We start from the raw sequence: 57,671 nt of genomic DNA on the forward strand, positions 1-57,671 counted from the left end.
TTTATCTAATTTAGCTAAAAAGATTTATAATGAATCAAAAGCTAAAAATTTTTGTAGTTGATAATGACCAGATTTATTTAACAATTACTCAAAAATTGTTATCAAAGATTTCAGATGCTTTCTCAGTTTCAATTTTCTATGATGGTATTCAGGCTTTTGAGGTACTAAAAAACCTAATAGATTCAAAATCAAATGACTTACCCGATATAATTCTTCTGGATCTTGACATGCCAATTATGGACGGATGGGAATTTCTTGAGAATTATAAAAAAATGGGAATAAACAATTATAAATCCATTCCAATTTACATCGTAACTTCTTCCATTGCTTTAGAAGATGTTTCAAAAAGTGACAGCTATCAAGAAGTACTGGGCTATTTAGTCAAACCGCTCAATATCGAAACTTTAAAAAACATTCTGACAAATTAATATTGTTTTTTCTTAAAGTTTTAAATTCTCTGCAATTATTTATGTTAAACATAAAAAAAGGATTGTTACATCGATTATTTTATCCATTCAACAGATTTATTTTTTTTAAAATTAATACACACCTACTTTCGTCTCACCATAGCATTAGTAGGTTAAGTTTATGGTAGATTTGGGGCAAAAAAGGTACGCAAAGCGTGCCTTTTTTATTTTAATGAAGTGTGAATCTCCTCCTATATTCTGCTTATAAAAATTGATTGTTATTTTTATTAATCAAATCACCAAAAATGTACTTTTAAACGATTTTTTATTCATTTCAACAGAAATATTTTTTTTGATTATAACATCCAACCTACTTTCGTCTCACCATAGCATTAGTAGGTTAAGTTTATGGTAGATTTGGGGCAAAAAAGGTACGCAATGCGTGCCTTTTTTATTTACTTTAAATTCAAAACAAACGAAACATTTTCATTTCTTTAACTACTGTTTCATCCAAAATCCTATTATCTTTGCAATCTATATTTGATTTAAATAAAAAGAGTGTTTTTTTATCTCTTTTTCTATTTGTCATAGCAGCTAAACTTTACATTTTTAAAATGAAACTTGAACGAAAAGAAATACTCAAAGCTCTCGAAACAATAACAATTGCAGGCGAAGGGAAAAACATGGTAGAAAGCGGTGCAATTACAAATGTGCTCACTTTTGGTGATGAGGTTGTTGTTGATTTACTTTTAAATACTCCTGCATTACATATCAAAAAAAGAGCAGAAGTTGATATCATAAAAACCATTCATGATTTGGTTTATGAAAAAGCCAAAGTAAAAGTGAATATCAAAGTTGAAGCTCCCGAAAAACCTGAAATAAAAGGCAAACAAATTCCCGGAATAACTAACATTGTGGCTATTGCTTCCGGAAAAGGGGGAGTAGGAAAGTCAACTATCACAGCCAATATTGCCGTGACATTAGCAAAAATGGGTTTTAGTGTTGGAATTTTAGATGCCGATATTTACGGACCTTCAATGCCAATCATGTTTGATGTTGAAATGGCAAAACCATTATCAGTCGAAGTTGATGGTAAATCAAAAATGAAACCTGTAGAAAGTTATGAAGTTAAAATTCTATCTATCGGATTTTTTACAAAACCCGATCAAGCAGTAATTTGGAGAGGACCAATGGCCGGTAAAGCTCTTAACCAAATGATTTTTGATGCAGATTGGGGTCAATTGGATTTTTTATTAATCGATTTACCTCCCGGAACAGGAGATATTCATTTGTCCATTATGCAATCACTTCCAATTACCGGTGCTGTGGTTGTTAGTACGCCACAAGCCGTAGCATTAGCCGATGCCAAAAAAGGAGTTTCTATGTTTTTGTCAGAAGCAATCAATGTTCCTGTTTTAGGAATAATTGAAAACATGGCTTATTTTACACCCGAAGAGTTACCTAATAATAAATATTATATCTTTGGAAAAGAAGGTGCAAAAAATTTAGCTGCCGATTTAAATGTGCCGCTTTTAGGAGAAATTCCGCTAGTGCAAAGCATTCGTGAAGCCGGCGATTATGGTCGTCCTGCTGCCATGCAAACCGGTACAGTATTAGAAGCCGCCTTCGAAGAAGTAACCAGAAATGTTGTGCAACAAGTTGTGAATCGCAATGAAAGTATACCGCCAACCGAGGCAATTAAAATTACCACAATGGCTGGATGTTCAGCTGTAAATAAGAAATAATGACAAAAGAAGAAATTAGACTAGGAATCGAAAAAGCTTTAGATGAAATTCGTCCGTTTTTAGAATCTGATGGCGGAAACATTTCGCTCATTGAAGTGCTAGAGGATAAACACGTAAAAGTACGTTTAGAAGGTGCTTGTGTAGGTTGTAGTGTAAATCAAATGACACTCAAAGCAGGAGTAGAAACTACTATTAAGAAGTATGTACCACAAATCGAAACGGTAGAAAACGTAGCCTAATTTTTAGGGCGTATCCCTCCGCAAGCTACGGGTCGGGCTATCCGCTATATCCCCGATGAAAAATCGGGGGATGCCGCTACTATCCCTTACGCAATCTGTGCCAACTGACAAATGTCATATACAAAAGAAAAAAGAAAAATTACTTTCGCAAAGTAAACCTAAAAAGAACTCAGCTTCTCAGCAACTCAGAATCTCAGATCCTCAGTAACTAAGAACCTAAGCAACTTAAAAAAGAATGATACAAACCGACATACTAATCATTGGAGCTGGCCCAACAGGGCTTTTTACTGTTTTTGAAGCAGGATTGTTAAAATTAAAATGTCATTTAATCGACGCACTTCCACAACCAGGAGGTCAGTTAGCCGAATTATATCCTAAAAAACCAATTTATGATATTCCGGGATATCCCGAAGTATTAGCGGGTGATTTGGTGACGAACTTAATGGAACAAATCAAACAATTTCAACCCGGATTTACTTTGGGAGAAACTGCTGAAACAATTGATAAATTAGAAGATGGAAGTTTTATTGTTACAACAAACAAAGGCACACAACATCATGCAAAAGCTATTGCAATAGCGGGTGGTTTAGGGACTTTTGAGCCTAGAAAACCATTGTTGAAAGATGTGGAGTTTTATGAGAAAGAAGATCGTGGAATTGAATATTTTGTAAAAGACCCGGAACTTTTCAGAAATAAAAAAATTGTAATATCCGGTGGTGGTGATTCCGCATTAGATTGGAGTATATTTCTTTCTGATGTAGCTTCAGAAGTAACTTTGGTTCATCGTAGAAATGAATTTAGAGGAGCTTTAGATTCTGTTGAAAAAGTACAAGAATTAAAAAATGAAGGTAAGATAAAATTAATTACTCCGGCAGAAGTGGTTGGTTTCAAAGGATCAGAGCGAATTGAGTCGGTTGACATCGAAATAAACGGAGCCAGAATGAATATTGAAACCGATTATTTTATTCCGCTTTTTGGATTAACTCCAAAATTAGGAGCTATAGCCAATTGGGGATTAGAAATTGAAAAAAATGCTATCAAAGTAAATAATGCACTAGATTATCAAACCAATATTGAAGGAATTTATGCTATTGGGGATGTTAATACCTATCCCGGAAAATTAAAATTGATTTTATGTGGATTCCACGAAGCTACTTTAATGTGTCAAAGCGTTTATAACCGTTTAAATCCAGGTAAAAAATATGTTTTAAAATATACCACCGTTTCAGGAGTTGATGGTTTTGACGGAACAAGAAAAGAAGCAGAAAAAGCGGTCGTAAAATCTATAGAATAAATGGCTCAAGATATCATTATTAAAATAACAGACCGAAACGGAGTTCAACACGAAGTGCAAGCTCCTACTGACATGAACATGAACCTCATGGAAGTGATTCGTGCTTTTGAATTAGCCGAAGAAGGAACAATCGGTGTTTGTGGCGGAATGGCAATGTGTGCTTCTTGTCAATGTTATGTGTTAAATGAAAGCGAAGTTCCATTACCTGAAAAATCTCCAGACGAAGAGGCAATGCTATGGGAGGCATATCACGTTAAAGAAAACAGTAGGTTGGGCTGTCAAATCCACATTAATCAAGAAATCGAAGGATTAGAAGTGCAAATAGCACCAGAACAATAAAAAAAGGCGAGAAATTAAATTTCTCGCCTTTTTAATTAGTTTGTAAAATGTTATTTTTTAATAAACTGTAATGTTTTAGAATTACTGTCAGTCATGATTTTGACAAAATAAACACCTGGACTCATACTTGAAGTATCAAATGTTAAATCAGATTCGTTATTGATTTTTTGACTTGCCATTATTTGACCTAAAGCATTGTAAACCACAAATTGATTTGGCAAAATACTAATGTCCGGCATTGCTATTGTTAAATCACCTGAAGTTGGGTTCGGATATAATTTAATTGATGACAGCATATTATTGTCTGATACACTCAATGCAATATTATTAAAAGAAACAGAATCTGTTGAAGTAAATGATCCTCCAGATGCAATTGTTACGCCTTCTAAAGTTATAATGTTATAATAACCAGGGCCAAAATCACAACAAATACCATCTCCAAATGAATCATTAATTGTAAATGTATAACAGTTGTTCAATTGTACCGGAACATCAACCGTAATTAATTCCGGCAAGAATGTGTTTGTGTCAGTATAATCACCACCACTTGCAAGAGTGATTCCCGTTGTAGCATTAACAAAACTCCAAGTAGTTTCTGAGCCATAAACATCACGCTGAATTTGAATTGTTATTTGAGAAGTAGATTGATTTCCTGCAATTCTAAAAGGCTCATTAATTGTATCATTAAAGCTAAATTGATCCGGATTAGAACCGTTTATTGTTGATAAATTAGCGTTAAAAATATGATTACCTGGCGTTGAGGTGATTAAAGGTAAAAATACAGTTGTTGAAACATTTGTTGGTAATGAACCTGTCCATGTGTAATTTTGACTAGGACCATTATCTATGGAATAGGTTATTACAGCGGAAGTCATTGTGACAGTTCCGGTGTTAGTTAATTGAAAAGAAGCCAAAAAGGAAGTATTACAATCTGATACTGCAATTGGATTCATGCGTAGTCTTCCATTGAATTGATAAGTTTGACCTACGTTACAGAACAAGGAATTAAAAGTTGATCTGCGGGGTGAATTTAATAAAACAGCTTGAATTCTACTTTTTTGATTTAGGGTAAATATATTCATGCAAGAATCACTTGAATAGTCCATGTAATTTGCTGTCATATCTAATCCAGATGCAGAAGGACAAGAATCGAGTCCTATCGTACAGCTATAATTTGGTTGACTAGCGGCTGGGGTGTCTGGACAATAATCCTGAAGACTATCAATTAAATTAACAGTACATGAGTTATTGTCTCCCCAGATGTGTCGCAATCCAAAACTGTGACCTATTTCATGTGTAGTGGTTCTACCTTTATCAGTTCCTGTAAAATACTCACCAAGAGATAAAGTTGATGTTCCAAAAGCTCTCCATTCAATTATTACTCCATCAGTTGAAGCTAAGCCTCCATTTGATGGCATGCCGCCAAGTCCAGATGCACTCGGAAATTGAGCATAGCCCAATACACCATTTAAATCACCACCAAATTGACAAACCCAAATGTTAAAATATTGATTAGGATTCCATTGCGTTTGAGGTTTTAAAATGTTTTCAACATTTGAACTGTTCCAAATTGTGTTTCCTAAATTTACTCTATTGATACCAGTTACAGCTTGACCATCCGGTCCTGTTTGAGCTAAACAAAATTCAATCTCAACATCTGCACCAACAGGATTAGTATTGTATCCGGGTGTTCCAAACATTCTTCTGAAATCTTGATTTAAAACAGTAATTTGCGATTGAACTCTGGCGTCAGAAATATTTCTACCAATTCCAAGTGTTTGCCCGCTATGAATAACGTGAACAACAAGCGGGATAGTGATTACTGCATTAACATTTCTGCCATTTTGACGATCAGACTTGATTTTGGCAATCTGTGGAGCAATCCAAGTCTCAAAAGCTTCTGTGCTCATTCTGTTTGGATTGTTTTGAGATAAATAACTTTCATATTCAGAGGAAACACATTTAATCAATCCACTTTCCGGATTAATAGATTCAACTGTTTTTCCAAATACTTTTGGTGAATTTGTGTTGTTAGTTTGTCCAAATGAAATTATTGGAATAACTAACAATAGGAACAATAACGATTTTGCAAAATTACATTTCATATTAAAAAATTATAAGTAAAAGAGTGTGTTTAGTGAATTACTTTAAAAAAAACATTTAATTGTATAAGTTTTTTTGAGTTTTTCGTTTGCAAAGAAAAGATAAATGTTTAGAAATACAAGTGTTACAAAAGCTTATTTGTGTTAAAAAATGAAGCTTTTTTGGATAAAAGTTTTTTTTAAATCATTTTATAATTTAAAACAATAAAATTGAATTGTTTTCTTCAATTTACAGAAAGTTTTTGCTTAGCAATAGGTAGTAGTCTCTCAACAAACTTGGAGTAAGCTAATTCAGATGGGTGTAAATTATCAGACGCGACTAATAAAGGGTTATTCAGTCCATCTCGAGTAATATCTGTAATGTTTACAAAATTTATTCCTTGTGATTCAGCATAATTTTTAGCAAACAAATTATAATTGTCTAATTGAGCTGAAATTGATTCAGGATTGGAACTTGATTGTCCAAATGGAGTAAAAGCATAATCCGGAATGGAAATTACAATCACACGATTTTTATCTCCTTTAGCTAAAAAAATTGCTGTTTGAAGTAACTCAGGAAATTCAGTTTCATACAACAAAAAAGGGCTGTTTTGATATTGATTGTTAACACCAATTAACAACGTTACCAAATCATATTGTGCAATTAAATTCTCATTGATTATTCCTGTTTTTAAATTGGTTGTAGTCCAACCGGTTTGTGCAACTACTTTTACTGAGATAGTGTCTGAAGCATTTAAATAATTTTTCAAACTGTCTTTTAATTGTTCTGGAAATCGACACGCATCACATACACTTTGACCAATGGTGTAGCTATCGCCCAGAGCCAAATACTTTATATGCCTTTCAATTGAATTTTGAGTGTCAGGAAATGTTTCGTCATTATTTGAACATCCGAAAAATAATAGGTTGAGAATTAAAAATATATAGCTATTCCTTTTCATTTTTCTTTCTTTTGATAAGCAATTAATTCAGTAGGACCTTCTAAGCATTCACGAACAATTTGTAAGGTTCCATCTGTTTTTGTATCAATAAACCATTTGATTAATGAGATGGTTCCTTCCGAAATTTCGATTCCTGTAATACTTCTTGGATGCACACAACTTCCGGCGTTAAAATAATTGATTGAATTGTCATTCGTGTTAGGGAATCTTGGTCGATGAGTATGCCCTGTAATTGTGATCAAATTATTATTTCCTACTATCCATTTTTTGATTCTTCTTTCAATTTTGATTAACTCTGTATAATTTTTTGCTGGACTTGTTGGGTCTTTTATTCCCCAAATCTGAAGTGGTTTCCAAAGAATTTGAACCAAAAAGCGATTAATTTTCCATCCAATATAGTTCATAAAATCAGCTTGATGACCGTGTGTTAAAAAGAGTTGTTGTCCTGATTCACAATTTTCTAACACAATGGCTTCATGATATTTAATTCCTGTAAAAAGAGGTTCCTCTTTACCTGTTTTTGGATCAAAATAGGTGCTTAGTTTTTTCTTTACTACATTTTTATCTCGATAAACCATATCATGATTGCCATAAATCATATGCAAACTATCTGAATCATGAAATTTTTTTAAAAGCAAATAAACATTTTTGTGGGCTTCGAAAATTTCTTTAAAAAAAAGAGTTTCCCATAATTCATCACCATCCCCCAATTCGCAATAACTAAAACCTTCTGCATAATAATAATTCATCGCATGGAAATAGATATTTCGATTACTAGCAAAATCATCTGCAAAACTAGCATCGCCACGATGACAATCGCTAAAAAGAATAAATTTTGATCTGTTGTCAAATGATATTTTTTTGGCCTCTTTAAAAGCTCTTGTTAGTCGGGATTGCGATGACATTTCGTAATAGAATTAATACTAAAGATAATGCAAATCAGTTAACAATAAACTTCTTTTTGAAGAATTTTCTCTTCTATTGCATCCCAAAGTCCGATTCTTTTTTCTAAAGCTAAAATAGAAACCTCTTCCACTTCTTTCCATTTTGTTTGGTTTTCACTACATAATTCAGCAATCATTTTCATTGCCATCGGACCATGTTCATCACCATCTAGTTCTATGTGTCTTTCAAAATAATAAATAAGTTTTGATAAATCAGTTTCAGGAAAGTTTTCTTGAAAATTTTTCAGTATCGAAGTAAACATATCCGGAATTAAATCTTCCCTGCCAAATGTAAAAGCAGCAGCAATTTTGTGTGGTTTTCCTTCTTCTATTATTCTGAAAGTGAAATCTAAAAACGATTTGATATTGATATGTAAGTTACTTTGTTTGATTGAAACAAAAATGTTTTGGGTTTCTTGGATGTTTTCTAAAAATAAAGCAACCTCTTTGGTGTTAGAATTACAAGCAGACATAGCATCCAAATACATTTCAAAGTGACTTTGTCTTTTTCCGTCAATCGAAATATCTGTTTCTTCCGCCAATACGATCTCGTTAATTAAATACCTGATTTCAGGATTTCCATTGGGAATCCATGGAGTAGTTGTACAAGTTAATTTTGATTGGAGGGCTTTTAATAGCGACATAAAATCCCAAACGGCATAAACATGAACCTCTAAAAAACTGTGTAAATCCTCTGTGGTTTTTATGTTTTTGTACAAAGAATGATTTAAAAGTTCCAAACGAATAGGTTCAATTGCTTTCTTAATGTCAATAAAATTCATAGCATTTTATTTCAAAAATAAAAAAGCTTTGTGAGTTTGCGAAACTTATTTGATTGAAATTAGTTATAAAGTGGTTTAATTTATTTATCAAATTTTTTTTTCTTATTTTTAAATTAGGTAACATAAAAGTGACCTTTTAAAAGCTGTTGAATTTATTTTTTTTAAGAATTTTAATATAATTATTAAATTTAAGAAATAATAAATATGTAATGGATTGCATAAATAATTAAAAAAAATGAATAACAATTAATAAAAATATATAAAACTTATTAAATCAATAAAAAACAAACATATTAATTGATAAAATGATGATTATTTCAATTAAAACGCTATTTTTGATTGCCTTAAATTTAATATAATGTTGTTTTTAAAAATGCCTATTTTTTTTAAACAATAAAAGTAATTTTTTAGGTTATTTTAAAATTTATTAAAAATGAGAGTAGCAGTATGTTTTGTTTTGTTTTTTCTTCTTCCTTTTTATGTAAACGGGCAGTTGTATGTAAAAAATAATTCTTTTTTATATGTTGACAATCAGTATGTAACCGTAAGTGGTTATTTAAATTTAGATACATCAGGAGCTGTATATCTAAGAAATGACGGCCAACTATTACAAAAAGGAGTTGCTTCAACAAATGACGGACCAGGACATTTATCGGTTTATCAAGAAGGAACGGTAAACAATTATCAATACAATTATTGGTGTTCTCCAGTTGGTAACACTTCTTCGGTAGGTAATAATCCTTTTGGAATTACTTTTTTTCAAAGACCAACAACTAAAACACAAAGTTCTCCGGTAGCTACAACAACCTCAAATAATGGAACAACTACTAATTCAAATTTAACCATATCTTCAAAATGGATTTATCGTTTTTTATCCTCTGAATTTTATTCGCAGTGGTTACATACGGGTGCCGCAACTACAATAGAAACCGGCCAAGGTTTTACAATGAAAGGTAGTTCCGGTTCTGATGCAACACAACCTTATGCTGAAATAGTTCCAAACAATGCTTCTGGTGCAAGTCAACGATATGATTTTAGAGGAAGACCAAATTCGGGTACAATAACAATTGATGTTGCGGCAAATAAATTCACATTGACCGGTAATCCATATCCATCTGCAATTGACTTAAATCTTTTTTTAACAGACACTATTAATACACCTTTCATTGACGGAACTGCTTTATTTTGGGAACATGACAAAACTATTAATTCACATGTAATATCAAATTATCGTGGCGGTTACGGCGTTTACAATGGTTCAACTAGTGTTTACACACCTGCTACTTTTTACAGTTATGACCTTGGTGGTAATCAAGGTAATGCTACGAGTACACCACTGAATAACTATGAAAGACGTTTTTCGCCAATAGGACAAGGATTTATGATAAGAGGCTTGCAGGATGGTACAGTAGAAATGAAGAATGATCATAGAGTTTATAGAAAAGAAAATGTTGCCGATCAATCTGAATTTGAACGTAATGCTAACGCTACTTCAACTAGTAACACTATTGAAGATAGTGAGAGTGATTTCTTTGGAGAAATTCCAAATTTAGCTGGGATTGATTATTCACAGGTTAGTAAAAAACCGGCTCCTCATATTAAAATTAATACATTATTAAATAATCAAGCAATCAGACAATATGCAATTTGTTTTTTGCCAAATGCTATAGAAGGTTTGGATAATGCAGATTCAAAATCACCAGATGGAACCAATTTACCTTTCGATTCTTATCTGTATTTAAATCAAGAAGAATACGTCCATTCTACAAAGCCTTTTGCGGTTACAAATGTTTATCCAATTGGATTTAAATGCAATACTGAGGCAACTTTCAAAATTGGTGTTAGTGAAATGAATGGTGTTTCCGGGTTTTTAGATGTTTATTTACATGATAAAGTTACGGATGTGTATTATGATATAAAAAACAGTGAACAAACAATAGTATTACCGGCTGGTACAAATAATACGCGTTATGAAATTGCTTTTTTGAACGCTACTTTAGATGTTCCTGAACTTTTAGATAGCCAATTAATTGGGTACTCCAATTTAAAAGACAATTTATTGGTTATTGATAACCCTAAAAATTTAGAATTAAACACTATTGATTTATATGATCTCTCCGGGAAAAAAGTACTTCATTTTAAAAATGTGGGGTCTAACAATAGATATGAATTTGATACAAGTTTGTTAGGAGATAGTATTTACATTCTTCAAATAACAACAAAAGAATTTAAAAACGCTTACACTCAAAAAATACCAATTTTTTAAATAATAGGTTTTAAAGAAAAAGTCCTTCTAGTTTTAGAAGGACTTTTTTATGTTATTTAAATGCTTGCATTCCGGTTATGTCGGCACCGGTAATCAATAAATGAATGTCATGTGTGCCTTCATAAGTAATCACTGATTCCAAATTCATCATGTGTCTCATGATGGAATATTCACCGGTAATTCCCATTCCTCCTAAAATTTGTCTGGCTTCTCTAGCAATTTCAATTGCCATATTTACATTGTTTCTTTTTGCCATAGAAATTTGAGCAGTTGTTGCTTTTCCTTCATTACGCAAAACGCCTAAACGCCAAGTCAATAATTGAGCTTTTGTGATTTCAGTAATCATTTCGGCTAATTTTTTTTGTTGCAATTGTGTTGCTCCAATTGGTTTGTCAAACTGAATTCTTTCTTTGGCATAGCGTAATGCAGTGTCATAACAATCCATTGCAGCTCCAATTGCACCCCAAGCAATTCCGTATCTTGCAGAGTCTAAACAGCCAAGTGGAGCACCTAATCCTGATTTATTGGGTAATAAATTTTCTTTAGGAACTTTTACATTATCAAAAATTAATTCACCGGTTGCCGAAGCACGAAGTGACCATTTGTTATGAGTTTCCGGTGTTGTAAAACCTTCCATTCCTCGTTCTACAATCAAGCCGTGAATTCTTCCTTCTTCATTTTTTGCCCAAACAATAGCAATGTCTGCAAACGGAGCATTTGATATCCACATTTTGGCTCCATTTAATAAGTAATGATCGCCTTTATCTTTAAAATTAGTTGTCATTCCACCCGGATTTGATCCATGATCGGGTTCTGTTAAACCAAAACAACCCATCATTTCTCCTGTAGCTAATTTTGGTAAATATTTCATCCGTTGTTCTTCATTTCCATATTTCCAAATAGGATACATAACCAGTGAAGATTGAACGGATGACGTAGAGCGAACTCCTGAATCACCTCTTTCAATTTCTTGCATGATTAATCCATAAGATATTTGATCCAAACCGGCTCCGCCATATTCTTCAGGAATGTAAGGTCCAAAACCGCCAATTTCTCCTAAACCTTTAATGATTTGAGTTGGAAATTCAGCACGTTGAGCATAATCTTCAATAATAGGTGATACTTCACGCTTCACCCAAGCACGAGCAGAATCACGCACTAATTTGTGTTCCTCGGTTAATAAATCATCTAATAAATAGTAGTCTGGTGCTTGAAATAAATCTGGTTTCATAAGTTGTACTTTTGTGAGGTAAAATGCAATCTCATCTTGGTTAATAGTAATAACGAAAACGTTTGCAAAAGTAAGTAAAGAAATGTAACAATTCAATTAACGATTGTTATAATTTCTAAAAACAGACAATAAAAATGAAGTTACATTTTTAAATAAAAGTCTTTTGTTAAATCAATGTAGTCATTTGTATATAGATGACGAGCTGTTTCAATAATCACTTCGTCTGCTTCTAATGTGCTTAGTTCGTATCGTTTAAAAGCCAACAAACTTCTAACAATTGGAGTAGAAGAATTGCCTTTTACTCTTGTAATTTTTACGGGAAACAATTCAAATTCTCTACACAAATCAATAAACCTCTGCTCTTCTTTAAAAGGAAGTATTACTGCAAAAATTCCGTTTTCAGAAAGTAACAAGCCTGCTGCTTCAATTAATTCCTCAAAAGGTAATGCATCTTGAAATCGTGCTAAATCCCGTTGTGAATTTTCGGTTTTATAATCTTCAGCATAAAAAGGTGGGTTGGAAATGATTAAATCATATTCGTCTTCAGGTTCATCAACAAACTCATCTAAACCGGCATGAAAACAAAACAAACGATCACTCCAAGGAGAGTTTTCAAAATTTTCGACACATTGTTCATAAGCTTCTTCATCAATTTCCAGAGCATCAATTTGTTCTGCATTGCTTCTTTGTGCCAGCATTAAAGCGAGTATTCCTGTGCCTGCTCCAATATCTAAAATTGAAATGGGGTTATTTTCAATCGGACACCAAGCTCCCAATAAAACGGCATCCGTACCCACTTTCATGGCACATCGGTCTTGTTGAATAGAAAATTGTTTGAATTGAAACAAAGTAAGAGACGATTTTTGAATGAAGTTTAAAATTTACTAATGCAACTGCAACTGTGACTGAAAACTGTGACTGCAGGCTTAAAGATACATCTCTACCAAACCTTCTGGTAGATTCATGAGTACCTTTTTGTTTTCTCTGTCAATTTTAACCAAGAAATGATCAATCATCGGGATGAGCATTTCAATTTCTCCATTTATAACTTCAAATAGTGGTTGGGCAGTTGAGTCATTAATAGACACAATTTTTCCAAAAACCCCTAATCGCTGGTCTTCAATTTCAAAACCAATAACTTCATGATAATAAAATTGATTTCCTTCTAGTTTTGGTAGAAAAGATAATGGTAAGTAAAGCTCGCAACCCATTATTGCATCAGCATCTGCTTCTGTTTCAACGTCTTCAAACTTGACTCTCAGAAAGTCGTTTTTATGTAGCGAACTATTTTCAATAAAAAATGGAACCAAGTTTTTGTTTATTTCAACAAAAACTGATTCCATATTTTCATATAATTCAGGTTCATCAGTGTCTAGATAGACTAACAATTCCCCTTTGAAACTAAATTTTTTAGCGATTTTGCCAAGATAGAAACATTCTTCTTTACGCATTATCGCAATGTATTAAGCTTCTTTTTCTTCGTTTGCTTCTTCAGCAGCCGGAGCTTCTTCAACAGCTGGTGTTACTTCCGCAACAACTTCGCTAACTTCCTCAGCAACCTCTTCGGCAACTTCTTCTACTTTTGCAGCATCAGCAGCAGCGGCAGCACGTTTGTCATTTGCTACTTTTTCAGCTTTCAATGCTTCAGCTTTTGCTTTTTCTTGAGCTTTAGATAATCCTTCTTTTTTAGAAGTAACTTTGTTTGCTTTTTCATCTAACCAAGCAGCTAATTTTGCATCAGCTTGCTCTTGTGTTAAAGCACCTTTTCTAACGCCACCATCCAAGTGATGTTTCAATAACGCACCTTTGTAAGAAAGGATTGCTTTTGCAGTATCAGTTGGTTGAGCACCATTGTGTAACCACTGAACGGCACCATCAAGGTTCAAATCAATTGTTGCAGGATTGGTGTTTGGGTTGTAAGTTCCTAATTTTTCAAGAAATTTACCATCTCTTTTTGAGCGAGCATCTGCTGCTACAATCCAGAAAAAAGGTTTTCCTTTTTTTCCGTGTCTTTGTAATCTAATTTTTACTGACATAATCTTGTGATTAAATTTTGAGGTTCTCGACCTCTGTTAATTAAGGGTGCAAATATACAAAAGTTTTCAATGTGCCCAACTCTTAACTGTATTTTATTAAAAAATGATTTGTTTTTCAATTTTTTTACAAATTAATAGAGTCTGTTTCAGCAGAAAAACTATTTTTGTATCACTAATGCAGTTCAAATTTACCTAAAAAAATGAAAAAAATTATATCACTTTTTGTTTTAGCATTCCTTTTCAATTCCTGTGAAGAGGATGTTAAGTTTAGTAATCCTGCTGTGCAAGGAAAATTAGACAACGTTTTGTGGCGTGCCATTGACTTTCAGGCCACTACTGATTTAAGTGGAGCTCTAACCCTAAATGCTTACACTTCTAACCAAGAATTAAATTTAAAAACACCTTCAAAAAACCCTGGGGTTTATGTGTTAGGTGAAAACAGTGCCAGAAGTGCTTCTTTTACAACAAATTTTAGTGGGGAGACATTAATTTATAGCACTGGATCCGGAATTGGTGGTGATGGTGAAATTGTAATTACGGAATTTGACGGAGCTAATAATACAGTTACTGGTACTTTTAGATTTAACGCTGTGAATATCGAGAACAATCCTTTAGGTGGTGAATTGCTTAACATGCAAAATGGTGTATTTTATAAAATACCCGTTTTTGCGGCACAATAAATAGAATAGAGTTATTCAAAATACGAAACCATTGTTTAATTACAATGGTTTTTTTGTATACCTAAACCCTTTATAATTACTTGAATTTCAAAATAAAGAGAAAAAAAATCAATTGCACAATAAAATAGATTATCTTTGTGGTGAATTTTAATTTCAATTTATGAATATTTTTGTTGGAAGTCTTCCTTGGAGTATAGAGGAAGCAGATTTAAGAGAGTCTTTCGAGGCTTATGGTGCAGTTGACTCTGTAAAAGTAGTAACCGATAAATTTACTGGAAGAAGTAAAGGGTTTGGTTTTGTTGAAATGCCAAACGACGAAGAAGGTCAAAAAGCAATCGACGAATTAAATGGTGCTACAGTTCAAGGACGTGCTATCGTTGTGAACAAATCAGAACCGAAACCGGAAGGTGAAAGAAGAAGCTTTAATAACAACCGTTCAGGCGGTGGTGGTTACAGCGGTGGTGGAAACAGTCGTGGTGGCGGTGGCTACAGCGGTGGTGGAAACAGTCGCGGTGGCGGTGGAGGAAGATACTAGTCTTTTTTCTAGATAAGAACTTAATAAAAACCATTCTGAGCAATCAGAGTGGTTTTTTGTTTTGTTGATAACTAAAATTGATATTCTCTTCCTTAAAATGTATTTTTGTTTCTATTCAAATTTCTGCTTTTGGCATTTGCCTTTTGCCTAATTCGCTTCAAAAATGTATTTAATATTCGATACCGAAACCACCGGCTTGCCCAAACGATGGGATGCACCAATAACCGATACAGACAACTGGCCTCGTTGCATTCAAATTGCTTGGCAATTGCACGATGAAATGGGAAACTTGGTGGAACATCAAGATTATCTTGTGCAACCGAACGGATTTAATATTCCGTATGATGCCGAACGAATTCATGGTATTTCGACCGAATTGGCTCAACAAGACGGAATTTCTTTAAATGAAGTACTTGAAAAATTCAACATCGCTTTAAGCAAAGCCAAATTCATCGTGGGTCAAAATGTTGGTTTTGATGTGAATATTATGGGATGCGAATTTCATCGGATAAATGTAAATTCTCCACTGACTTCTAAACCGGTTTTAGATACTTGTACTGAAGTTACAGCTAATTTGTTGAAACTTCCCGGCGGACGTGGAGGGAAATTCAAATTGCCTACGTTAACCGAATTACATCAATACCTTTTTGGCGAACCTTTTTCAGAAGCTCATAATGCAACTGCCGACGTTGAAGCAACGACCAGATGTTTTTTGGAACTCATCAAAAGAGAAATTTTCACCAAAGAAGAACTCGATGTTCCGGCAGATTATTTCAAAAATTTTAATGAACAAAATCCGAAGGAAATTCAACTTATCGGATTAAAACATATTAATTTGAAAGAAGCTTCCGAAGCCATTCGGAAACAATTTCAAAAAGAACAACCAAAAGAACTTCCTAAAAAAGACTTAGTTGAAAACCAAAAAACGTTAGTTGATGTTGATTTTGTGCATTTGCATAATCATTCGCAATTTTCCGTTTTACAATCGACAATTTCCGTTGCTGACTTGGTGAAAGCGGCGGTTAAAAATAAAATGCCGGCGGTGGCGATGACCGACATCGGAAATATGATGGGAGCTTTTCATTTTGTCCGCGATGTTTTATACCATAATAAATCTGCCGAAGCGAAAAATAAAGCAGCAATTGAAGCCGGAGAAAATCCCACAGAAACAATTGTAAAACCCATTGTAGGTTGCGAATTTTTTGTCTGCGATAATCACAAAGATAAAACTCGAAAAGACAATGGCTATCAAGTGGTTTTTTTGGCTAAGAATAAAAATGGATATCACAATTTAGCCAAAATGTCATCCATTGGTTATACGGACGGATTTTATTATGTTCCCCGAATTGATAAAGAAGTTATTCAAAAATATAAAGAAGATTTGATTGTTTTGTCGGGAAGTTTGTCCGGCGAAATTCCGAATAAACTTTTAAATATCGGCGAAAATCAAGCCGAAGAAGCGTTGCTATGGTGGAAAAATGAATTTGGTGATGATTTTTATATCGAATTGATGCGACACAATCAAGAAGATGAAAATCGTGTGAATACTTCGTTGATTTCATTGGCCAAAAAGCATAACGTAAAAACGGTAGCTACCAACAATGTTTTTTATGTGGATAAAGAAAATGCCAACGCACACGATATTTTACTTTGTGTTCGCGATGGTGAAAAACAAGCCACACCAATAGGAAGAGGTCGCGGTTATCGTTACGGTTTGCCCAATCAAGAATATTATTTTAAGACGGGTGACGAGATGAAAAAACTCTTTGCCGATTTACCCGAAGCCATTTTAAATATCAATGAAGTCGTCGATAAAATTGAAATTTTCGACTTGGCTCGTGGCGTTTTGCTTCCTAAGTTTGACATTCCTGAAGAATTTTTAGTTCCCGAAGATGAAGAAGATGGAGGAAAAAGAGGGGAAAATTTATTTTTAAGACATCTTACGTACGAGGGTGCAAAAAAACGATACGAAATCATCACTCCGGAAATTGAAGAACGTCTTGATTTTGAATTAAAAACAATTGAAAACACTGGTTATCCCGGTTATTTTTTGATTGTTCAAGATTTTATCAGAGCCGCTCGTGAAATGGATGTTTCGGTGGGACCTGGTCGTGGTTCTGCTGCGGGTTCGGTGGTAGCCTATTGTTTGTGGATTACCAATATTGACCCATTAGAATACGATTTGCTTTTTGAGCGTTTCCTGAATCCTGACAGGGTTTCAATGCCCGATATTGATATCGATTTTGATGATGAAGGTCGTGGTCGCGTGATGCAATATGTAATTGATAAATACGGTTCAAATCAGGTAGCTCAAATTATCACTTATGGTAAAATGGCAACCAAATCATCGTTAAGAGATACCGCTCGTGTGCTCGATTTACCACTTTTTGAAGCGGATAAATTAGCCAAATTAATTCCGGGAATGATGCCTGGAAAATGGAGTTTAGCCCGATTTTTATCCGATTCAATCGACGAAGTAAAAAAAGCCGTCCGTTCGGATGAGTTTGATAACATCAAAGAATTAATTGCGATTGCCAATCAAGGTGAATTGGCAGGAGAAACCATCCAACAAGCAAAAGTATTGGAAGGATCGTTGCGAAATACCGGAATTCACGCCTGCGGAGTCATCATTACGCCAAGCGATATTACCAATTTCGTTCCTGTGGCAACGGCAAAAGATTCCGATTTATATGTTACTCAATTTGATAACTCGGTGGTTGAAAGTGCCGGTTTGTTGAAGATGGACTTTTTGGGATTAAAAACCCTTACGTTAATAAAAGATACGGTTAAATTAATTAAGTATCGAACCGGAAAAGAACTCGATCCGGATGCTTTTCCAATCGATGATGTCAAAACGTATGAATTATTTCAACGTGGTGAAACGGTTGGAATTTTCCAGTACGAATCGGTTGGGATGCAAAAATACCTTCGTGATTTAAAGCCAACCGTTTTTGGGGATTTAATTGCGATGAATGCCTTGTATCGTCCGGGACCATTAGAATATATTCCGTCTTTTGTTCTTAGAAAAAATGGCCAAGAAGAAATAAAATATGACTTAGATGCTTGTGCAGAATATTTAAGCGAGACTTACGGAATTACAGTATATCAAGAGCAAGTAATGCTTTTGTCTCAATCTCTAGCCGATTTTTCAAAAGGTGATGCCGACGTTTTGCGTAAAGCAATGGGTAAAAAAGATAGAGCAACGTTGGATAAAATGAAACCAAAATTCATAGAACAAGCAGCATCTAAAGGTCACGATGCAACTGTTTTAGAGAAAATTTGGAAAGATTGGGAAGCTTTTGCAAGTTATGCCTTCAACAAATCGCATTCTACTTGCTATGCTTGGATTGGTTATCAAACAGCTTATTTAAAAGCTCATTATCCTGCGGAATATATGGCGGCGGTGCTTTCTAATAATATGAACGACATCAAACAGGTTTCGTTTTTTATGGAAGAATGTAAGCGAATGGGTATGAAAGTATTGAGTCCGGATGTGAATGAATCATTCTATAAATTTACAGTAAATGATGATGGTGCGATTCGTTTTGGAATGGGAGCGATCAAAGGAGTAGGAGCCGGTGCAGTGGAAACCATCGTACAAAACCGATTGAAAGATGGAAAATATAAATCTATTTTTGATTTAGCAAAACGAATTGATTTGCGTGCAGCCAACAAAAAGGCCTTTGAAAATTTAGCTTTAGCAGGTGGTTTTGATGGTTTTTCGGCAACACATCGTGCACAATATTTTCATCACGATGGTGATAATATCACATTTTTGGAAAAAGCGATTCGTTACGGAGCAAAATTTCAGGAAAATGAAAATTCAGCTCAAGTGAGTTTGTTTGGAGAGGCAAGTGATGTGCAAATTGCTGAACCACAAGTCCCACCATGCGACGAATGGAGTACGATGGAAAAACTAGCCAAAGAAAAAGAAGTAGTTGGAATTTATATTTCCGGACATCCGTTAGATGATTTTCGTTTTGAGATGAAATATTTCTGTAATTCAAAATTAGAATACCTTAAAAATTTAGAGCAACACGTGAATAAGACGTTGACTTTTGGCGGAATTATTACCAATGTCCAACACCGAGTTGCTCAAAACGGAAAAGGCTGGGCATCCTTTATGTTGGAAGGATATGACGAAAGCTACGAATTTAGAATTTATGGTGAAGAATATTTAAAATTCCGTCATTTTATCATCCAAAATAATTTTACATTTATGAAAGTGATGGTGCGTGAAGGTTGGGCAAACAAAGAAACCGGTAAAAAAGGAGATCCGCGAATTACGTTTCAATTGATTCAATATTTGCAAGATGTTTTGCCGCAGTTTGCCAAGAAACTTATAATACAAATGAACATTGCAGACTTAAATAATGCTCTTATTTCCGAGTTAAGTACCATTTTTAAATCCTTTCAAGGTGATAACGCCGTAACTTTTGAAGTGTTGGAATTGGAAAAAGTGAAAAAAGAAATAGAGATAAAACCAGTGGTAATTGCTTCTGAAGAAGATTTAGATATTGAAAATTTAGAAGATATTGAAATGGAAATTGAAGCTCCAAAAGATGATATTCAATTGATAACAAAGTTAACGATGCCAAGCAGAAAGTTAAAAGTTCAAATTTCAAATGAATTATTAAGTGAGTTGGAAAAAAGGCAAGTTGATTTTAGGTTGAATTAACTATCAATTCCACAAATACACTCATAATCAAAACTAATTTTCAATTAACACTTCATTAAGTTTTAAATTTTTAAATTTGCAGTATAAATAATTGAATAGTAATTAAAAAAATATAAAATGGCATTAGCAATTACAGATGCTACTTTTGATGAAGTAGTTTTAAAATCAGACAAACCGGTAGTAGTAGATTTTTGGGCAGCTTGGTGCGGTCCTTGTAGAATGGTTGGGCCGGTTATCGACGAAATCGCAACAGAATATGAAGGAAAAGCTGTTGTTGGAAAAGTTGACGTAGATGCAAACCAAGAATTTGCTGCAAAATACGGCGTTAGAAATATTCCAACAGTTCTTGTTTTTCAAAATGGAGAAGTGGTAGGAAGACAAGTGGGCGTTGCTCCAAAGAAAAATTACACGGATGCAATTGATGCATTGTTGTAATCCAAAATTATATTTGAACTTTAAAAGTCCGACGAAAGTTGGACTTTTTTGTTTTAAACAATTGATTTTCAGAATTTATCATTGCTGTTTTATTTGTTTTTTGTAATTTCAATTTCTGTAATTTAATTAATTTACTTTCGATGTTAATTGATGTTATTCATTTAAAACCTTAACCCATGAATTTTAAAAATCAAATCGTATGGATTACCGGTGCTTCTTCAGGAATTGGAAGAGCTATGTCACTAGAGTTTGTTAAAAACGGAGCTACTGTTGCCGTTTCAGCTAGAAGAATGGATGAATTAGATAAATTAGTTTTAGAAATTGAAAGTTCAGGCGGTAAAGCAAAAGCATTTTTCTGTGATATTTTGGATGAAGTTAGTATTAAAAACTGTGTGAATCAAATAGTTGACACATTTGGTAAATTAGACGTAGCTGTTGCCAATGCCGGTTTTGGAGTATTCGGAAAAATGGAAGATTTGACGCAAGAAGAATGGCAACGCCAATTGCAAGGAAATGTAATTGGACTTGCTTTAACGGCCAAATATGCATTACCTCATTTAAAACAAACCAAGGGTAGACTCGCTTTAGTTGGGAGTGTTGGTGCTTATCTTCCAAATCCTTATGTTGGAGCCTACGGAGCTTCAAAAGCAGCGGTGAACTCAATTGGATTAACATTCCAAGTTGAATTACAAGATACTGGAGTAAGTTGTACAACGTTACACCCCGGTTTTGTTAAATCGGAAATAGCCCGAATTGATAACGAAGGAGTTTGGCATCCAGAACGCAAAGATCCCAGACCTGAAAAAATGATGTGGCCCACTGAGAGAGCAGCACAAGTTATGGTTAAAGCCATTTGGTATAGAAAACGTAATTATATTTTTACGGCCCATGGCAAAATTTTCATAGGTATACAACGCTGGTTTCCGGGTGTTATGAGAAAAATGATGGCAAAAGGACCTAAACCATCTTAACAAAAAATTAGCGGAGTCTTGTGTGATTTTCTTTTGTGGCTCAAATGGGATTTGATATCTTTGAAAGATGAACATTGAATCTCAAAAAGAAATAATTTCCGGTTTTAAACATTTAGAATTACTTGCTAATCAAGTAGTAGAAGGCTTTATTTCCGGCATGCATAAATCACCTTTTCATGGATTTTCTGCCGAATTTGCTGAGCATAAAGTGTATAACAAAGGCGAAAGCACCAAACACATCGATTGGAAATTATTTGCAAAAACCGATCGTTTATATACTAAGCGATATGAAGAAGAAACCAATCTTCGATGTCATTTAATTATTGATAATTCTTCTTCTATGCATTTTCCGAAGTTAAAAAATGGCGAACCATTTTATGAAAGTAAAATAGGATTTTCGGTTTTAGCGTCTGCGGTTTTGATGAATTTACTAAAGAAACAACGTGATGCCGTAGGTTTAAGTGTTTATTCAGATACCTATGAATATTATGCTCCCGAAAAGGGAAGTGATCGCCACCATCGAATGGTTTTAAATAAATTGGAAGAGCTGCTGGAAAAACCAAAAGAATCAAAGCCAACGGAAACTGTTACATTTTTGCATCAAATTGCCGAAAAAATGCAACGTCGTTCGATGATTATTTTGTTTACCGATATGTTTCAAACCGGTGAAGAAGAAGCTCTTTTTAATGCTCTTCAACATTTGAAACACAACAAGCATAAAGTTGTTTTGTTTCACGTTGTGGATGAGAAAAGAGAACTCAACTTCGATTTTGATAATGCTCCACGTAAATTTATTGATGTTGAAACCGGAGAAACCGTCAATTTGTTTGCAGAAAACATCAAAGAAGCTTACGAAAAAAGTGTCGATTCTTATTTCAAAAAAGTAGCGATGACTTGTGCTCAAAACAAAATAAAATATGTTCCCGTTAATGTGGGAGCCAATTTTGAAAAAATATTAACCACATATTTGGTTGAAAAACAAATGTTTGGATAGTGCGAACTAAAATTGATTAAAAAAAGCAAAAAAAATCCTTGCAAATATAGAAATACGTTGTATATTTGCAACCGCAATAAAGCGATGGTTTGGTAGTTCAGTTGGTTAGAATACATGCCTGTCACGCATGGGGTCGCGGGTTCGAGTCCCGTCCAGACCGCTAAATTGGGAAAAGCGATTCAGAGATGAATCGCTTTTTTGCCCAAAAAAGCATTTAAAATAGTTGTGTTGTTTTGGACGACCGAAAGGAAGTCCCGGTTTAGTAGTTAGACCAATGAAAAGCTTTTCACCTTTTGGTGAATGGCTTTTTTGCTTTATAAAAGTCTGCATATATTTAATTTTTTTTCATGTCTCACCGCCACTTCTTAATCCACAAACCCTACGGCTACCTCAGTCAGTTTATTTATGAACTAAAACGCACCAAAAAGTTATTAGGAGAATTATACGATTTTCCAGTCGGAACTATGGCAATTGGGCGTTTAGACGAAGATTCCGAAGGCTTACTCATTCTCACCACCGACGGCATGATGAGCGAAGTAGTACGAAGCAAAAAAGTAGAAAAAGAATACTATGCTCAAGTGGACGGAATCATCACTCAACAAGCCGTTGACCAACTTCAAAACGGTGTTTTAATTGGTTTTAAAGGAACCAAATACAAAACCATAAAATGTCAGGCTAAACTGATTGATGATCCAAATTTTCCACTTCGTTCCCAAAAAATACGTGATGAACGACACGGCCCAACCTCTTGGGTTTCCATCAAATTAACAGAAGGTAAATTTCGTCAAGTGCGAAAAATGACTTCTGCTGTAGGTTTCCCAACTTTGCGTTTAGTTCGTGTGCGAATTGGAAATTTTCACTTAGCTAATTTACAATCAGGAGAAGTTATGGAGATTGAAAGTGTTTTAGGGGTTTAAAATTTAATAAATCAGTGAATCTGCGGCCAAAACACAAATTTTTTACCTATTCAACCACCAAATACTTCCATTCAAAATCATCGCAAAACTTACCCAAAGTAGATATGGAATCATCAATTTACTTGCCAACGCATCAATGGGTTTAAATAATTTAATGGTTTCAAAAATCATCAACCAAAGCAAAAGAATTTCAACTAATGCTAAAAAAGGATTTTGTAATCCAAAAAACAAAAAGCTCCATAAAGAATTCAAAATCAATTGAATCAAAAAAACCCAAAGTGCTTTTTTAACCAAAACCGGAACTGCTTCCATTTTACTCCAAACTAATCCGGCACTTATGCCCATCATTACATATAAAATCGTCCAAACCGGAGCAAAAACTTCGTTAGGCGGATTAAAAGATGGTTTATTTATGGTTGGATACCATGTAGTGATTGAAGATTGTGTCACTAAACTCGAACCATAACCAACGCCCAAACAAATGGCAACGGCAATCGCAATTTTTACTATTTTTGACATATTCATTTTTATTCAAAAGTAACAAATCTGCTTTCGAAAAAGAGTGAATCACTCAAAAAATGTATCTTTGCCCAAAAATAAATTGCATGCTGTCTCCTTCAGATTTTATTCCTAAAAATTATCCGAAAACGGTCGAAAATGGAAGTTTTCAATGGTCGGCTCCAAGCAATATCGCCTTAGTGAAATATTGGGGAAAAAAGGAAAATCAAATTCCGGCCAATCCATCCATCAGTTTTACGTTGAAAAATTGTAAAACTATCACAAATCTGTCTTTTTCTAAAATTGAAAAAACGGATAACTTTTCATTCGATTTGTTGTTTGAAGGAAAATCAAAAGAATCATTCCGACCAAAAATTCAAAAATTTCTGGAAAGAGTAGAAGTTTATTTGCCTTTTTTAAAAGAGTATCATTTTACGATTGATACACAAAATACATTTCCCCATAGTTCAGGAATAGCGTCTTCAGCATCCGGAATGGCAGCATTGGCGGTGAATTTTATGAGTTTGGAAAAGGAATTAAACCCTGAAATGACAGAGGGTTATTTTAACCAAAAAGCTTCTTTTTTGGCTCGATTAGGTTCAGGAAGTGCTTGCAGAAGTATAAAAGGTGAAGTTGTTATTTGGGGAAATCATAATCAAACTGAAAACAGTTCTGATTTATTTGGGATTGAATTTTCTGAACTTCATCACAATTTTAAAAATTATCAAGACACGATTTTATTGGTTGATAAAGGCGAAAAACAAGTATCGAGTACGTTAGGTCATGATTTGATGAATGGTCATCCGTTTGCCGAAAGAAGATTTGAACAAGCTCACAAAAATTTGTCGCAAATCAAAACCATTTTAACGAATGGGGATGTAAATGAATTTGTCAAATTAGTGGAAAGCGAAGCTTTGACGTTGCATGCTATGATGATGACATCCATGCCGTATTTTATTTTGATGAAACCTAACACGTTGGAAATCATCAACAAAATTTGGAAATTCAGGGAACAAACTTCCATTCCAGTTTGTTTTACTTTAGATGCAGGTGCCAATGTACACGTGCTTTATCCCGCAAACGTTAGAGAAGAAGTTTTGCAATTTATTAAGAATGAATTAGTTGTGCATTGTCAAAACGAGCAGTATATTTGTGACGAAATTGGTGTGGGAGCGATTGAATTCACTAAATTTTAACTACATTTACACGATAACATAACAGTTACTATGAAAGGACCACTTTTTTACTCAAAAATTCTTCTTTTTGGAGAATACGGAATCATTAAAGATTCAAAAGGACTTTCTATTCCTTATAATTTTTATAACGGAGCATTGAAAGTGAGTGAAAATCCATCGCCGGAAGCGATTAAATCAAACGAAAGTTTACGAAGATTTACTTCTCATTTAGAGCAATTGCAAGCCGAGCAACCGGAGTTGGTGACCTTCAATTTAGAATTACTTCAACAAGATATCGATCGAGGAATGTATTTTGATTCATCCATTCCACAAGGTTATGGTGTTGGAAGTAGCGGTGCTCTTGTTGCTGCTATTTATGATAAATATGCTAATAATAAAATCACGGTTTTAGAGAATCTAACTCGTGAAAAATTATTGCAGTTAAAGGCGGTTTTTTCGCAAATGGAATCTTTTTTTCACGGAAAAAGTTCCGGTTTAGATCCTTTGAATAGCTATTTAAGTTTACCCATTTTAATCAATTCGCAAGATAATATTGAACCAACCGGAATTCCGTCGCAAGTAACCAACGGTAAAGGAGCTGTATTTTTGTTAGATTCCGGAATTGTTGGTGAAACCGCTCCAATGGTTACTATTTTCATGGAAAATTTGAAAGATCAAGGATTCAGAAAGATGCTAAAAACACAATTTGTCAAACATACCGATGCTTGTGTGGAAAACTTCTTGCAAGGCGATATAAAATCTCTTTTTAGCAACACTAAAAAATTATCTAAAGTGGTGTTGAATAACTTTAAACCAATGATTCCTGAACAATTTCACAACGTTTGGCAAAACGGAATCGATACCAATGACTATTATTTAAAACTTTGTGGTTCTGGTGGTGGTGGTTATATTCTTGGCTTTACCCAAGACTTAGAAAAAGCAAAAGCTTCACTCAAAGACTATAAATTAGAAGTGGTTTATCAATTTTAAAACATACTAAAATCAAGAGTTTATCTTGATTTTTTTCTTTGTATTATGGCATTATCCAGAAAAAATAAATTGATTTTGATGAAAATAATCAGTTTATTTTCGGTGGTAAGAGGCTATAATATTCCGATTATTGTTTTGGCTCAATATCTTTCGGCAATTTTTATTTTGTCACCCAATACTAGAGCTTTGGATGTGATTTTAGATTTCAATCTATTTATTATCGTTTTGGCCTCTACATTAACAATTGCCTCGGGATATATTATTAATAGTTTTTACGACAGTCAAAAAGATTTAATTAACAAGCCAAACAAAACAATGCTTGACCGATTGGTGTCACAAAAAACGAAGTTGCAAGTTTATTTTGGACTTAATTTCTTCGTATTTCTGATAGCAACACTGGTTTCATGGCGAGCCGTTTTCTTCTTTTCGGCTTACATTTTTTTAATTTGGTTTTATTCTCATAAGATAAAAAAATATCCAATCATAGGAAATATAACTGCCGCATTGTTGGCAATTCTGCCTTTCTTTGCGATTTTGTTGTATTATCAAAAAATTGATGGAATTCTTCAAAACTTGAACAATGAAAAGTATTATGTCATTTTTGCTCATGCGGGTTTTTTGTTTTTACTGATTTTGATTCGCGAAATGATTAAGGATTTAGAAAATATTAAAGGTGATTTGGTTCAGAATTATAGAACGATTCCTGTAATTTTGGGGGAAAGCTTTTCCAAGAAAATCATCACATTATTAGTGATTTGCACTATTGTTCCGGTTTATATTCTCATTGAAGTTTATGATGTGGGTTATATGGATATTTATTTTTATCTTAGTTTTATAGTGTTGTTATTCTTCCTAATTAAATTGTGGAATTCTGATTCAAGAGAAAACTATTTGCTATTGCACAATGTCCTAAAATTTATAATTGTAGCTGGAGTTTTTAGTATTGTTTTGATTAAACCATCCGTAATTCTTCACAGCAGAGAGGTATTAGATATTTAAAGAAAACACTTTCCTATACCAATTTCCAATTCCGTATCTTTGCAAAAATTTTAAAGATGAATAAAAAAGACGGAAGCAGCAGAAAATCAACTTCCAACAAAAATACAAAAGGCAAACCAGGCGGTTTTAGTAAGTCAAAACCAGCTATGGCTAAGCGTTCGCAAAAGCCTAAAAAAGTTTCTACAGATGAAAAACTTCCTGTGGCAAAACCAAAAGTAAAATCAGACGATATTCGTTTGAACAAATATATTGCTAACTCAGGAGCTTGTTCACGTCGTGATGCTGATATTTACATTCAGTCAGGTAACGTTAAAGTTAATGGTGTTGTGATTACAGAAATGGGATATCAAGTAAAACCAGGTGATGTGGTTAACTTTGACGGAGCAACCATTATTCCAGAAAAGAAAGAATATGTTTTGCTCAACAAGCCTAAAAACTTTACAACTTCGGTTGAAGATGATCGCGATATGCGAAATGTAATGGAATTGATTAAAAATGCAACTCCAATAAAAATTCAACCTATTGGAAGAATGGATAAGAACACAACCGGATTGTTGTTGTTTACCAATGATACCGATATGATTCGAAAATTCAGTTTGCCAAATCAAAAATCAACTAAAATTTATCAGGTTTCATTAGATAAAAATTTGAAATTTGAAGATTTAGAAAAAATAGCAGGTGGTGTTTCATTTGATGAACATAAATTATATGTAGATGAAATCAGTTATATCGAAGATCAGCCAAAAACAGAAATCGGTATTAAGCTAAGAACTCCAAACGTAAAGGTAGTTCGTGCTATTTTTGAAAAGTTTAGTTATAATGTGCTAAAAGTGGATCGCGTTTCATTCGCAGGTTTAACTAAAAAGAATCTTCCCAGAGGAAACTGGCGTTTTTTAACCGAACAAGAAATTATCAATTTGAGAGTTTTTTAATATGAGTTCAGAAAATTGTTTGTCTATTGCTTATAAATGGTTTGATGCTTTTAACAAAAAAGATCTCGATCAATTGTTATCGCTTTATGATGATAATGCGGAACATTTTAGTCCAAAGTTGAAAATCAGAAAACCGGAAACAAACGGATTAGTGATTGGCAAACTTGAATTAAGAGATTGGTGGCAAGAGGCATTTGACAGACTCCCAACGTTAAATTATAGGGTTACTTCGCTTACAGCAAATGCCGATAGGGTTTTTATGGAATATGTTCGTTCCGTTGAAAATGAAAACGATATGATGATTGCTGAAGTACTCGAAATTCGAGAAAATAAAATCATAGCTTCACGAGTATATCATGGCTAACTAAAAAGTCCCGTTCGAATTTAATCAAACGGGACTTTTCCGAATTAATAACAACCTACTATATTATTTTGTTTGCGTATCCAAACCTCTTTTTCTTAATAAAGGTTCAATACTTGGTTCGCTTCCTCTAAATCTTTTGTATAAATCCATCGGTTCTTCTGTGCCACCTCTTTCTAATATGCTTCTTCTGAATAATTTTGCCTTTTCTTGATTGAATAAAGATGTTTTTTTGAATTGATCAAAAGCATCTGTATCTAATACCCCTGACCAGATATAGCTATAATATCCTGCAGAATATCCGCCTGAAAATATGTGACTGAAATAGTTAGCTCTATGTCTTGGAATAATTGATTCCGGTAAACCTATTTTTTTCATTGCCGCTTTTTCAAATTCTTCTGCTGTTCCCGAAATTGGTGAAGTAGCCGTGTGAAATGCCATATCCAAAAAAGAAGAAGATAAGTATTCTACTGTTGAAAATCCTTGACCAAAAGTGCCTGATTTTTCCAATTTAGCAATTAATTCATCCGGAATTACTTCTCCGGTTTGATAATGTTTAGCATACATTTTTAATACTTCAGAATCAGCAGCCCAATTTTCCATGATTTGAGATGGTAATTCTACAAAATCTCTTGGAACACTGGTACCTGCTAAGCTTTTGTATTTTACATCCGAAAGCAATCCGTGTAAAGCATGTCCAAACTCATGGAAATAAGTTGTAACTTCATCAAATGTAAATAGTGCGGGAGCATTTCCGGTTGGTTTTGAAAAATTACAAACAATGGAAATTACCGGAGGAATTCGTTTTCCGTTTTCCATTTTTTGCGGTCGATAGGATGTCATCCAAGCACCACCTCTTTTTGAATCTCTAGGAAAGAAATCCATGTATAACAATCCTAAAACAGTTCCGTCTTTTTCGGTTACTTCCCATGTTGTTGCGTCAGGATGATAGGTTGGAACGTTTTTTAGTTGTTTGAATTGCAATCCAAATAATTTATCGCAAACCATGAAAACACCTTCAGTAACATTGTCTATACTAAAGTAAGGTTTTAATTCTTGTTCGTCTAAATCAAATTTTTCTTTTCTGATTTTTTCACTGTAGTACCTCCAATCATAAGGTTGAACATTTCCTGATATTCCTTCCTTTTTCATCATTGCCGCAATTTCTGCTTCTTCAACTTTGGCTTTTTCCAAGGCAGGTGTCCATAATTGATTCAAAAAATCCATTACTTTTGTTGGCGTTTTTGCCATACTTTCTTCTAAAACATAATGAGCATGAGATTCATAACCTAATAGTTTGGCTTTTTCGGCTCTTAAATTTGCCAATTGAATTCCATTAACGTTATTGTCAGTTTCACCACCATTATTTGCTCTGTTTTTATAAGCAGTCCAAATAATTTCACGAAGCTTTCTGTTGGAGCTATATTGTAAAAAAGGCATTACACTGGAGTTAGAAAGCGTAAAAACCCATTTGCCTTCTTTTCCTTTTGCTTTTGCAGTTTCTGCTGCAGCTGCAATTAATTCGTCAGACAAACCGGAAAGGTCTTCTTTCTTTTCGATGACTAATTCATATTTATTAGTTTCAGCCAAAATATTTTGACCAAATTTTAATGTCAAAAGGGAAAGCTCACTGTTAATTGCTCTCAATCTCTCTTTGTCTTTTTCGTTTAAATTAGCACCACTTCTAACAAAACGCTTGTAGGCATTTTCTAAAAGTTTGGATTCTTCTGTAGATAGTTTTAATTTGTCCTTTTCATTCCAAACCGATTTTACTTTAGCAAATAGTTTTTCATTTAATACAATATTATCATTATGAGCAGAAGTTTCCGGAGCAATTTCTCTCGCAATTTTTTGAATTTCTTCGTTAGTATTAGCAGAATTCAAATTGTAAAATACAGTTGAAACATTGCTCAATAAATCACCTGAATTTTCTAAAGCCACAATAGTGTTTTGGAATGTTGGAACACTTTTATTATTGACAATAGCATTAATTTCGGTTTGATGTCTTTTAATAGCTTCTTGAAAAGCAGGCTTAAAATGTTCGTTTTTTATTATATCAAATGGAGGAACATTATAAGGTGTATTATAGGAGGAAAAAAACGGATTACTGGCAAATTTTTTGTCTAATTCTTGTGCTTGTGTTTGACTTGCAATTAATCCCATAATAAGTACTAAAAGATATTTTTTATTCATTATTCATATTTTTTATAGAATGGCTAATTTAATTTAAATTTAAAAATCAGTCTTTCAAATTAACGTTATTTTATGACTGAATGACATAAAAAAAGCCCAAACTTTCGTTTGAGCTTTGTGCGGGTAAAAGGACTCGAACCTTCACACCTTGCGGCACCAGATCCTAAGTCTGGCGTGTCTACCAATTTCACCATACCCGCGGGCGAATAAAAACAGTAGCTGTTTCAATAAGTGGGTGCAAATATAGAAATTATTTTGAACTTTAAATTATGAATGATGAATTTTTTTAGCCCTTTATTTTTTGTAATTTTGAACTTTATCATTTTTTACTTTTTACTATGAACAACATAAAAAACTACGTTCAACAAAACAAAGAAAGATTCATCGACGAATTAATCGAATTACTAAAAATACCTTCTGTAAGTGCAGATTCTGCTTATTCACAAGATGTTATTGATACCGCCGAAGCTGTAAAAACAAGTCTCGAAAAAGCCGGTTGCGATTTCGTAGAACTTTGCGAAACGCCGGGATATCCAATTGTTTACGGAGAAAAAATCATCGACAAGAATTTGCCAACGGTTTTGGTGTACGGTCATTACGACGTGCAACCGCCCGATCCAATGGATTTGTGGACTTCGCCACCGTTTGAACCGGTTATTAAAACAACAGAAATTCACCCGGAAGGTGCCATTTTCGCTCGTGGTTCGTGTGATGACAAAGGTCAAATGTACATGCACGTGAAAGCATTTGAATATATGATTGCCAACAATTGCTTGCCTTGCAACGTCAAATTTATGATTGAAGGTGAAGAAGAAGTTGGTTCAAAAAGTCTTAGCTGGTTCGTAGAACGCAACCAAGAAAAATTGGCCAACGACGTGATTTTGATTTCAGATACCGGAATGATTTCCAACCAAAAACCATCAATTACTACAGGTCTTCGAGGGTTAAGTTATGTGGAAGTGGAAGTGACCGGACCAAATCGCGACTTGCATTCCGGACTTTACGGCGGTGCGGTTGCTAATCCAATTAATGTTTTGACCAAAATGATAGCGTCACTTCACGATGAAAATAATCACATCACCATTCCCGGTTTTTATGACAAAGTAGAAGAATTATCGCTGGAGGAAAGAGCAGAAATGGCCAAAGCACCGTTCTCACTCGACAATTATAAAAAAGCACTCGATATCGCCGATATTCACGGCGAAGTAGGTTATGTAACCAACGAAAGAAATTCCATCCGACCAACGTTAGACGTCAACGGAATCTGGGGAGGCTACACCGGTGAAGGTGCAAAAACAGTTATTGCTAGCAAAGCTTTTGCCAAAATTTCAATGCGATTAGTGCCTAATCAAGATTGGCAAGAAATCACCGAATTGTTTAAAAATCACTTTGAAAGCATCGCTCCAAAATCCGTAAAAGTAAAAGTTACACCACATCACGGCGGTCAGGGTTATGTAACGCCAATCGACAGCATCGGTTATCAGGCGGCCAACAAAGCCTACACCGAAACGTTTGGAGTGTCTGCCATTCCGGTTCGTTCCGGCGGTAGTATTCCAATTGTTGCTCTGTTCGAAAAAGAATTGAAATCAAAAACCATCCTCATGGGATTTGGTCTCGACAGTGATGCCATTCATTCGCCAAACGAACATTTCGGAATTTTTAATTATCTGAGAGGAATCGAAACCATTCCGTTGTTTTATAAATACTTTGTGGAGTTGAGTAAATAATTCAACCGCAGATTCGCAAATTGTATAACCGTTTATTCATCTGAGTAAGCGGTTTTTTTATTTCGATTAATATCTACAAAAAGAAGAATAGTTAATCAGCGAATTAGCAGCTCAATTTAACTATCAATTTTTCAACTATTTATAACAATTTGAAACATTTTACGTTGAAGCAAGACTAATGAATCATCAATTTTGCTGAACTCGTTTCAGTAATTAAATCATCAATCATCATGCTCAAAAAATTCTTCCTACTTTGTTCGGGTGCCGACAAAGAAATCATCGAAAGTTGTTCCAACGGCGAACAAAACAAATATGCCGGAATTGGTGCGACCGTTTTCTTTACGGCAGTCATGGCTTTTATTGCCGGAAGTTACGCTCTTTACACCGTTTTTGATAACGTTTACACAGCTGTGTTTTTCGGAATCGTTTGGGGTTTACTCATTTTCAACCTCGACCGATTTATTGTTTCCACCATCAAAAAAAGAGACAGTTTTCTGGATGAATTGATTCAGGCTTCACCCAGAATTGTGTTGGCCATCATCATTGCCATCGTTATTTCAAAACCATTGGAAATCAAAATTTTTGAAAAAGAAATCAATACCGTTTTGTTGAAAGAAAAAAATGAAATGGCGATGAATAATAAAAAACAAGTTGCCAATTATTTTCAATCCGACTTAGATCAAAATAAAGCTCAAATCGACAGTTTAAAATCTGATGTTCTTAAAAAAGAAAAAGAAGTCAACGATTTATATGCTGTCTTCATCACCGAAGCCGAAGGAACAGCCGGTACCAAAAAACTCGGAAAAGGACCGGTTTATAAAGAAAAGCGTGATAAACACGATGCTGCTTTACAAGAATTAGCCACTTTAAAAACTACCAATCAAACAAAAATTACTGAATTGGAAGAAAAAGGTAAAACCCTTCAAACCGATTTAGATAAAAAAATTGCCGAAACCCAACCTATTATCGATGGTTTTGATGGATTAATGGCTCGAATCAATGCGTTAGGAGACTTGCCGTGGTTGCCATCATTTTTTATTATGCTACTTTTCTTAGCCATTGAAACATCTCCAATTATTGCCAAATTGTTATCACCAAAAGGCGAATATGATTTTAAACAAGAAGAAGGCGAGTTGGCAGTGAAAAACGTTTTATCCCAAAATAAATACCAAAGCGATTTGCAAAAACAAACCGATGCTTCCATCTACGATAAAGTGTATGCTGATATTCGGGAAGACAAAGGTTTATATGATTATAAGAAAAAACGAGCCATCGAATTGTTAGAATTGCAAGCCGATGGTTTTGTGGAAAAGCAGAAGAAATCGCTTTAAACTCTTCAACCCTTCAAGAGTTCCAAACTCTTGAAGGGTTCTAGCCAATTTCATTTTGCACCTTCTTAGTCAAACTTTTAAAAACCAATTCATACGAATGGTTAATCAATTCCCGCATCATTTTGTCATCCACATCACTGTGAAAAGCAACCGTGTTCCAATGAATTTTACTCATGTGATAACCGGGATTAATTGCATCAAATTCTGCTCGAAGTTCCACCGCTTTTTCAGGATCACATTTTAAATTTAAAGAAGGAGTTCCGTTTTCCCATTCTTTCAAAGAAGTCAAACAAAACATTTTTCCACCGACTTTAAAAACTAAGGTGTCTTCATCAAAGGGGAAATGTTCGGTGACGCCTTTTTTAGATTGACAAAATTCGTAGAGTTGCTCAATATTCATCATCTAAATTTATGAAATTTGAAAAAGGATTGGTTTCGAAGGTGAAGCATCATTTTCAAACGAAGCAATCTGTAAATTCAATAAATATGAACCATCTTCCACATCATCATCAACAAAAATCAACTCCGTTATCGTAGCATTTTTTCGTGCATCGTCATTCAAATTATTCACATCTTTCACATTCCAAAATGCTTTGTGAGCTAATAATTTGCCTTCGTCTTTTTCTTTATCTACACTTGGCAAATCAATAAGCAGATGTTGAATTCCTTTTTCACGAATCAAAATAGCTGCATCTTCGTGTAAATAAGGCGGATTGGTATGCGAATAATTTTTCGATTTTTTTTCTTCTAAATTTGGTAAGGTTCGGATGATAATTGCTTCCGGAATTGCATTACCTAATGCTTTTTCAACTTGATTTTTCGTAATCACAAAATCTTCTCCTATTTTTTCGGGTTGGATGGAAATCAATTCTGCGGTAAAGAAAAATGTTTTCAGAACTTGATTGATGCTGAAAAAATCTTTCGTAATATGGCCTAAACATTCCGTGTGTGTGCCATGCCCGTGCGGATTAAAAAAAATGTTGTTGAAATTAGTGGTTGCTCCACCTCGCACACTTCCCACCCAAGAACCAAAACGAACAGGTTCAATCTGCGGTTTTTCAATGTACCAAGCAATCGGATTTTTTTCAGTATTGGATAATGGAAGCGAAATATCAATTGGTTTTGATAAATCAGCATGAATGGTGTCTTTAAGAGTTATTTTCATAGTTTTTTATAACATTTTGAAGGTAATATGGCTAACTAAGTCTCTATATAAAAAAATTAATCCAAAACATAGTAGTACACAAATCAAGCTTTTAAAAATTGTAACCTTTATACTTTCGTTGTAAAATTTTCTCATTGCAGAGAATAAATAAAAAAAATTTACTGTAAAGAGTACTAGTTGAGTAACTCTAGGTGTCCAAATCTCTTTTGGAGTTATAACTAAGGAAACTGAAAACAGCATGAAAAATGAAAGGTAATGAATGGCAAAAATGAAATGTTTTCCAAACAGAATTTTCTTTTTTATATGAATTAACCAAAAAATAATACTGTAAAAAGGAAGTAAAATAAAGATAAATAACTTTGAATTTGTAAGGGATTCGCTATCGTATTTTTGCTTTAATAAGTCAAATGAAAAGTTCTCACTTATCTTACTTTCTACATTTATTCCATCGGTAAAAAACCATTTTGCAGGTATTCTAAAAATATCTGCATCGCCTAAAAAAAAGAAAAATAAAATATTTATGACAATGAATAATTGAAAGGGTTTCATGAATGGAATTCTGTGTCCATTGATAAAATTTAAAGATAATTTTCCTGGTTTGAAAAGTAAATAATAAAATGATTTTAAAAACTTTGAATCAACATTTGTAAAACCGTCGATAAATTGTTGGATTATCATTTTTAATGAAAAATCATTGTCTTCTACAATTTTCTCACCACAGTCATAGCAGAATTTCCCTTTCAAAGGTTTTTGACAGTTGATACATAGTTTTTCTTCATTCACTTTTTAATGTATTATTAATCCAAATTTAATAAAAACAAATCACTTGCAATCCCATCACTCAAAAACTTTCCTTTTCGAGTGGTTCGCAAAATATTTTCATCCACAAAAAGTAAATGATCTTCGATGTATTTGGCAGCTTGTTGGTTGAGGTAATCTAAATAGGTTTGACCAAATTCAGTTTGAATTCTATCTAAAGAAATTCCCCAAATGGTTCGCAATCCTGTCATCACATATTCGTTATATCGATCGGTTTTGGACAACGTTTCGGTTTCAATTGGTAATTTTCCTTCTTGAATGGTTTTGATATACATCGTATTATTAGACACATTCCAACCTCGCTTTTCTCCATCATAACTATGAGCAGACGGACCAATTCCGATATATTTTTTACCCAACCAATAACTCGAATTGTTTTTAGAAAAATAGTTTTCCTTCCCAAAATTGGATAATTCGTAATGAATAAAACCGGCTTCTTCTAGTTTTTCTACTAAAATTTCAAAATGTTCTTGGGCAACTTCATCTTCTGGTGGTGGAATTATTCCTTTTTGAATAAACGAATGTAAAGCGGTTTTCGGCTCAACGGTCAATGCATAACTCGAAACATGCGGAATGCCAAACGATAAAGCAGTTTCAATATTTTGAATCCATTTTTCATTACTCATTCCCGGAATTCCGTAAATCAAATCAAGGGAAATATTATCGAAATGTTTTGTTGCTTGTTCTAAACAATTTTTGGCTTCATTGGTATTATGAGCACGATTCATCATTTTCAAATCCTCTTCAAAAAAAGATTGAATGCCGATGGAGAGACGGTTAATTCGATTGTTGGATAGTTCAATTATTCGGTTATTCGATAAGTCGTCAGGATTAGCTTCGACAGTTATCTCTGGATTTTCAATGACGTTGTAATTTTTAAAAACTTCATCAATCAACAATCTCAAATCTTCAATTGCTAATACTGATGGTGTTCCTCCACCAAAATAAATTGTTTCAACCACTTCATTTTTGAATTCTTCTTTTCGCATTGCGATTTCTTTCGCCAATGCTGAAACCATCTCATCTTTCTTTTTCATGGAAGTTGAAAAATGAAAGTCGCAATAGTGGCAAGCTTGCTTGCAAAAAGGTATATGAATATAAATGCCAGACATAAGTCTGGCAAATATATTCATTCTATATCATTTTAATGATTAGAAATTTGTTTTAAACACACCATTTGTTACTTGAATCTGATCAGAGGGATTAGTAGGATTAGTCGCAGTAAAGCTAAAGGTTCCTTCAACTATACGAATTAATTTAGAAAATTCTGTATTAGAGCTTATTGTTAAACTTCCAACAGTATCGTACTCAATATAGGTATTTGTTGCTACGTCGTATTTAGCTAATTGGATAAGATTTCCACTAGAAGTAGAAAAGTTGTAATTTCCTGTTTGAATTTCTTCGTCTGTAAATTTCATGATAATCATATTTTCATCATCACTGATAAATTTTCGATCAACAGACCAGAAACCATTATCCCAGAATTCAGTCTCATACCAATCGTTTCCTGCTATTTTACAACTAAGACCAAGACCAGGAATATTTGAAGTTTGTATTGTATAAGGTAAGTCAAAACTACCACTAACTGTAATACTAGGTGAACTCAAATCATTATTGTTTTCATAAAGATTTCCGGAAAAAGATACTTTTACTTTTTTTTGAGATTCATTTATAGAAATGAGTTCGAAAGTAAAATAGTTTGATTTAAAATGTTGAAAGTTTTGCTTAGAATTAAATTCAGCATCAAAATATCTAATTTCACCAAGATTGCCAAATTTGTCGAATGATAAATCCATAAAAGAGCCATTAGAAGCTGAAGCAACTATAGCAAGAGTATTTTCCACACGCATAGCTGCTGCATTAGTTATGGTGACTGCACTACCGTTTACCATTATGCTACTGTTTGTTGTTGAATCGCCTGAGCCACTGTCTGAAGAACATGAAGTAACTAGAATTGATAAAAAAAGAAAGGATAATAATTTAATTTTTTTCATTATTTGTGAATGATTTGGTTAGGCCGTAAATATATTCTTTTTAAGAATATACTTCAAATTTTAAATAATTTTTTTGTTAAATTTATTTAAAAAGCACATAAGGTATAATATTGTTTAAACGGTAATTCTTTTAACTACATGAATCTGCAGATTAGAAAACTAAGTATTTTAGATCTAGCTTTTTTTTATTCTTTCTTCATTCTGTTTCACAAAAGCATCCCAACCTGTATAACTTTTCTCTCCAATTACTTTCCCTGAATTAAAAAAATGACAAACCGCAGCTGCCAATCCATCCGTAGAATCCAAATTTTTTGGTAATTCTTTCAAACCTAACAACTGCTGCAGCATTTTAGCCACTTGTTCTTTACTGGCGTTTCCGTTTCCGGTGATTGCCATTTTTATCTTTTTTGGTTCGTATTCGGTTATTGGAATTTGTCTTGATAATCCCGCTGCCATCGCCACGCCTTGAGCTCGTCCAAGTTTGAGCATCGATTGCACGTTTTTACCAAAAAAAGGAGCTTCAATCGCAATTTCGTCCGGATGATGGGTTTCAATCAACTCGATGGTACGTTCAAAAATGATTTTTAACTTGGTGTAATGGTCGTCGTATTTACTCAAAATCAATTCGTTCAACTGAATGAATTCCATTTTTTTGTTCACGACTTTAATTAAACCAAATCCCATGATGGTGGTTCCGGGGTCGATGCCTAAGATGATGCGTTCGTTTGCCAATCTTTTTTGTTTAAAGTTTAAAGTTTCAGGTTTAAAGTTTGTTTATTTGTGTTGATGAATTCAATTCCTTACAAAGCTAAACAATTCCTGCTGGTTCTCGTCAAACTTTTGATTGTGGGCTTTGCTTTTTATTATTTGTATGTTGAATTGAACAAAAAAGATTTGAACGACTGGCAACTAGTCTCGACTAAATTTACATTTTTCAGTTTAGTAGGAATTGTATTTTTAAGCGTTTTAAACTGGTTTTTTGAGATTTTGAAATGGCAAAACTTAGTGAATACTTTTTATAAGATTTCGTTTAAAGAAGCTGCGGTTCAGTCGTTAGGGTCATTAACTGCTTCGGTTTTTACACCTAATCGAGTCGGGGAATACGGAGCTAAAATGTTATATTTTCCAAAATCAGAAACCAAAAAAATTATTCTTTTGAATTTTATCGGAAACAGTTCTCAAATGGCTGCAACTTCATTTTTTGGCGTTTTGGGATTGTTCATTACAGGGTTGTTTTATGATTATTTCAGTTATAAAATCAGCTTTGTTTTAATTCTGATTTTTTTAATTTTTTCCGTCCTTTTAATTTTTAGAAAAAGGATTTCCATTTATGGTTTTTCAGTTGAAAACTTAATTCAGAAAATTAGAACCTTTCCAAGAAATTCATTGAGGACAACGCAACAATTATCGGTTATTCGATTTTTGATTTTCTCCCATCAATGTTATTTTTTATTGTTGATTTTTGGTGTTGAAATTACGTATTCTTTAGCCTTGGCAACCATTTTTTCAATGTATTTTTTAGCCTCCATTGTTCCGAGTATTCATTTGATGGATGTGGCGATAAAAGGAAGTGTCGCCGTTGTTTTGTTCGGAAAATTAGGGGTTAATCAATGGACAATTGTTTCCATAACAACATTAATGTGGCTTTTGAATTTGGTTATTCCGGTTTTGATTGGAAGCCTTTTTGTACTGAAGTTTAAACCAAAATTAGAACTATGATGTACTTACTAATTTTAGCGATTTCGGTTTATGTTTTTTTGATGATCTTCTTTTGGATGGGATTTAAAAAAGTGCCAAAATCAAATGAAAATTCATCCGTTGAAAAGTTATCTTTCTCCATTGTTGTCCCATTTCGAAATGAAGCTGGAAGTCTTCCGATTCTTTTAAAATCCATCGAAAAATTAAATTATCCGGTTGAAAATTTTGAGGTGATTTTAGTTGATGATGAGTCTACTGATGGTTTTCGGGTTGCGAGTTGCGGGTTTCGGGTTTTGAGCGTTGAAAATGAAAGAAAATCGAATTCACCCAAAAAAGATGCGATTCAAACTGCAATTCAACATTCAAAATTTGATTGGATTATCACCACCGATGCTGATTGTATAGTTCCTGAAAACTGGCTTTTGGATTTGAATCATTACATTCATAACACGAAAAAACAAATGGTTTGTGGACCGGTTTTTTTTAAAAGTAAATCTAATTTTATCAATGACTTTCAACAAATTGAAATGATTAGTTTGCAAGCGGTAACTATAGGAAGTTTCGATTTTAATCTAGCTTTCATGTGCAACGGAGCCAATTTTACTTATTCCAAAAACTTCTTTCAACAACTAAGCGGTTTTGAAGGAAATGAGCAAATTGCTAGTGGTGACGATGTGTTTTTATTGCAAAAAGCTGTTAAAAATTTTCCGGATGAAGTTGGATTTTTACTCAAAAAAGATTTTCATGTTACAACCAATTCGGCAGAAAGTTGGACAGAACTTTTTCAGCAACGCATTCGTTGGGCCGGAAAATCAAAAGCGTATTCATCCTGTTTCGGAAAGTTTGTGGCGTTGACAGTTTTTTTTGGAAATTTAGCTTTTATCATTTCGCTAATTTTTTTCGTCTTCGGGTTTTTTGAAATGATAATTCTGCTGATTTTAAAAGTTATTTCTGATTTACTAGTAGCCAATCAAACCGCTCGATTTTATAAAATAAAAATGAAGAATACTTTATTGACGGCTTTAGTTTATCCTTTTTTCAGTTCGGCCGTTGCATTGTATTCCTTGTTTGGAACCTATGAATGGAAGGGGAGAACATTCAATTCTTAATCCGCTTTTAAAACAACAGGTAAAATAAATTGTGTTTTTACCGGAATTCCTTCTTTCTGAGCGGGTTCGATTTTAGGGAAATCTGTGAGTCTGTTTTTAAGAATGCTATCAACTTTAGCTTTGTTGTAATGGGTGCTATCTGACGGGAATTGCGGTTCAAATGTAATGTTGGCATCCGGAAAAACAGTGACCAAAACATTTAAGGTGTCAAAGATCTCAGCACTATTTTCTGTTGAATCTGTTGCGATTTTCTGTTGAATTAGTTCAGTCAAAAATTGAAAGAAACACGCCTTTTTTTGCTCTTTATCCAGTAAACTATCACAAGCATTTACAGAGGGATAATCAGTAACTTCTTTCCAATCAATTTGTTTTAAGCGTTCCTGAAGCAATTCTTCTTCGGAAGGCACACGCTTTTCAAAGTATTGGCAGGAGGCCAAGAGGAAAAAAAAAGAATAAAAAAGAAATTTGTTCATTTTTCGTTTGTAATAAAACAACACGTATTTTTGATATATCAAAAGTAATAAAATTATTAATGGATTACGCACTTTTACTCATCGCTTTCATATTAATGATAGTTGGTATTCTTGGTAGTATTTTACCGGTTTTACCCGGACCTCCCATCAGTTGGGTAGGTTTGTTACTTTTATATTTGACCAAAGCCGTTCCAATCAATTACACTGTTTTGGGTGTAACTTTAGCCATTGCACTTGTTGTCGGTATTCTCGATTACGTTATTCCAGCTAAAGGAACCAAACGTTTTGGCGGAAGCAAATACGGAATATGGGGAACCAATATTGGTTTAGTGATTGGTATTTTGGCTCCAATTCCTTTTGGCTTTATCATCGGACCGTTTGTGGGTGCTTTTGTTGGAGAACTGTTGAATGATTCTAAAGATTCTAAAAAAGCTTTTAAAGCAGCAACCGGTTCTTTTATGGGTTTTTTGGCCTCAACGTTTATGAAATTTGTGGTTTCGGTGGTGTTTTTAGGAATATTTTTGGTGAAGTTTTGGGAATATCGAGGAGCTTTCTTTTCATAAAAAAAGGGATTAAATTTTTTTAATCCCTTAGTTCTATTTATTTGATCACTAGTTTTTTTGTTGTTTTCAAATTGGACTGTGTTGTTATTTCAACAAAATAGGTTCCGGCGTTTAAATGACCAATATCAAGTGTTGATTCAAATGTATATAATGATTCTTTTGAAACAATTTGCTTTCCTAAAACATCGAAGACGGCAATTGATTTAAGGGCGTCTGTTGTACGGTCAAGTTTTATATAAACGAATTGATTTGATGGATTTGGATAAATTGCAACTGAAAAAGGCTCGTTATCCGTAACACTTAAAACAGAGATAAACTCCGTTTCAAAGGTATTTGTTATAATCGCAGGATTGTAATCAAAATAAATTTCTGCGGTATTCGGAATAATATCTCCAACAGCAAAACCGGGATTTGGTTTGATTTTAAAATGTACAAATCCTTGACTTAAATCTGGATTTTGGCTTGTTGGAGGTAAATCAATATCTTCAAAAAACCATTCCAATTGATTGCCGATTCTAGTGGCATTATAGGTATGACTTGCATCAATCATTTCAAATGTTTGAGGATTCAAACTAGTGTGAAGTAAATCAGTAATTTTAACAAAATCAGCAGCAGCAGTACCAGTGTTTTCAAATCGAATGGTGTAATATAAATAATCATTAGGGCCAAATTCATCTATATTGATGGTTGGTCCATGGTTTTCCATTTTATCATTCGGGTCATAGGAGCCAACTATTGTTCTTGTAAGTGTAGAAGTGTTATTTAAAGGATAATAATCATTAGATGGTGTAATGCTAACCGTATTTACTATTTGATCTCCTAAATTTATAATTGGAATTTGTGGAATTGGCATTTGTACACTAATCGTTCGTTTTTCCATAGGTTGTAAGTCTGTAAATTCATATATAAAGCCATTTGTTATTGGAGTCGTTCCAGTTTGACTAATTTGTGAAATTGAAATAGTAGGGTCATTTGTAAACGTAATAGTTCCGGAAGGAATCGTTGTATTTCCATTATTTTTGAATGTAAAAAAATTACTAAAAGTGTACCCTGGTCGTGCACGACTCGAAGAATATAAGCTCACCTCAACATCCAATAATTCTTGTGAAATAGTTACTGGAAAATAAAATATAGGATTTGGAGAAGTGCCACTAATTGTTCCGGAGTATGTAGTGTTGCAAGAATAAAAATTACTGTAAGCAGGATTTATTTGAAAACCAATATTGTACGTAAAACTCGAGGGATGGTAGAGTTTATGATAACCTGTAGTTCCTATTCCTTCTACTAAAGGTTGGGAGTTAAATTGATAGGAAAATTTACCTAAATAGAAATCTTTTTCGTTGTTGTCTTTTATTCCGTTATTGTTTAAATCTAAAAAAGCATTTAACATTAAAGAATTATTAGGGTTATACATCGACTGATGTGTAATATATATATCATCTAATAACCATCTGTCCCCACCAAATGGTTCTGTTGGCTGCGTAAACACTCGAACAAAAGCAATATGAATGGTTTGACCCACAAACGCTTGTAAGTCTATTGCATTTTCTTGGTAAATATTAAATGTAGAATTTATTTCATGTTCAGTATATTGTTGTAAAACGGTGTAAGAACTTAATTCTGATTGATTTGGATTTGTTGAAACACGAACTTGAAATAGTGTGCCTTGGTTTCCAGCGAGAGTTGTTCTTGAACTAAAAAAAAGTTTTTGGTTACTTGTTACACTAATTTGTGGAGTAATCAGCCAATCTAGAGAAGTGTTACCCATCCCTATATTATATCGATCCATGTAAGCAGCCCAATTTCCAATATTAGGAATTTCAATCCTTGTCCAAGAATATGGTTGTGCGACGCCTTCTGCTCCGCTATCAGCTACCAACCAACCCGGAGGCGGAAAGGTGTCACCTTCAAAGCCTTCATAAAATTGGGAAAACATATTAAAGGAACTGAAGAAAAGTAATGTAAAAATGTAAAGTTTTTTCATAAATCTATAGGTTAAGTTCTTATAAATTTAGAAATTTTTTTGTTCAGGCTCTAAAAACCAATTGATTTTTAACATACTAGACCGGTAATGTTATATAAAATGAGTTGCTAGAATATTTCAATACTCTCACTCACAATAAACCCACTTGTCCACGCATTTTGAAAATTAAATCCACCGGTTATTGCATCAATATTTACAATTTCGCCTGCAAAATATATTTTTGGAAGTAATTTGCTTTCCATCGTTTTAAAATTAATTTCCTTTAAATCGATTCCTCCGGCGGTGACAAATTCTTCTTTAAAAGTGCTTTTTCCATTTACTTGGAATTTTCCATTCGTTAATTGCAAAGCCAAGTTTTGAAGTTGTTTTTTAGATAAATCCGCCCATTTTGTTTCTGGAGAAATCTCAGAAGCAACAACCAAACTTTCCCATAAGCGATTCGGGAAATCAAAAGGTGATTTTTTGACGACTACTTTTTTGGCATGTTCCAATTTTAAATCTTTCAACTGGTTTTCGGTTACTTCTAAAGTGGCATCGTTGAGCCAATTGACTTCTAATACAAATTGGTAATTTTTATCAAATAATTCTCGTGCCCCCCATGCAGAAAGTCGCAAAATACCGGGTCCGCTCATTCCCCAATGCGTAATCAAAAGTGGGCCCGAAGCTTCAAGTTTAGAGTTTTGCACTTTCACCGTCGCAAAAGCAGAAACACCCATTAAATCTTTAATTCGTTTGTCTTTGATGTTGAAAGTGAATAGGGAAGGGACAGGTGGAACAATGGTATGGCCTAATTTCTCCAACATTTCCCAAATTTTCGGGTTGCTTCCGGTTGTCATCACTAGATTTTCACATCGAAAAGTCTGGTGATTCGTTTCCACTTTCCAATGATCTTCTGAACGAAAAATAGACTGCACACTTTGTCCTGTTAGGATTTCAATTTTATGTTTTTTAGTTGCATTCAAAAAACAGTCAATAATTGTTTGCGAAGAATCGGAAACGGGAAACATGCGTCCGTCTTCTTCGATTTTCAATTCGACGCCTTGTTTTTCAAACCACTCAATTGTATCACCGGAGCAAAATTGATGAAACGGACCACGCAATTCTTTTTCGCCACGCGGATAAAATTTTACTAAATCATTCGGAACAAAACACGCATGCGTCACATTACAACGTCCGCCACCTGAAACACGTACCTTCGTAAGCACTTCTTTTCCACGTTCAAGAATAGCTATTTTATAATTAGGATTTTTTTCGGCAAGGTTAATAGCGGTAAAAAAACCGGCTGCTCCACCACCCACAATCAGGACATCATACATTAGTGTAATCTTTCGGGGAAATTACAAAAAATTCCATCCACACCCAATTCGGTTACAAATTTAATGTCGGATGGTTCATTAACCGTATACGTGTAAATTTTAAATCCTTCGTTGTGAATTTGATGCACGTTTTCTTTGGTCAAGGTTTTCCACCACGGATTGATGGCAACGGCTTTTAATTTTTTCCCAATGGAAATCGCAGCTATCGGATTTTCTTCAGTAAGAATGGCGATGGAAATTTTATCGTCCAATTTTCTGAAGGCTTCCAATTCCTCCCACAAAAAACTAGAGATAACGAAATCATCTTTTTTCCATCCTTTTTGATAGCATTTTTCCAGCAATTTAAAAGTAGGTGTTGCTGTGTTTTTTCCTTTCAATTCAATGTTAAGTGGTGCTTTCCTATCAATCGTTTCAATTACTTCTTCTAACGTTGGAATGTGATGATTTCCTTTCACAATCACTTTTTGTAATTCTTCAAAAGTAAATTCTTCTATTCTCCCGGAAGTATTGGTTAAACTGTCTAAAATTTCATCATGAAAAACAACCAACTCGCCACCTTTAATCAAAAAAACATCAATTTCAATCATATCCACATGCAACTCTAATGCCTTTTTAACGGAAGCAATCGTGTTTTCGGTTTCGTGTCCCATTGCACCTCTATGACCAATGTTAAGTGGTTTTTTCATTTTAGAACAATTGATGAATGTCAAAGCTAAGATAAGTAACAAATAACAATTTGGTTTCATGGGAAAGGATTTTTACAAAGATGGAAAATCAATGTTAAAGAAAGCATTTTTGATTATGAAGGGAATATTAATTTTTTGAACACAGATTTAGGAAATTCAAGAAATTTTAAAAATTAAAAACTGATTATTTCAATTTCTCCAATTATAACAATCGGTGTTCTTTTTTAATTTAAATTCAGATGTTGTAAAATTAAAACCTAAAAATTAAACTTCATCCCAAACGCAATCCGACCTCCATCTGTAGCATGAAAATAAGATAACTTTGCAGCCACAACATTACTACTATTCAACCACAAACCGAAACCGGAAGATTGATGCCACTTATCTGAGTTTTCAGCAGGAAACCAAACTCTTCCGTAATCAAAACCAATAAAAGCTCCATAATTTATAGGTGCAAACGGATTTTTTATTTGACCAATAAAATACCGCAAATCAGAACTTTGAAAAAAGGCCGATTTACCTGAAAAACGATTGTCTCTAAATCCGCGTAAATCTTCATCACCACCCAAAGAAGCGGCTTGATAAAATTCAAAATCATCACTAAAAATAGATTTTCCTTTTAATGTGGTTTCAAAAATCCATTCTTTGTTGGGGGTTAATTTGTAAACCAAATTTAATGCTGCTTCAACCGTTGGCACATGTCGGGAAAAATCAGAAACATTCATAATCCATTTTCCATTGGCATAAAATCCCATTCCTAAAGACGGAACGAAAGCATTGTCATAATTTTTAAATTGATAGGTCAACCCGGCTCCTGCAAAAGATTGAAAGTTAAAAACTCTTGAATTTATAGGACTTTCAGATATAAAACGGTCTGCAGTATTTTCTACTTGATACGCTTCAAAATGAGCTCTCGCGGTAAGAGTGGTTGCTTTGCTTTTTGACCAAACCAAACCGGGACTTACTTTATACGAAGCAATTCGAACACGATTATAGTCAAAATCATTGTTGTTATCATTACTTGTTTCGTTTCCAAAGCCAAAGAAATTTTGAACAAAATTGGAGCTTGTTGCCGAGGCATCTATCACAAAATCATAATCGCCAAAAGCTTTTTTTATCAAACCGTTATAGCCTAAATCATAACCTTGCGTAGCAAAATAATAGTTCGCTTGAAAGCGATGTTTTTGAGAATAAGGATTTCCTAAAAATCCGTTTTGAGTAAAATCAAAACCTAGCCCAAATCGAATGCCGTCATCCGGATTGAAACCAATCAAGGGTGCAACTGCCAACGAATTAAATTTAGGTCGCTTGTAATTATACGTGTTTGTTTCGTAGTTGTTAGAGAGTAAAACAGTGGTTTTTTTGTCTGTTTTTAGGGTGCTTGAATTAGATATAAAATCGTGAATTTTCACTTTTTTACCATCGTCAACCACATATGAATCTTGACTCAAACCACCTATCATTCTTATTTTTATGGCGTTAGCTTCGTTACCTTCCATGCTAAATTCATCTTTCCCTTCTAAACCAAATAGCCAAATTTCTTTAGTGTATTTTTTGTAAAACGTACGTTCAAAAATAATGTTATCCGGAACTTTTTTACCGTTGTAAACCACAACCGTTGTTCTGCCATCAGAAAGCCGATTGATGACAAATACATCATTTTCGAGAGTTCCCACTACTAGCACTTTTCTATCTAAAATTTTTTGATACTGTTGTGCGGTTTGAGGAAGTTTTTTCAATCGGTTACGCAAGTTGAGTTTCAATTTGGTGGTGGTTTCATCTTGCAATTCATAAGGCAACTCTAAAAAAGCTTTGTTGATGATGTCATTGGTTAGATTTTCTTGAATGTATTTGGCTTGTTCTACCCATATTTTTTCATCAACCGAAGCCAAAAGTGCTAAATCTAAAGCATATACTTGCTCGTTGAATTTTTTTGGATTTGGATGGTTATAGGAATACGAATGCATTTGTCCCATTGCCGGAACTGTTTTTAGTAATTTTAGAAAAGCTCCGTCATATTTCGCAAAAGCTTGATCGCGATGTAACGGAATGGGTTTATAAATCACTTTATTTTTTTCTTGAAAAACAGCCCATCGCCAGTTTTTAGCTTGCTTATCCCAGTCACCAATTAGCATATCAAAAAGTCGGGCACGAATGTAATCTTTAATCGCTACTTCATGATTTTTATTAGTTCGAATCAAATGTAACATTTCATCGGTGTCTATAATAGCTGACGGTTTTCCAAAATTGACATTGTTTTTTTGGGTCGAATTTGCTTTTGCGGCTATATAATAGAACTTGTCTCCAAAATCAGTGTTGTATTTTCCAAGAAGATTTTGATTTGGAATAAAATACAAACTAGGCGAAACAGCATTCACCTGAATTGCTTTCGATAAGGTAGGAATTACCAAGGGTGTAAACGGGTGAATGGTGGTAAAATAATCTCTCAAAAAATCTTCTGAAAGGGCATTGTTTGCTTGGTTTTTGAAACTATCATTTTTATAAGCAATAGACTTAAAAAAGGAAGAAGCATCTTTCTCCAATGGAGTCATCACAAATTCCCTTCCGTTTTTGTCAACCAGCAATAGTGCATTTGTTGTATTTTCAGTATCATAACCGATGGGTTTTAAACCCCCAAATAAAGTATCTAAAGTTGCCGTTTTGCCAACAATAGTTTGTTTGTAATACTTTTTATAATGTTTTCCCCAAAGAAATTGATAGACATCACTTTTTCTACTCACCGATTTTCCAAATAGGGATCGCTTGATTTCCGAATCAAATTGTTTGGGATAATTGCGATGCTTCTCATCCGATTCGGGTTCGCTGATTTTTTGTTTGAAAAGCAACACTTCTTTTCGATTGGAAGTGGTGTAATAAGAAACTGTTGAAGCTCCGTTAGCATAAATGTCAACAACAGCATAACCATTTCCGCCGTAACTAAAATCTTTTGGGTTAACCGCTCTCGCTTCGGTAAAATGAGCACCGGAACCGCTAATTATTTGCTGAATACCATCTTTATTGATGTATTGTAAATTTTGCTCGTGTCCCGAAACTACTATTACATTTTGATATTTTTGAACAATCGATTTTATTCGGTCATTCATTTCTTTGTAGTTGATGTTTTGTAAATCTTGCGGATTCACACCACTTGCTTTTCTGAAAAGGTTGTAAAAACTACCAACAACAGGCAGCGGGATATTCTTTTCAAGAGGAAAAATTTGTTGTTTCAAAGAATAATGACCACCATAAATGCCGTTACTCATCAACGGATGATGTGTGGCTAAAAGAATGGTTTTTTGTGGATTTTGTTGTAAAAAATCATCCAATTCTTCAAAAAATTGTTCACGGGTTTTAATCGCACATCCTTTGTTGATTTCAGGATGTTGGTCCCAATCTTCCATAAACCACTGTGAGTTAACAGCAACAAGTTCAACCGTTTCACTAAGTGAAATAAATGCGATGCCACAAGCATTTTCAGGCACTAACCGGCTATTTTTTTTCTTGTAATTTGAAATGAAATTTTCTTGAGATATTACATTTACAGCACCATTTCCCCAATCATTTTCACCCGGAAGTAAGAACACTTTCCCTTTGAATTTTTCAGTCAAATCCAATTGGTTAGTGATTTTTTCTTCAGCCAAATGGCGGTTCTCACTAAATCCATTTAATGGAAAAATATTGTCGCCCAAAAAAAGTACCGTGCTGTTAATGGAGGCCGATTCCATTCTCTTTTTAAAATTAGAAAGCATGGGTGTAGCCCTGTCATTTAAACTATTGGATGCATTTCCGGTCAGAAAAACGGAATAAACAATGGTTGTGGTGTCAAGCGATTGGTTGTTAAAAAAAGAGGTTGCTTGGCTTCCCATTTGGGTTTTGTAACTGGTGCAACTTGTAATCAAACCAACGAAAAGTAAAAATAGAATGAACTGCCTAACGGTTCTTGAAGTCATTTTATTTTGTATTACTTTCATGAAGTGAAATCTTTTTTTGAGGTTTTCAAATATAGCAATAATGCCGTTTGATTCATGTACAAATAAACAAGCGTTTATAAACTTTATATGTTCATAAACGCTTGATAGGTTTAAAAAAGTATTTAGTTTTTACTTTCTCTCCAACAAATCAATTCCCAATTGACTTTTAATCTTTACTTTTACCATTGAGGTTAATTATTTTATTTGCTTTAATGAAAAGAATCTATCATCCGCAAGAAGTCTTTGAACGCAGGATGTAACACTTGATTGTTTCATTTAATCCCTAACGAAAGCTAATCTCGTTACAGAAATCGCACTTATCCACCAAACTGCCCTGCTTAGCCTAAAGCATTTTATTTGAGGTGTAAATCCAATCACTTGGCACAAATAAATTGCCCACAACCTCCAATCTTGTCACGCTCCAATTCTGTCATGCTCCAATCCTGTCATGCTCCAATAGTGTCATGCTGAACTTGTTTCAGCATCTCCACTCTCAGTTTACGAAACTTTTTCGTCGCATTAAAGTCGAACTATCGTCAGAGTATCGTCGAAGTATTGTCGAAGTATTGTCGAAGTATTGTCGAAGTATTGTCAGAATGACCCGTCCTAATATAGATACTATATAGATGCTATATAGCAACGCCCTATCAACTCCATAGATAAGCCATCAATGGTGACAGATTGACCTTAAAACAAGTATTTAGACAGTGTTTTAACTACTTTCTCTCCAACAACACAATTCCCATTTGACTATCAATCACCACTTTTCCATCTTTTACGGTAGTTGAAATTCCGGAAAAAGCATCATGAACTTCTGTACCATCTTCAAAAATGGTTAAGACATTAATTTCTTTTTTACCAAATGGCAAATCCAAACCAATAACCACTTTATCGGTAAAATCACCTTTAGTAAATGTTCTGCTGAACGTATAAAACGGAGCTTTTGAAATTTTTTTATGAATTCCCGCTCCAACCGCCGGATGGTTTTTTCTAAACTGACCTATTTTTTGAAAATGCGTCAATACGTTTTTAGTGTTTGCATTGGTTTTGATGTCTTCCCAGTTCATAAACGAACGTAAGGTTGCATCGCCTTCGGTTCCTTCAATTTCTAATGAACGAGCGGTTTCATCACCATAATACACTTGCGAAATTCCGGGTGTTAGTAATAATTTAGTTCCTGCATCAAAGGCTTTTTCTCTTTTTTTATCAAACGGCCAACCATCGTCGTGCGAACTTACATAATTAGTGATGCTTACTCCTTTTAAATCAGATTGTAAGGCGTTTGAATAGTTTGAAAAAATTTCTTCATACGTTTTATTGGCATCACCTTTAAAATCAAAATTGATGAGGTTGTCAAATCCGTGAGCAAAATAATCTACTTTTTTGTCGCCAAAATCATAGTTGCGTTTGCCGTTTAATCCATAGCCATACACTTCACCAAGTAGATAAAAATCATTATCATCTAAAACCTTATCAGGATTGTCTTTTTTGTATTGTGCAAAAGCGTCTTTACAAACTTTTGAAAAATCAGCCCATACATCTTCTGTGGTGTGTTTCACGGTATCCACTCGATATCCGTCAATACCAAAATCGGTAATGTAATCGGACAACCATTTCATAATGTAATATTTCGGTGCTCTTGGATAGCCTGTTCGTTTGAAAAATGCATCCAATTCAGCTACTTCTTGTTCGTAACGACCTTCTTTTTTCCATTTTTCAATCAAAGCTGGAGGTAATTCTACATCTTCATTGCTTTCAGTTTTAATGTCCGGAAGATTTTCAACTAATGTGCAATCGATGTAATTTTGATAGGTATCATACGAGCATTTTGGTCCGGTTCGCACCCAACTTTCGGGCCAAACAGGATCTAATTCGGTTACGGGTCCAGTGTGATTGATTACGGCATCCAACACAATTCGGATTCCTTTGGCGTGAGCTTTTTCTACCATTTCTTTCAACTCTTCGCGTGTGCCATAACTTGGGTCGATGGCGGTCCAGTCTTTCGTCCAATAGCCATGAAAGCCATACGAGTTTCCTGTTCCTTCATCCACAGAGCCGTGAATTTGTTCCACAACCGGAGTCATCCAAATGGCATTAATTCCCAAATCGGTAAAATAGCCTTCATCAATTTTTTGGGTAATTCCTTTGATATCACCGCCCATAAAATTACGGAGAACGCCCGTTTCTTTATCTCTGCGAATGATTGAGTCATTTTCAGGATTTCCGTTGTTAAATCGGTCGATTAACAAGAAGTATAAATTGGCTCCTTCCCAAACGAATGGAGTTTCGATTTGAACGGTTTCTTTTTTGGGTGAACATCCTACAATCATACAGCATAAGATTAATGTGGAAAAGAATTGTTTCATTATAATTTAATTTTTATGTTCATTTTATTAGTACTTAACAAATAATCAAATTCCAATTTTTTTGATTTTTTATCAAATTGAAATTTCATTTTTTTATTATTGATGAAAATGGATTTCGGTTTTTTATTCAAATAAAATATATGAAATTTACCGTTTTTTCCTTTTGATTGTAATGAATTACTTTCCATCGAAATCAAAAGTTCTTTTTTAGAAATTTCTGTTTCGCAAGTCAGTAATTCAGAATTATTCTCAGATGAATTATTCCCTTCATCAAAATAGAATTGGCGTTCGCTTGACGTTACTTTTTCATCAAAATAAAGACGTAAATCTAGGTTGGAATTGTCATAATTCTGAGTTGTTTGAACAACTTTTGTCGATGGAATCAAAACACCGTTTCGCACAAATGTTGGAATGTGAGAAGTAACAACATTTATTTTTTCAGTTGAACCGCCACTATATTTTTTAGTAGAATTAATTTCCGTCCAATTACTGTTTTTAGGAAAATAAACTTCTTTTGTTGCTTGATTCGATTCCATAATCGGATAAACCAGATAATCTTTTCCCCATAAATAACCATCGGATTTAGTCAATAATGCTTCATTTTCAGGTTCTTCAAAAAACAGCGGTCGCATCAACGGTTTTCCTGATTGCGAATTTTCATAAGCCAAACTATAATTGTAAGGAAGCATTTGATAACGCAATTCAATCGCTTGTTTTGCTAAGTTTTTCGCCCAATCACTTCTGAAAATCGGTTCAGAAGCTACATCCGATTGTGCATGCGGACGAAAGATCGGATTGAAAACACCGTATTGCAACCAACGTACATATAATTCGTCATCTAAATTTGCCCCCGCAAAGCCGCCCAAATCAGAATGCATGTAGGCCAAACCTTGCATTCCCATTTGTAATGAAATTTCCACTTGACCTGATAATCCACCCCAAGTTCTGTTCACATCGCCACTCCACGGAATAATTCCATATCGTTGCGAACCCGAATAACCGGAACGCATCAAAATAAAAGGTCTTTGCGTTGGAAAATCGTTTTGATAACCTTCAAAAACCAATTTTGCCCAATTGTGTCCGTAAATGTTATGCACTTCATCGGCTGTTCCGCCAACAGTTCGAGCAGCGGCAGGAAACACTTCGGGTTCACCCAAATCGCCCCAAACACCACTTACGCCTTTGTCGGCTAACTCTTTATAAATATCCCAAAACCATTTTTTACCGGATGGTTTAAAAATGTCAATGATACCGGTGTTTCCAAAATAGAAATCATAGGTAAAAGGATTTCCAACAGAATCTGTTGCGAGAATTTTTTTCTCAACGGCTTCTTTCCATTTTTTGGAAGTCGTTAAAATAAATGGTTCCGTAATCGGAATGGTTTTGATGCCCATTTTATTGAAATCATCCACCATTTTTTCAAAAGTTGGAAAGCTATCTCGATACACTTCTAAATTTCCCATTGTTCCTTGCAATTCTTTTCCAAACCAATAAAGATCTAAGATTATTGCATCTACCGGAATATTTTCATCTTGAAATTTTTGAATGGTTCTTCGGGCTTCCGCTTCAGAATGATAGCCAAATCGGGAAGAAAAATTACCCAAAGCCCAACGAGGCGGCAATGGTTGTCTTCCGGTTAATTCGGTGTAATTGTAAATCAAATCTTCCCATGAATTGCCAACAATCACTTGATAGGTTTTTCTGCCGAAAATGGTTTCGTATTCCAAGACATTTTCTTTTTTACTATCCAAATCCAAATAACCAACGGGAGCATTGTCAAAATGAACCATGTATTTTTGAGAAGAAATGACGATTGGAATCGTAAAATTCATCAATTCTGAACGGGTTTCGTAACCATAATCTGCTCTGTTGTAAAGTGCTAAACGGTTGCCGCGACGGTTCATCCCTAAAACTCTTGCTCCGCCACCATACAGTTTTTCGGTTGAATTGATATTAAATTGAATGACTTCTGTTGAATCATAAACGATATTTCCTTTTACTTTTTCAAGCGGTTCATGTTTTCGTTTGAAATAACCTAATTTTTCAGAAAGTAATAATTCACCTCTTTTGTAATACGAAATTTTAAAAGGTGATTTTACAATCTGAATTTCTAATTCAGTGGTTTTAATTTCTAAATAATCCGTTGATTGTTTAAATTCAAAACCATTACTATCCGGTTTTAAAACAACAGCATGCGAATTTGGATTGAATTTTTCTCCATTTGGAACGAAAGAAGTTTCAACAATTTTATCATTATATAATTGAATAAAGTACATTCCATCCGAAGTTTTTATTTCCAGAACGTTTTCATTTAATTGATGCGAAATGTATTTTCGATTTGCATTTTGAGCAAATCCAATTGTTGAAAGAAATAATAGTAAAAAGAGTTTTTTCATTCTTTAATTCATTTTTGTCGTAAAAAGATAGGTTCCTTTTTTACTTAAATTCAATTCTTTATCCCAAATAATTTCTTCTCCGGTTAAGATATTTTTCATTTTTTTACCTTCAAAACCTAATTCTTTATAGGTAGAAAGATCAACTTTTGCAGATTCATTTTTATTTAAAATTAAAACGACAATTTCATCATTCAATATTCTAAATAGCGTGTAAATTCCATTATTTGGTGCAAAATGAATCGTTTTTCCGTCGTGAATCGCTTTGCTGTTTTTTCTATAATTTAAAATTTTAGTCAAATAGCTTTGCATATCTTTTTTTTCTGAAGAAAGTCCTTCGCCGGTAAAAGCATTTACTTTATCACCTTTCCATCCACCCGGAAAATCGGTTCTGATTAAGCCGTGATCACCTGGTTTTGCCGTGTTCTGCATTAGAATTTCTGTGCCATAATACAACTGCGGAATTCTTGGTAAAACTAAATAGGTTGCCAAAGCCATTTTAGTATTTTCAACATTTTCCTCCATTTGTGTAAAAATGCGATCCATATCGTGATTATCGGGAAAAATCATAATGTCTTTTGGCGAAGCATAATGAAAATCGTTGGCTAAACCATCGTAAATTTTCGCCAAACCTTTGTCCCAACTTTCTGTTTCTTTGATGGCTTGCGGAATGAGGGTTTGCATTGCAAAATCCATTGTTGAACGCAAATTGGATTCGTATCCATCTTTATTATTTGCTCCTTTTTGCCAATAACCAATCAATAACGGATTCGAGCTCCATTCTTCTCCCACGATATTAAAATTCGGGTATTCAGTCATAATTTCACCTGCCCAATTCGACATAAAAATTTTGTCAGGGTAAGGATAAGTATCTTGTCGAATACCTCCTAAATGCAAGGTTTCAATCCACCAAATGCTGTTTTGAATAATGTATCTCGCTAGAAAAGGATTGCGTTGATTCAAATCAGGCATTGTAGAAACAAACCAACCGTCTGTCATTTCTCTTTTATCTTTTTCTGAAGCATACAAATCTTGATTGCTTGTTCTTCGGTGATTGGAAGTGACGTATTTTTTTTCTTTTTCAAATAGTTCTTGATAATTTACCCAATCTGAAAAAGGTAAATCTTTCATCCACCAATGTTCGCTACCGCAATGATTAGCCACTTGATCCATAATGAGTTTCATGCCATTTTGATGAAGTTTTTCGGATAGATTTTTATAATCTGTCAGTGTTCCAAATCGAGGATCTACTTGATAAAAATCGGTCATCGCATAGCCGTGATACGAACCACTTTTCATATCATTCGTCAAAACTGGAGTTGGCCAAATAGCGGTAAATCCTAAGTTTTTGATGTAATCAATATGGTTTGTAATTCCTTGAATATCGCCACCGTGACGTTTGTAATCGTGGGTTCTGTCTAATGTAGTTTCTTGCATAGTTTTCACAACATCATTCGCTTCATTTCCGTTGGCAAAACGGTCTGGCGTGATGAGGTAAATCGCATCAGAACTATTGAATCCGATGAAATCTTCTGAAGGTTTTGATTTTGGTTTTAATTCGTACGATTGTGTGATTTTTTTTCCTTTTTCCGATTCAAAAACAATATTGAATTTTCCCGGTTTTGTAGATTTATCAATTTTAACATCGATAAATAAGTAGTTCGGACTTTTAGCTTTGTGAACTTTGATGATTGAAACACCATCGTATGAAATTTTTGGTGTTGCATTTCCGATGTTCGGATGATGCACGAGCAATTGCAGGTTTTCATTTTTAAATCCTGTCCACCAGTTAGTGGGTTCAATTCTATTGACTTGAGCAGATAAAAATGAAAATGCGAGACAAAACAGTAGTAATGAAATTTTTTTCATAATTGATTGTTTTATCTCGCAAAGTCGCAGAGACGCTAAGCAAACCTTTGCGACTTAGCGTCTTTGCGAGAATTTATTATACGGTAACCAAACTATTTGGTTCCACCAAAATTTCTTTTCCTTTTACAAAAACAGTAATTGGTTTGTTTCCTTCCAACGAAAATTTCGTTTCATTAGATTGAACAGAAACTTTTAAAATTTGATTTCTAAAATTAATTTTAAACGAATAACCTTTCCATTGCGTTGGGATTTTTGGTTCAAAATGTAATGCTTCATTTTTGACACGCATTCCACCAAAACCTTCTACAATACTCATCCAAGTTCCGGCCATCGACGTGATATGTAACCCTTCGTGGACTTCTTTATTATAATCATCTAAATCTAAACGGGAAGTTCGAAGATAGAAAGTATATGCTTGTTCCATTCTATCCAAAACAGCCGCTTGAATTGAGTGGACACAAGGAGAAAGCGAACTTTCGTGAACGGTAAACGGTTCATAAAAATCGAAATGTTTCTCCAATTGTTCTTTACTAAAATGATCTTCAAAGAAATAAAATCCTTGTAACGTGTCAGCTTGTTTGATGTAAGGCGAACGCAAAATTCTATCCCACGACCATTTTTGGTTAATCGGTCGCTGACTTTTATCTAAATCTGAAACTTTTACCAATTCTTTATCTAAGAAACCATCCTGCTGCAAATACACGTCGTGTTCTTCAGAAAAAGGAAAATACATATTGTCGGCAACTTCTTTCCAATGGTTAATTTCAGCCACAGAAAGTTTTACTTTATTTAAAATTCGTGTATAATCCGATGAATATTCTTTTTCAATTTTCTGAATTTGTTCAATCGTATAATCAATACACCATTTTGCAATATAGTTGGTATAAAAATTATTGTTTACGTTGTTTTCATATTCATTCGGTCCTGTTACACCTAAAATTACATATTGATTTCGATAGGTAGAGTAGGTGGCTCTTTGATGCCAAAAACGAGCAATTCCGATTAAAACTTCCAGACCTTTTTCAGGAATATAGCTGTAATCTCCGGTGAATCGGTGATAATTAAAAATGGCAAAAGCAATCGCTCCGTTTCGGTGAATCTCTTCAAACGTAATTTCCCATTCGTTGTGACATTCTTCGCCGTTCATCGTCACCATCGGATACAAAGCAGCTCCGTTTTTAAAACCTAGTTTTGCAGCATTTTCAATCGCTTTTTCTAAATGATTGTAGCGATACGTCAATAGATTTCTGGCAACTTGTTGATCTTTGGTTGCCATGTAAAAAGGAATGCAATAGGCTTCGGTATCCCAATAAGTTGATCCACCGTATTTTTCACCGGTAAATCCTTTTGGACCAATATTTAAACGAGAATCTTTTCCTAGATAGGTTTGATTTAATTGAAAAATATTGAAACGAATTCCTTGTTGAGCTTTCACATCGCCATCAATGGTAATATCACTCATTTCCCAAATTTTTGCCCAAGCTTTGATTTGGTCTTCTAATAATTGGTTGTAACCGATGAAA

At 34.1% G+C, this 57,671-nt stretch carries 48 protein-coding genes and 2 tRNA genes (1 of these 50 only partly in view); 24 read left to right on the forward strand and 26 right to left on the reverse strand.

Going from position 1 to position 57,671, the window contains the following annotated elements; translation table 11 throughout:
* The first annotated feature begins 29 nt into the window (after nt 1-29).
* The 5 genes from IEV15_RS03850 (at nt 30) to IEV15_RS03870 (ending at nt 4,024) form a co-directional block, all read left to right on the forward strand.
* Nucleotides 30-428, forward strand: a complete 399-nt coding sequence (locus tag IEV15_RS03850; protein ID WP_188361187.1) for a response regulator — start codon at nt 30-32, stop codon at nt 426-428.
* Nucleotides 429-1,021: 593 nt separating this feature from the next.
* Nucleotides 1,022-2,152, forward strand: coding sequence for an Mrp/NBP35 family ATP-binding protein (locus IEV15_RS03855; protein WP_188361188.1), 1,131 nt, complete (start codon nt 1,022-1,024; stop codon nt 2,150-2,152).
* Nucleotides 2,152-2,391 (forward strand): NifU family protein, encoded by a 240-nt coding sequence (locus IEV15_RS03860; protein WP_188361189.1) that lies wholly within the window; start codon nt 2,152-2,154, stop codon nt 2,389-2,391. The genes IEV15_RS03855 and IEV15_RS03860 overlap by 1 nt, the downstream gene beginning before the upstream one ends.
* A 235-nt stretch (nt 2,392-2,626) precedes the next feature.
* Nucleotides 2,627-3,685 carry an NAD(P)/FAD-dependent oxidoreductase gene (locus IEV15_RS03865; RefSeq protein ID WP_188361190.1) on the forward strand — a complete coding sequence of 353 codons (1,059 nt, stop codon included), beginning with the start codon at nt 2,627-2,629 and terminating at the stop codon, nt 3,683-3,685.
* A complete protein-coding gene (locus IEV15_RS03870) occupies nt 3,686-4,024 on the forward strand; it encodes a 2Fe-2S iron-sulfur cluster-binding family protein (protein ID WP_188361191.1) in 339 nt (112 codons plus the stop codon). It begins immediately after the preceding gene.
* Between the two features lie 50 nt (nt 4,025-4,074).
* Here IEV15_RS03870 and IEV15_RS03875 read toward each other — a convergent pair whose 3' ends face one another.
* The 4 genes from IEV15_RS03875 to IEV15_RS03890 form a co-directional block, all read right to left on the reverse strand.
* A complete protein-coding gene (locus IEV15_RS03875; RefSeq protein WP_188361192.1) occupies nt 4,075-6,129 on the reverse strand; it encodes a T9SS type A sorting domain-containing protein in 2,055 nt (684 codons plus the stop codon).
* Between the two features lie 221 nt (nt 6,130-6,350).
* On the reverse strand, nt 6,351-7,067 hold the full coding sequence (locus IEV15_RS03880) for an SGNH/GDSL hydrolase family protein (RefSeq protein ID WP_188361193.1): 717 nt from the start codon (nt 7,065-7,067) through the stop codon (nt 6,351-6,353).
* A complete protein-coding gene (locus IEV15_RS03885; RefSeq protein ID WP_188361194.1) occupies nt 7,064-7,972 on the reverse strand; it encodes a metallophosphoesterase family protein in 909 nt (302 codons plus the stop codon). The genes IEV15_RS03880 and IEV15_RS03885 overlap by 4 nt, the downstream gene beginning before the upstream one ends.
* Nucleotides 7,973-8,010: 38 nt before the next feature.
* Nucleotides 8,011-8,793, reverse strand: coding sequence for a DUF3050 domain-containing protein (locus tag IEV15_RS03890; RefSeq protein WP_188361195.1), 783 nt, complete (start codon nt 8,791-8,793; stop codon nt 8,011-8,013).
* Between the two features lie 433 nt (nt 8,794-9,226).
* On the opposite strand from IEV15_RS03890, the gene IEV15_RS03895 reads away from it, so the two are divergent.
* Complete coding sequence (locus IEV15_RS03895) at nt 9,227-11,059, forward strand: DUF8693 domain-containing protein (protein ID WP_188361196.1); 1,833 nt, start codon at nt 9,227-9,229, stop codon at nt 11,057-11,059.
* Between the two features lie 52 nt (nt 11,060-11,111).
* Here IEV15_RS03895 and IEV15_RS03900 read toward each other — a convergent pair whose 3' ends face one another.
* The 4 genes from IEV15_RS03900 to IEV15_RS03915 form a co-directional block, all read right to left on the reverse strand.
* Complete coding sequence (locus IEV15_RS03900; protein WP_188361197.1) at nt 11,112-12,290, reverse strand: acyl-CoA dehydrogenase family protein; 1,179 nt, start codon at nt 12,288-12,290, stop codon at nt 11,112-11,114.
* A 140-nt stretch (nt 12,291-12,430) separates the two neighbouring features.
* Nucleotides 12,431-13,138 (reverse strand): tRNA1(Val) (adenine(37)-N6)-methyltransferase, encoded by a 708-nt coding sequence (locus IEV15_RS03905; RefSeq protein WP_188361198.1) that lies wholly within the window; start codon nt 13,136-13,138, stop codon nt 12,431-12,433.
* A 78-nt stretch (nt 13,139-13,216) separates the two neighbouring features.
* Nucleotides 13,217-13,741: a ribosome maturation factor RimM gene (rimM, locus tag IEV15_RS03910; protein WP_188361199.1), complete on the reverse strand. Its 525-nt coding sequence runs from the start codon at nt 13,739-13,741 to the stop codon at nt 13,217-13,219.
* 12 nt (nt 13,742-13,753) lie between these two features.
* Complete coding sequence (locus IEV15_RS03915) at nt 13,754-14,326, reverse strand: 30S ribosomal protein S16 (protein ID WP_188361200.1); 573 nt, start codon at nt 14,324-14,326, stop codon at nt 13,754-13,756.
* A gap of 200 nt (nt 14,327-14,526) precedes the next feature.
* Here IEV15_RS03915 and IEV15_RS03920 point away from each other — a divergent pair, with 200 nt between their 5' ends.
* From IEV15_RS03920 to IEV15_RS03955, 8 genes are all read left to right on the forward strand, one after another.
* Nucleotides 14,527-15,006, forward strand: a complete 480-nt coding sequence (locus tag IEV15_RS03920; protein WP_188361201.1) for a DUF6252 domain-containing protein — start codon at nt 14,527-14,529, stop codon at nt 15,004-15,006.
* Between the two features lie 160 nt (nt 15,007-15,166).
* Complete coding sequence (gene rbp, locus IEV15_RS03925; RefSeq protein WP_188361202.1) at nt 15,167-15,541, forward strand: RNA-binding regulator; 375 nt, start codon at nt 15,167-15,169, stop codon at nt 15,539-15,541.
* A 163-nt stretch (nt 15,542-15,704) separates the two neighbouring features.
* Nucleotides 15,705-20,219, forward strand: a complete 4,515-nt coding sequence (gene dnaE / locus IEV15_RS03930; RefSeq protein WP_188361203.1) for a DNA polymerase III subunit alpha — start codon at nt 15,705-15,707, stop codon at nt 20,217-20,219.
* A gap of 117 nt (nt 20,220-20,336) precedes the next feature.
* Nucleotides 20,337-20,654 (forward strand): thioredoxin, encoded by a 318-nt coding sequence (trxA, locus tag IEV15_RS03935; RefSeq protein ID WP_112085032.1) that lies wholly within the window; start codon nt 20,337-20,339, stop codon nt 20,652-20,654.
* Nucleotides 20,655-20,830: 176 nt separating this feature from the next.
* On the forward strand, nt 20,831-21,625 hold the full coding sequence (locus IEV15_RS03940; protein ID WP_188361204.1) for an SDR family NAD(P)-dependent oxidoreductase: 795 nt from the start codon (nt 20,831-20,833) through the stop codon (nt 21,623-21,625).
* A 67-nt stretch (nt 21,626-21,692) separates the two neighbouring features.
* On the forward strand, nt 21,693-22,619 hold the full coding sequence (locus IEV15_RS03945; protein WP_188361205.1) for a DUF58 domain-containing protein: 927 nt from the start codon (nt 21,693-21,695) through the stop codon (nt 22,617-22,619).
* A gap of 86 nt (nt 22,620-22,705) precedes the next feature.
* Nucleotides 22,706-22,779: transfer RNA gene (locus IEV15_RS03950), tRNA-Asp, on the forward strand.
* A gap of 187 nt (nt 22,780-22,966) precedes the next feature.
* Entirely contained in the window at nt 22,967-23,536 is a 570-nt protein-coding gene (locus tag IEV15_RS03955) for a pseudouridine synthase (protein ID WP_188361206.1), read from the forward strand.
* Nucleotides 23,537-23,578: 42 nt separating this feature from the next.
* Here IEV15_RS03955 and IEV15_RS03960 read toward each other — a convergent pair whose 3' ends face one another.
* Nucleotides 23,579-24,055, reverse strand: coding sequence for a TspO/MBR family protein (locus IEV15_RS03960; RefSeq protein ID WP_188361207.1), 477 nt, complete (start codon nt 24,053-24,055; stop codon nt 23,579-23,581).
* An 86-nt stretch (nt 24,056-24,141) separates the two neighbouring features.
* Between IEV15_RS03960 and IEV15_RS03965 the strand changes: the two genes are divergently transcribed.
* The 5 genes from IEV15_RS03965 (at nt 24,142) to IEV15_RS03985 (ending at nt 28,494) form a co-directional block, all read left to right on the forward strand.
* On the forward strand, nt 24,142-25,230 hold the full coding sequence (locus IEV15_RS03965) for a diphosphomevalonate decarboxylase (protein ID WP_188361208.1): 1,089 nt from the start codon (nt 24,142-24,144) through the stop codon (nt 25,228-25,230).
* A 30-nt stretch (nt 25,231-25,260) separates the two neighbouring features.
* Complete coding sequence (locus IEV15_RS03970; RefSeq protein WP_188361209.1) at nt 25,261-26,199, forward strand: mevalonate kinase family protein; 939 nt, start codon at nt 25,261-25,263, stop codon at nt 26,197-26,199.
* 78 nt (nt 26,200-26,277) lie between these two features.
* Complete coding sequence (locus IEV15_RS03975; RefSeq protein ID WP_229734088.1) at nt 26,278-27,198, forward strand: geranylgeranylglycerol-phosphate geranylgeranyltransferase; 921 nt, start codon at nt 26,278-26,280, stop codon at nt 27,196-27,198.
* Between the two features lie 56 nt (nt 27,199-27,254).
* Complete coding sequence (locus IEV15_RS03980; RefSeq protein ID WP_188361211.1) at nt 27,255-28,130, forward strand: pseudouridine synthase; 876 nt, start codon at nt 27,255-27,257, stop codon at nt 28,128-28,130.
* A 1-nt stretch (nt 28,131) separates the two neighbouring features.
* Nucleotides 28,132-28,494 (forward strand): nuclear transport factor 2 family protein, encoded by a 363-nt coding sequence (locus IEV15_RS03985; RefSeq protein ID WP_188361212.1) that lies wholly within the window; start codon nt 28,132-28,134, stop codon nt 28,492-28,494.
* Nucleotides 28,495-28,557: 63 nt separating this feature from the next.
* Here the strand turns inward: IEV15_RS03985 and IEV15_RS03990 are convergent, their stop codons facing one another.
* Together IEV15_RS03990 and IEV15_RS03995 are read right to left on the reverse strand one after the other, a co-directional pair.
* Entirely contained in the window at nt 28,558-30,684 is a 2,127-nt protein-coding gene (locus IEV15_RS03990; RefSeq protein WP_188361213.1) for a M3 family metallopeptidase, read from the reverse strand.
* A gap of 118 nt (nt 30,685-30,802) precedes the next feature.
* Nucleotides 30,803-30,884: transfer RNA gene (locus IEV15_RS03995), tRNA-Leu, on the reverse strand.
* A 138-nt stretch (nt 30,885-31,022) separates the two neighbouring features.
* Between IEV15_RS03995 and IEV15_RS04000 the strand changes: the two genes are divergently transcribed.
* The gene (locus tag IEV15_RS04000; RefSeq protein ID WP_188361214.1) at nt 31,023-32,411 is read left to right on the forward strand and encodes a dipeptidase; all 1,389 of its coding nucleotides are present in this window, start codon (nt 31,023-31,025) and stop codon (nt 32,409-32,411) included.
* Between the two features lie 230 nt (nt 32,412-32,641).
* Nucleotides 32,642-33,742, forward strand: coding sequence for a DUF4407 domain-containing protein (locus tag IEV15_RS04005; protein WP_188361215.1), 1,101 nt, complete (start codon nt 32,642-32,644; stop codon nt 33,740-33,742).
* A gap of 40 nt (nt 33,743-33,782) precedes the next feature.
* On the opposite strand, the gene IEV15_RS04010 is transcribed toward IEV15_RS04005, so the two are convergent.
* From IEV15_RS04010 to ruvC, 6 genes are all read right to left on the reverse strand, one after another.
* On the reverse strand, nt 33,783-34,142 hold the full coding sequence (locus IEV15_RS04010; protein ID WP_188361347.1) for an MmcQ/YjbR family DNA-binding protein: 360 nt from the start codon (nt 34,140-34,142) through the stop codon (nt 33,783-33,785).
* 9 nt (nt 34,143-34,151) lie between these two features.
* Nucleotides 34,152-34,907 carry a cyclase family protein gene (locus IEV15_RS04015; protein ID WP_188361216.1) on the reverse strand — a complete coding sequence of 252 codons (756 nt, stop codon included), beginning with the start codon at nt 34,905-34,907 and terminating at the stop codon, nt 34,152-34,154.
* A gap of 6 nt (nt 34,908-34,913) precedes the next feature.
* Nucleotides 34,914-35,690, reverse strand: coding sequence for a DUF3667 domain-containing protein (locus tag IEV15_RS04020; RefSeq protein WP_188361217.1), 777 nt, complete (start codon nt 35,688-35,690; stop codon nt 34,914-34,916).
* A 14-nt stretch (nt 35,691-35,704) separates the two neighbouring features.
* Nucleotides 35,705-36,838 carry a radical SAM family heme chaperone HemW gene (gene hemW / locus IEV15_RS04025; protein ID WP_188361348.1) on the reverse strand — a complete coding sequence of 378 codons (1,134 nt, stop codon included), beginning with the start codon at nt 36,836-36,838 and terminating at the stop codon, nt 35,705-35,707.
* Nucleotides 36,839-36,877: 39 nt separating this feature from the next.
* A complete protein-coding gene (locus tag IEV15_RS04030; protein WP_188361218.1) occupies nt 36,878-37,720 on the reverse strand; it encodes a DUF6252 domain-containing protein in 843 nt (280 codons plus the stop codon).
* 174 nt (nt 37,721-37,894) lie between these two features.
* Nucleotides 37,895-38,452, reverse strand: a complete 558-nt coding sequence (gene ruvC, locus IEV15_RS04035; protein ID WP_188361219.1) for a crossover junction endodeoxyribonuclease RuvC — start codon at nt 38,450-38,452, stop codon at nt 37,895-37,897.
* A gap of 54 nt (nt 38,453-38,506) precedes the next feature.
* Here ruvC and IEV15_RS04040 point away from each other — a divergent pair, with 54 nt between their 5' ends.
* Together IEV15_RS04040 and IEV15_RS04045 are read left to right on the forward strand one after the other, a co-directional pair.
* Nucleotides 38,507-39,439 (forward strand): lysylphosphatidylglycerol synthase domain-containing protein, encoded by a 933-nt coding sequence (locus IEV15_RS04040; RefSeq protein WP_188361220.1) that lies wholly within the window; start codon nt 38,507-38,509, stop codon nt 39,437-39,439.
* Complete coding sequence (locus tag IEV15_RS04045; RefSeq protein ID WP_229734089.1) at nt 39,436-40,527, forward strand: glycosyltransferase; 1,092 nt, start codon at nt 39,436-39,438, stop codon at nt 40,525-40,527. The genes IEV15_RS04040 and IEV15_RS04045 overlap by 4 nt, the downstream gene beginning before the upstream one ends.
* On the opposite strand, the gene IEV15_RS04050 is transcribed toward IEV15_RS04045, so the two are convergent.
* Nucleotides 40,524-41,000 carry a hypothetical protein gene (locus IEV15_RS04050; RefSeq protein WP_188361221.1) on the reverse strand — a complete coding sequence of 159 codons (477 nt, stop codon included), beginning with the start codon at nt 40,998-41,000 and terminating at the stop codon, nt 40,524-40,526. The genes IEV15_RS04045 and IEV15_RS04050 overlap by 4 nt on opposite strands.
* Nucleotides 41,001-41,059: 59 nt before the next feature.
* Between IEV15_RS04050 and IEV15_RS04055 the strand changes: the two genes are divergently transcribed.
* The gene (locus IEV15_RS04055; RefSeq protein ID WP_188361222.1) at nt 41,060-41,563 is read left to right on the forward strand and encodes a DUF456 domain-containing protein; all 504 of its coding nucleotides are present in this window, start codon (nt 41,060-41,062) and stop codon (nt 41,561-41,563) included.
* A gap of 37 nt (nt 41,564-41,600) precedes the next feature.
* Here IEV15_RS04055 and IEV15_RS04060 read toward each other — a convergent pair whose 3' ends face one another.
* The 8 genes from IEV15_RS04060 to mdxK form a co-directional block, all read right to left on the reverse strand.
* Nucleotides 41,601-43,547 (reverse strand): T9SS-dependent choice-of-anchor J family protein, encoded by a 1,947-nt coding sequence (locus tag IEV15_RS04060; protein WP_188361223.1) that lies wholly within the window; start codon nt 43,545-43,547, stop codon nt 41,601-41,603.
* Nucleotides 43,548-43,654: 107 nt separating this feature from the next.
* Nucleotides 43,655-44,863: a BaiN/RdsA family NAD(P)/FAD-dependent oxidoreductase gene (locus tag IEV15_RS04065; protein ID WP_373282135.1), complete on the reverse strand. Its 1,209-nt coding sequence runs from the start codon at nt 44,861-44,863 to the stop codon at nt 43,655-43,657.
* Nucleotides 44,863-45,609 (reverse strand): glycerophosphodiester phosphodiesterase, encoded by a 747-nt coding sequence (locus tag IEV15_RS04070; RefSeq protein ID WP_188361224.1) that lies wholly within the window; start codon nt 45,607-45,609, stop codon nt 44,863-44,865. The genes IEV15_RS04065 and IEV15_RS04070 overlap by 1 nt, the downstream gene beginning before the upstream one ends.
* 197 nt (nt 45,610-45,806) lie before the next feature.
* Complete coding sequence (locus tag IEV15_RS04075) at nt 45,807-49,520, reverse strand: ShlB/FhaC/HecB family hemolysin secretion/activation protein (protein ID WP_188361225.1); 3,714 nt, start codon at nt 49,518-49,520, stop codon at nt 45,807-45,809.
* Nucleotides 49,521-50,236: 716 nt separating this feature from the next.
* A complete protein-coding gene (locus IEV15_RS04080) occupies nt 50,237-51,886 on the reverse strand; it encodes an alpha-amylase family glycosyl hydrolase (protein ID WP_188361226.1) in 1,650 nt (549 codons plus the stop codon).
* Nucleotides 51,886-54,282, reverse strand: a complete 2,397-nt coding sequence (locus IEV15_RS04085) for a TIM-barrel domain-containing protein (RefSeq protein WP_188361227.1) — start codon at nt 54,280-54,282, stop codon at nt 51,886-51,888. Before IEV15_RS04085 ends, IEV15_RS04080 begins: the two co-directional genes overlap by 1 nt.
* Before the next feature lie 3 nt (nt 54,283-54,285).
* Nucleotides 54,286-56,148: a glycoside hydrolase family 13 protein gene (locus tag IEV15_RS04090; RefSeq protein ID WP_188361228.1), complete on the reverse strand. Its 1,863-nt coding sequence runs from the start codon at nt 56,146-56,148 to the stop codon at nt 54,286-54,288.
* Nucleotides 56,149-56,224: 76 nt separating this feature from the next.
* Nucleotides 56,225-57,671: the 3' portion of a maltose phosphorylase MdxK gene (mdxK, locus tag IEV15_RS04095; RefSeq protein WP_188361229.1), read on the reverse strand. It continues 857 nt past the right edge of the window; 1,447 of the gene's 2,304 nt are visible here — the last part of the coding sequence; its start codon lies beyond the right edge, outside the window; the stop codon is at nt 56,225-56,227.

The organism is Flavobacterium orientale (assembly GCF_014638005.1).
Taxonomy (GTDB): Bacteria; Bacteroidota; Bacteroidia; order Flavobacteriales; family Flavobacteriaceae; genus Flavobacterium; species Flavobacterium orientale.

Bases quoted from the DNA above. Each gene is read 5' to 3' on its own strand.
- IEV15_RS03850 (WP_188361187.1), top strand. From the start codon at position 30: ATGAATCAAAAGCTAAAAATTTTTGTAGTTGATAATGACCAGATTTAT.
- IEV15_RS03855 (WP_188361188.1), top strand. From the start codon at position 1,022: ATGAAACTTGAACGAAAAGAAATACTCAAAGCTCTCGAAACAATAACA.
- IEV15_RS03860 (WP_188361189.1), top strand. From the start codon at position 2,152: ATGACAAAAGAAGAAATTAGACTAGGAATCGAAAAAGCTTTAGATGAA.
- IEV15_RS03865 (WP_188361190.1), top strand. From the start codon at position 2,627: ATGATACAAACCGACATACTAATCATTGGAGCTGGCCCAACAGGGCTT.
- IEV15_RS03870 (WP_188361191.1), top strand. From the start codon at position 3,686: ATGGCTCAAGATATCATTATTAAAATAACAGACCGAAACGGAGTTCAA.
- IEV15_RS03875 (WP_188361192.1), bottom strand. From the start codon at position 6,129: ATGAAATGTAATTTTGCAAAATCGTTATTGTTCCTATTGTTAGTTATT.
- IEV15_RS03880 (WP_188361193.1), bottom strand. From the start codon at position 7,067: ATGAAAAGGAATAGCTATATATTTTTAATTCTCAACCTATTATTTTTC.
- IEV15_RS03885 (WP_188361194.1), bottom strand. From the start codon at position 7,972: ATGTCATCGCAATCCCGACTAACAAGAGCTTTTAAAGAGGCCAAAAAA.
- IEV15_RS03890 (WP_188361195.1), bottom strand. From the start codon at position 8,793: ATGAATTTTATTGACATTAAGAAAGCAATTGAACCTATTCGTTTGGAA.
- IEV15_RS03895 (WP_188361196.1), top strand. From the start codon at position 9,227: ATGAGAGTAGCAGTATGTTTTGTTTTGTTTTTTCTTCTTCCTTTTTAT.
- IEV15_RS03900 (WP_188361197.1), bottom strand. From the start codon at position 12,290: ATGAAACCAGATTTATTTCAAGCACCAGACTACTATTTATTAGATGAT.
- rimM (WP_188361199.1), bottom strand. From the start codon at position 13,741: ATGCGTAAAGAAGAATGTTTCTATCTTGGCAAAATCGCTAAAAAATTT.
- IEV15_RS03915 (WP_188361200.1), bottom strand. From the start codon at position 14,326: ATGTCAGTAAAAATTAGATTACAAAGACACGGAAAAAAAGGAAAACCT.
- IEV15_RS03920 (WP_188361201.1), top strand. From the start codon at position 14,527: ATGAAAAAAATTATATCACTTTTTGTTTTAGCATTCCTTTTCAATTCC.
- rbp (WP_188361202.1), top strand. From the start codon at position 15,167: ATGAATATTTTTGTTGGAAGTCTTCCTTGGAGTATAGAGGAAGCAGAT.
- dnaE (WP_188361203.1), top strand. From the start codon at position 15,705: ATGTATTTAATATTCGATACCGAAACCACCGGCTTGCCCAAACGATGG.
- trxA (WP_112085032.1), top strand. From the start codon at position 20,337: ATGGCATTAGCAATTACAGATGCTACTTTTGATGAAGTAGTTTTAAAA.
- IEV15_RS03940 (WP_188361204.1), top strand. From the start codon at position 20,831: ATGAATTTTAAAAATCAAATCGTATGGATTACCGGTGCTTCTTCAGGA.
- IEV15_RS03945 (WP_188361205.1), top strand. From the start codon at position 21,693: ATGAACATTGAATCTCAAAAAGAAATAATTTCCGGTTTTAAACATTTA.
- IEV15_RS03955 (WP_188361206.1), top strand. From the start codon at position 22,967: ATGTCTCACCGCCACTTCTTAATCCACAAACCCTACGGCTACCTCAGT.
- IEV15_RS03960 (WP_188361207.1), bottom strand. From the start codon at position 24,055: ATGTCAAAAATAGTAAAAATTGCGATTGCCGTTGCCATTTGTTTGGGC.
- IEV15_RS03965 (WP_188361208.1), top strand. From the start codon at position 24,142: ATGCTGTCTCCTTCAGATTTTATTCCTAAAAATTATCCGAAAACGGTC.
- IEV15_RS03970 (WP_188361209.1), top strand. From the start codon at position 25,261: ATGAAAGGACCACTTTTTTACTCAAAAATTCTTCTTTTTGGAGAATAC.
- IEV15_RS03975 (WP_229734088.1), top strand. From the start codon at position 26,278: ATGAAAATAATCAGTTTATTTTCGGTGGTAAGAGGCTATAATATTCCG.
- IEV15_RS03980 (WP_188361211.1), top strand. From the start codon at position 27,255: ATGAATAAAAAAGACGGAAGCAGCAGAAAATCAACTTCCAACAAAAAT.
- IEV15_RS03985 (WP_188361212.1), top strand. From the start codon at position 28,132: ATGAGTTCAGAAAATTGTTTGTCTATTGCTTATAAATGGTTTGATGCT.
- IEV15_RS03990 (WP_188361213.1), bottom strand. From the start codon at position 30,684: ATGAATAAAAAATATCTTTTAGTACTTATTATGGGATTAATTGCAAGT.
- IEV15_RS04000 (WP_188361214.1), top strand. From the start codon at position 31,023: ATGAACAACATAAAAAACTACGTTCAACAAAACAAAGAAAGATTCATC.
- IEV15_RS04005 (WP_188361215.1), top strand. From the start codon at position 32,642: ATGCTCAAAAAATTCTTCCTACTTTGTTCGGGTGCCGACAAAGAAATC.
- IEV15_RS04010 (WP_188361347.1), bottom strand. From the start codon at position 34,142: ATGAATATTGAGCAACTCTACGAATTTTGTCAATCTAAAAAAGGCGTC.
- IEV15_RS04015 (WP_188361216.1), bottom strand. From the start codon at position 34,907: ATGAAAATAACTCTTAAAGACACCATTCATGCTGATTTATCAAAACCA.
- hemW (WP_188361348.1), bottom strand. From the start codon at position 36,838: ATGTCTGGCATTTATATTCATATACCTTTTTGCAAGCAAGCTTGCCAC.
- IEV15_RS04030 (WP_188361218.1), bottom strand. From the start codon at position 37,720: ATGAAAAAAATTAAATTATTATCCTTTCTTTTTTTATCAATTCTAGTT.
- IEV15_RS04040 (WP_188361220.1), top strand. From the start codon at position 38,507: ATGAATTCAATTCCTTACAAAGCTAAACAATTCCTGCTGGTTCTCGTC.
- IEV15_RS04045 (WP_229734089.1), top strand. From the start codon at position 39,436: ATGATGTACTTACTAATTTTAGCGATTTCGGTTTATGTTTTTTTGATG.
- IEV15_RS04050 (WP_188361221.1), bottom strand. From the start codon at position 41,000: ATGAACAAATTTCTTTTTTATTCTTTTTTTTTCCTCTTGGCCTCCTGC.
- IEV15_RS04055 (WP_188361222.1), top strand. From the start codon at position 41,060: ATGGATTACGCACTTTTACTCATCGCTTTCATATTAATGATAGTTGGT.
- IEV15_RS04060 (WP_188361223.1), bottom strand. From the start codon at position 43,547: ATGAAAAAACTTTACATTTTTACATTACTTTTCTTCAGTTCCTTTAAT.
- IEV15_RS04065 (WP_373282135.1), bottom strand. From the start codon at position 44,863: ATGTATGATGTCCTGATTGTGGGTGGTGGAGCAGCCGGTTTTTTTACC.
- IEV15_RS04070 (WP_188361224.1), bottom strand. From the start codon at position 45,609: ATGAAACCAAATTGTTATTTGTTACTTATCTTAGCTTTGACATTCATC.
- IEV15_RS04075 (WP_188361225.1), bottom strand. From the start codon at position 49,520: ATGAAAGTAATACAAAATAAAATGACTTCAAGAACCGTTAGGCAGTTC.
- IEV15_RS04080 (WP_188361226.1), bottom strand. From the start codon at position 51,886: ATGAAACAATTCTTTTCCACATTAATCTTATGCTGTATGATTGTAGGA.
- IEV15_RS04085 (WP_188361227.1), bottom strand. From the start codon at position 54,282: ATGAAAAAACTCTTTTTACTATTATTTCTTTCAACAATTGGATTTGCT.
- IEV15_RS04090 (WP_188361228.1), bottom strand. From the start codon at position 56,148: ATGAAAAAAATTTCATTACTACTGTTTTGTCTCGCATTTTCATTTTTA.